The sequence below is a fragment of the Xylophilus sp. PBN-3R genome, from assembly GCF_057747805.1.
The window spans coordinates 714,688-772,358 of record NZ_CM173225.1; the positions used below are offsets into that span (position 1 = coordinate 714,688).

The 57,671-nt window shown below is 65.4% G+C and carries 43 protein-coding genes (2 of these 43 only partly in view); 20 read left to right on the top strand and 23 right to left on the bottom strand.

Features of this window, described 5'->3' with window-relative positions; translation table 11 throughout:
* A protein-coding gene (locus AC3ANW_RS03365; protein ID WP_488343792.1) for a protein-disulfide reductase DsbD family protein crosses the window boundary here: on the bottom strand, positions 1–1,335 show its 5' portion. The gene continues 864 nt to the left of window position 1, outside the view; the window shows 1,335 of its 2,199 coding nt (coding positions 1–1,335); it begins with the start codon at positions 1,333–1,335; its stop codon lies beyond the left edge, outside the window.
* 357 nt (positions 1,336–1,692) lie between these two features.
* Here AC3ANW_RS03365 and AC3ANW_RS03370 point away from each other — a divergent pair, with 357 nt between their 5' ends.
* Entirely contained in the window at positions 1,693–2,184 is a 492-nt protein-coding gene (locus AC3ANW_RS03370) for a hypothetical protein (protein ID WP_488343793.1), read from the top strand.
* Here the strand turns inward: AC3ANW_RS03370 and AC3ANW_RS03375 are convergent.
* The 6 genes from AC3ANW_RS03375 to rsmI all read right to left on the bottom strand — a co-directional run bounded on the left by AC3ANW_RS03375 (position 2,181) and on the right by rsmI (position 8,539).
* Positions 2,181–2,615, bottom strand: coding sequence for a DoxX family protein (locus tag AC3ANW_RS03375; RefSeq protein ID WP_488343794.1), 435 nt, complete (start codon positions 2,613–2,615; stop codon positions 2,181–2,183). The two genes, AC3ANW_RS03370 and AC3ANW_RS03375, sit on opposite strands and share 4 nt — an antisense overlap.
* Before the next feature lie 32 nt (positions 2,616–2,647).
* Complete coding sequence (locus tag AC3ANW_RS03380) at positions 2,648–2,920, bottom strand: hypothetical protein (protein WP_488343795.1); 273 nt, start codon at positions 2,918–2,920, stop codon at positions 2,648–2,650.
* 14 nt (positions 2,921–2,934) lie between these two features.
* Complete coding sequence (locus AC3ANW_RS03385; protein WP_488343796.1) at positions 2,935–4,317, bottom strand: efflux transporter outer membrane subunit; 1,383 nt, start codon at positions 4,315–4,317, stop codon at positions 2,935–2,937.
* An 8-nt stretch (positions 4,318–4,325) separates the two neighbouring features.
* Complete coding sequence (locus tag AC3ANW_RS03390; protein WP_488343797.1) at positions 4,326–6,302, bottom strand: MacB family efflux pump subunit; 1,977 nt, start codon at positions 6,300–6,302, stop codon at positions 4,326–4,328.
* Positions 6,303–6,314: 12 nt separating this feature from the next.
* On the bottom strand, positions 6,315–7,538 hold the full coding sequence (locus tag AC3ANW_RS03395) for an efflux RND transporter periplasmic adaptor subunit (RefSeq protein ID WP_488343798.1): 1,224 nt from the start codon (positions 7,536–7,538) through the stop codon (positions 6,315–6,317).
* Positions 7,539–7,612: 74 nt separating this feature from the next.
* A complete protein-coding gene (gene rsmI, locus AC3ANW_RS03400; RefSeq protein ID WP_488343799.1) occupies positions 7,613–8,539 on the bottom strand; it encodes a 16S rRNA (cytidine(1402)-2'-O)-methyltransferase in 927 nt (308 codons plus the stop codon).
* Here rsmI and AC3ANW_RS03405 point away from each other — a divergent pair.
* Positions 8,539–8,943 carry a YraN family protein gene (locus AC3ANW_RS03405; protein WP_488343800.1) on the top strand — a complete coding sequence of 135 codons (405 nt, stop codon included), beginning with the start codon at positions 8,539–8,541 and terminating at the stop codon, positions 8,941–8,943. The genes rsmI and AC3ANW_RS03405 overlap by 1 nt on opposite strands.
* Positions 8,944–8,945: 2 nt before the next feature.
* Here AC3ANW_RS03405 and AC3ANW_RS03410 read toward each other — a convergent pair whose 3' ends face one another.
* Positions 8,946–11,513, bottom strand: a complete 2,568-nt coding sequence (locus AC3ANW_RS03410) for a hybrid sensor histidine kinase/response regulator (RefSeq protein WP_488343801.1) — start codon at positions 11,511–11,513, stop codon at positions 8,946–8,948.
* A gap of 211 nt (positions 11,514–11,724) precedes the next feature.
* Between AC3ANW_RS03410 and ligD the strand changes: the two genes are divergently transcribed.
* A complete protein-coding gene (gene ligD, locus AC3ANW_RS03415; RefSeq protein ID WP_488343802.1) occupies positions 11,725–14,148 on the top strand; it encodes a DNA ligase D in 2,424 nt (807 codons plus the stop codon).
* Here the strand turns inward: ligD and AC3ANW_RS03420 are convergent.
* The 6 genes from AC3ANW_RS03420 to AC3ANW_RS03445 form a co-directional block, all read right to left on the bottom strand.
* Positions 14,145–14,894 (bottom strand): aspartate/glutamate racemase family protein, encoded by a 750-nt coding sequence (locus AC3ANW_RS03420; protein WP_488343803.1) that lies wholly within the window; start codon positions 14,892–14,894, stop codon positions 14,145–14,147. The two genes, ligD and AC3ANW_RS03420, sit on opposite strands and share 4 nt — an antisense overlap.
* A gap of 23 nt (positions 14,895–14,917) precedes the next feature.
* The gene (locus tag AC3ANW_RS03425) at positions 14,918–15,655 is read right to left on the bottom strand and encodes a GntR family transcriptional regulator (protein ID WP_488343804.1); all 738 of its coding nucleotides are present in this window, start codon (positions 15,653–15,655) and stop codon (positions 14,918–14,920) included.
* Positions 15,656–15,662: 7 nt separating this feature from the next.
* Positions 15,663–16,556, bottom strand: coding sequence for an ABC transporter permease (locus AC3ANW_RS03430; RefSeq protein WP_488343805.1), 894 nt, complete (start codon positions 16,554–16,556; stop codon positions 15,663–15,665).
* Positions 16,556–17,461, bottom strand: coding sequence for an ABC transporter permease (locus AC3ANW_RS03435; RefSeq protein ID WP_488343806.1), 906 nt, complete (start codon positions 17,459–17,461; stop codon positions 16,556–16,558). Before AC3ANW_RS03435 ends, AC3ANW_RS03430 begins: the two co-directional genes overlap by 1 nt.
* A gap of 7 nt (positions 17,462–17,468) precedes the next feature.
* Positions 17,469–18,740 (bottom strand): ABC transporter substrate-binding protein, encoded by a 1,272-nt coding sequence (locus AC3ANW_RS03440; protein WP_488343807.1) that lies wholly within the window; start codon positions 18,738–18,740, stop codon positions 17,469–17,471.
* A gap of 72 nt (positions 18,741–18,812) precedes the next feature.
* Complete coding sequence (locus AC3ANW_RS03445; RefSeq protein WP_488343808.1) at positions 18,813–19,862, bottom strand: ABC transporter ATP-binding protein; 1,050 nt, start codon at positions 19,860–19,862, stop codon at positions 18,813–18,815.
* A 129-nt stretch (positions 19,863–19,991) separates the two neighbouring features.
* Here AC3ANW_RS03445 and queE point away from each other — a divergent pair, with 129 nt between their 5' ends.
* The 6 genes from queE (at position 19,992) to AC3ANW_RS03475 (ending at position 24,865) form a co-directional block, all read left to right on the top strand.
* Positions 19,992–20,660 (top strand): 7-carboxy-7-deazaguanine synthase, encoded by a 669-nt coding sequence (gene queE / locus AC3ANW_RS03450; protein ID WP_488343809.1) that lies wholly within the window; start codon positions 19,992–19,994, stop codon positions 20,658–20,660.
* Positions 20,661–20,664: 4 nt separating this feature from the next.
* Complete coding sequence (locus AC3ANW_RS03455) at positions 20,665–21,030, top strand: 6-pyruvoyl trahydropterin synthase family protein (protein WP_488343810.1); 366 nt, start codon at positions 20,665–20,667, stop codon at positions 21,028–21,030.
* A 63-nt stretch (positions 21,031–21,093) separates the two neighbouring features.
* Complete coding sequence (locus AC3ANW_RS03460; protein WP_488343811.1) at positions 21,094–22,143, top strand: LLM class flavin-dependent oxidoreductase; 1,050 nt, start codon at positions 21,094–21,096, stop codon at positions 22,141–22,143.
* A 45-nt stretch (positions 22,144–22,188) separates the two neighbouring features.
* Positions 22,189–23,406, top strand: coding sequence for a type II secretion system inner membrane protein GspF (gene gspF / locus AC3ANW_RS03465; RefSeq protein WP_488343812.1), 1,218 nt, complete (start codon positions 22,189–22,191; stop codon positions 23,404–23,406).
* Positions 23,407–23,425: 19 nt separating this feature from the next.
* Positions 23,426–24,316, top strand: a complete 891-nt coding sequence (locus AC3ANW_RS03470) for a 5'-nucleotidase (RefSeq protein WP_488343813.1) — start codon at positions 23,426–23,428, stop codon at positions 24,314–24,316.
* A gap of 39 nt (positions 24,317–24,355) precedes the next feature.
* Positions 24,356–24,865: an EF-hand domain-containing protein gene (locus tag AC3ANW_RS03475; RefSeq protein ID WP_488343814.1), complete on the top strand. Its 510-nt coding sequence runs from the start codon at positions 24,356–24,358 to the stop codon at positions 24,863–24,865.
* Positions 24,866–24,887: 22 nt separating this feature from the next.
* On the opposite strand, the gene AC3ANW_RS03480 is transcribed toward AC3ANW_RS03475, so the two are convergent.
* From AC3ANW_RS03480 to AC3ANW_RS03505, 6 genes are all read right to left on the bottom strand, one after another.
* Positions 24,888–25,373, bottom strand: a complete 486-nt coding sequence (locus AC3ANW_RS03480; RefSeq protein ID WP_488343815.1) for a hypothetical protein — start codon at positions 25,371–25,373, stop codon at positions 24,888–24,890.
* Between the two features lie 490 nt (positions 25,374–25,863).
* Positions 25,864–26,973, bottom strand: a complete 1,110-nt coding sequence (locus tag AC3ANW_RS03485) for an HD-GYP domain-containing protein (protein ID WP_488343816.1) — start codon at positions 26,971–26,973, stop codon at positions 25,864–25,866.
* Complete coding sequence (locus tag AC3ANW_RS03490) at positions 26,970–29,744, bottom strand: PAS domain S-box protein (protein WP_488343817.1); 2,775 nt, start codon at positions 29,742–29,744, stop codon at positions 26,970–26,972. Before AC3ANW_RS03490 ends, AC3ANW_RS03485 begins: the two co-directional genes overlap by 4 nt.
* 168 nt (positions 29,745–29,912) lie before the next feature.
* Positions 29,913–30,635: a 7-cyano-7-deazaguanine synthase QueC gene (gene queC, locus AC3ANW_RS03495; protein WP_488343818.1), complete on the bottom strand. Its 723-nt coding sequence runs from the start codon at positions 30,633–30,635 to the stop codon at positions 29,913–29,915.
* A 7-nt stretch (positions 30,636–30,642) separates the two neighbouring features.
* Entirely contained in the window at positions 30,643–31,110 is a 468-nt protein-coding gene (locus AC3ANW_RS03500; protein WP_488343819.1) for a cyanophycin metabolism-associated DUF1854 family protein, read from the bottom strand.
* A complete protein-coding gene (locus AC3ANW_RS03505) occupies positions 31,110–33,374 on the bottom strand; it encodes a cyanophycin metabolism-associated ABC transporter (RefSeq protein WP_488343820.1) in 2,265 nt (754 codons plus the stop codon). Before AC3ANW_RS03505 ends, AC3ANW_RS03500 begins: the two co-directional genes overlap by 1 nt.
* A gap of 179 nt (positions 33,375–33,553) precedes the next feature.
* On the opposite strand from AC3ANW_RS03505, the gene AC3ANW_RS03510 reads away from it, so the two are divergent.
* Positions 33,554–35,776 (top strand): cyanophycin synthetase, encoded by a 2,223-nt coding sequence (locus AC3ANW_RS03510; RefSeq protein WP_488345345.1) that lies wholly within the window; start codon positions 33,554–33,556, stop codon positions 35,774–35,776.
* Positions 35,777–35,832: 56 nt separating this feature from the next.
* Positions 35,833–38,412, top strand: coding sequence for a cyanophycin synthetase (cphA, locus tag AC3ANW_RS03515; protein WP_488343821.1), 2,580 nt, complete (start codon positions 35,833–35,835; stop codon positions 38,410–38,412).
* A 25-nt stretch (positions 38,413–38,437) separates the two neighbouring features.
* On the opposite strand, the gene AC3ANW_RS03520 is transcribed toward cphA, so the two are convergent.
* The 3 genes from AC3ANW_RS03520 to AC3ANW_RS03530 all read right to left on the bottom strand — a co-directional run bounded on the left by AC3ANW_RS03520 (position 38,438) and on the right by AC3ANW_RS03530 (position 41,255).
* Complete coding sequence (locus AC3ANW_RS03520; protein WP_488343822.1) at positions 38,438–38,965, bottom strand: chromate transporter; 528 nt, start codon at positions 38,963–38,965, stop codon at positions 38,438–38,440.
* Complete coding sequence (locus tag AC3ANW_RS03525) at positions 38,962–39,543, bottom strand: chromate transporter (protein ID WP_488343823.1); 582 nt, start codon at positions 39,541–39,543, stop codon at positions 38,962–38,964. The genes AC3ANW_RS03520 and AC3ANW_RS03525 overlap by 4 nt, the downstream gene beginning before the upstream one ends.
* 86 nt (positions 39,544–39,629) lie before the next feature.
* On the bottom strand, positions 39,630–41,255 hold the full coding sequence (locus AC3ANW_RS03530) for an OpgD/OpgG family glucan biosynthesis protein (RefSeq protein WP_488343824.1): 1,626 nt from the start codon (positions 41,253–41,255) through the stop codon (positions 39,630–39,632).
* A gap of 188 nt (positions 41,256–41,443) precedes the next feature.
* Here AC3ANW_RS03530 and AC3ANW_RS03535 point away from each other — a divergent pair, with 188 nt between their 5' ends.
* The 9 genes from AC3ANW_RS03535 to AC3ANW_RS03575 all read left to right on the top strand — a co-directional run.
* The gene (locus AC3ANW_RS03535; protein ID WP_488343825.1) at positions 41,444–42,034 is read left to right on the top strand and encodes a two-partner secretion domain-containing protein; all 591 of its coding nucleotides are present in this window, start codon (positions 41,444–41,446) and stop codon (positions 42,032–42,034) included.
* Positions 42,031–49,503, top strand: a complete 7,473-nt coding sequence (locus AC3ANW_RS03540; protein WP_488343826.1) for a hemagglutinin repeat-containing protein — start codon at positions 42,031–42,033, stop codon at positions 49,501–49,503. Before AC3ANW_RS03535 ends, AC3ANW_RS03540 begins: the two co-directional genes overlap by 4 nt.
* Positions 49,500–49,982 carry a hypothetical protein gene (locus AC3ANW_RS03545; protein WP_488343827.1) on the top strand — a complete coding sequence of 161 codons (483 nt, stop codon included), beginning with the start codon at positions 49,500–49,502 and terminating at the stop codon, positions 49,980–49,982. Before AC3ANW_RS03540 ends, AC3ANW_RS03545 begins: the two co-directional genes overlap by 4 nt.
* The gene (locus AC3ANW_RS03550) at positions 49,930–51,969 is read left to right on the top strand and encodes a hemagglutinin repeat-containing protein (RefSeq protein ID WP_488343828.1); all 2,040 of its coding nucleotides are present in this window, start codon (positions 49,930–49,932) and stop codon (positions 51,967–51,969) included. The genes AC3ANW_RS03545 and AC3ANW_RS03550 overlap by 53 nt, the downstream gene beginning before the upstream one ends.
* Positions 51,970–52,012: 43 nt before the next feature.
* Complete coding sequence (locus AC3ANW_RS03555; protein WP_488343829.1) at positions 52,013–52,231, top strand: hypothetical protein; 219 nt, start codon at positions 52,013–52,015, stop codon at positions 52,229–52,231.
* Positions 52,218–52,745 carry a hypothetical protein gene (locus AC3ANW_RS03560; RefSeq protein ID WP_488343830.1) on the top strand — a complete coding sequence of 176 codons (528 nt, stop codon included), beginning with the start codon at positions 52,218–52,220 and terminating at the stop codon, positions 52,743–52,745. Before AC3ANW_RS03555 ends, AC3ANW_RS03560 begins: the two co-directional genes overlap by 14 nt.
* A gap of 199 nt (positions 52,746–52,944) precedes the next feature.
* Positions 52,945–54,789 carry a hemagglutinin repeat-containing protein gene (locus AC3ANW_RS03565; RefSeq protein ID WP_488345346.1) on the top strand — a complete coding sequence of 615 codons (1,845 nt, stop codon included), beginning with the start codon at positions 52,945–52,947 and terminating at the stop codon, positions 54,787–54,789.
* A 513-nt stretch (positions 54,790–55,302) separates the two neighbouring features.
* The gene (locus AC3ANW_RS03570; RefSeq protein WP_488343831.1) at positions 55,303–56,085 is read left to right on the top strand and encodes a hypothetical protein; all 783 of its coding nucleotides are present in this window, start codon (positions 55,303–55,305) and stop codon (positions 56,083–56,085) included.
* 1 nt (position 56,086) lies between these two features.
* Positions 56,087–57,671: the 5' portion of a ShlB/FhaC/HecB family hemolysin secretion/activation protein gene (locus AC3ANW_RS03575; RefSeq protein ID WP_488343832.1), read on the top strand. Its footprint extends 131 nt past the window's final position; 1,585 of the gene's 1,716 nt are visible here — the first part of the coding sequence; the start codon lies at positions 56,087–56,089; the stop codon falls past the right edge of the window.

Consider the following 57,671-nt stretch of genomic DNA (forward strand, 5'->3'; position numbering starts at 1 on the left):
CGGTGCCCACATGCCGAATTCGAAGACACCGGCCAGGTTCAGGCCGAGCAGCGTGAAAAGCGCCGCCATGCAGGCCACCACGGACGGCGACTGCAACTGGAAACCCCAGCCGAGTTGAGCGCCGGCCAGACGCAGGCCCAGCACGAGTCCGCCCAGGGCGACAAACGACAGCAGCACGCCTGCCGCATAGGCCAGCCCCGCGATGCGCTGCTCGCGCGGCGCACCGCCGTGGCGGGCAAAGCCCAGGAGCTTGACGGCCAGCACCGGGAACACGCAGGGCATGAGGTTGAGCAGCAGGCCGCCGATCAAGGCAGCGCCGAGGGCCGCCAGCCAGGTGGCCAGAGGCGCCGATGTGGGCGTGGCGGCCGGCGGCGCGACCGCTGCGCGATTGGCGTCCAGTGCGTCCTGCAGCGCAGGCGATACGGCGGCCCGTCCGGCGATGGCGGGCCATGCGCCGCTCACCGGAGCTTCGCCGCGCCATCCCTGTCGACTGCCGTCGGTGGCCGTCGAGGCGATCACCAGCGGTAGCGAGCCGGGGCCTTCGCTGCGCTGGGCAGCCAGCGGCAGCCTCGCCGTCCAGGTGCCGCCCTGCCAGGACTGGCGGCCGTCGGCCGACGGTTCGGTGATGGCCGGCGTTTCGGGGAACAGTTCCAGCGTGCGGCCCTGCCAGGCGGCCGGCAGGCCGCTGGCCGTGACCGTCAGTTCGTTGCCTTCGACACGGGCTGCCAACGCGCCGGTCAGGGTCTGGGGTCGGGCTGCGGCGGCGGCGGCGAAGTCGGCCGCATGCGAGGCGGTGGCGCTATTCAGCGGCAGTTCGAAAGCGAAGTCGCCCTGTTCCGGAATGCATTCCTCGCGACACACCAGCCATTGCGCATGCAGGGCCAGCAGCACGCTGCTGCGGCCGGCCGCGAAGTCGGGCGCGACCTGCACCGTGGCGGGCAACAGCACCGTGTCTTCATAACCATAGTTGGCCAGCGGCCCCACCGGCAGACGGCGCGGCAACGGCCATTCGACATCGCCGACAGCGAGCCCGGCCGGCACTTTCCATTCGAGTTGTGTCGCCAGGCCCGAATCGCCCGGATTGCGCCAATAGGTATGCCAGTGCGGCTGATGGACGATACGCAGGCCCATCTTGAAGCTGCCTCCGGCCGCCACGCCATCGGGTGCCTGCACCACCAGTTCTGCCTGCACGTGCGGTGTGGTGATGGAAACCGGTGCCGCGGTCGCCTGCGCGCCGGAGAACCACTGGCACCAGGCGCTGCTGCCGGCACCCAGCAGCAATAGGGCGAATAGCGGACGAACTATGGAAGAAATGCGGTTGGTCGACATGGGCATGGATGGGAGACACGACGTGCTGCGAAGTTCCGGCGCCGGGCAGTCTGCATGGCGGGCGCGGCCATCGTAGCGGCCAGCCATCCGATGGTTTCGAGCGGACGGTGTTTCGTCGCCTCTATCGGCGATCCGTCGAGCATAGGGCGGCTTCGTCGGATGGGTCCGGGGGGCGCGACACCGGCCTCCTAGGATGGGTTTCCCTACTTGTCCCCCACCCGGTTCGGCCGCCCTCCATGCCGCACTTTCGCGTGTTTCGTTTGCCGCTTGAAATGCGCCTGTGCTGTGCCCTGTTCGCCGAGTTGGCGGGCTGGGCCTGGGATGAATGGCGTGCGCATTGCAGGGCGGTTATCTAGAAATGCCATGCAACCGTCGATTTCATTGCCGTTCGCCGCGCTGTTCTGCGGTTTTGCCATCCTTTTGGCATGGCTGCTCCAGGAGCCCTTGAGGCATCGCCGCGTGCGGCGGATGAAGGCCGCGAGCTTGGAGGTCTACCGCCGGCTCTACGCCGGCATGGAAGACCGGCGAAACCAGGCTCATTTCTCCTATTGCCCGGCCACGCGCGAACTGGTGGTCGATTCCCGGGTGGCCCGCATGCACGGCCTGGATCTTCCGTGGACCGGGCCGAGAAAAGACATCACGCTCGACGGCTGGCAGCAACTTCCTGCCGCCTTCCGGGCTGCCGGCTGGATCGACGAAGCGCTGGCCGACGGACTAAGCCGCGAACAGCCGGTCTGTTGTGAATACCTGGCGCGCCTGGCGGGTCATCCCGACCGGCATGTGGTGCTGACCGCCATGCCGGTGCCGCAAGCCGGACTGCTGGTGGGTGTGCTTGCCGAGCGGGCGAAGACCTAGCGCCTGCCGGCCCGGTGACCGCGCCGCCGGTCTGTGCTGGTGCTCCACACGATCAGCCACAACAGCACCAGCTGGAAGGGCAGGCGGGCGACCAGCAAGGCGTAAGGAACATCGAACGACTGCGCGTTCTGCAGCATGGCGATGTTGGCCGGCGTAACGGCGAGCGTCAGCAGGAACAGGCCCCAGCCGGCGGCGCGTCGGGTGGCGCGCCAGATCAGGCCGGCCGCACCTGCCAGCTCAAACACGCCGGTGACCAGCACCGCCTCGCGCGGCCACGGCACATAGGAAGGCACGATGCGCATTTCGGCGTCGGTGAACACGAAGTGCGCAAACCCGCCGATGAAGAACCACAGGAAGACAAAAACCAGTGCCGCCGTTCGCCAGGGACGCATGCGCTGGCGGCGTTGCCGCTCGTCCGGAAAATACTGCATGGAATTTCGAAAGGTAGAGCGGGGACGCCGGCTCAGCCGTAATGCGCAATCCATTCCAGGCCGCGGATCCGGGCCTCTTCGATGGCTGCGGCTTCTGCCTCGAAATCACCGGCCTGCAATGCGATGGTCCGGGCCCGTGTCGGCCACACCACCTTGGTCACGACAAGAGTGGGTACGAACCTGCCGTTTCCCATCTTGCGAGCGCTACAGGCGATTTGATATTCGCCATGATGGAACACCGACTCAGTCTGCATGAAACGACTCCCGCGCTGAAAGATAGCAGTATGCGCGACGGTGGTGACCAACGGAGTTGCGTGCGTCAGACGGTACCGCCAAGCACCCGAAAAAGCGTGGCGTGGTTCACGAGCCGGTTGTAGCGGTTCTCCGCCAGCGCGGTTTCGGCGGTGCGCCGGGCTTCCTGGGCGTCGAGCCATATCCGCAAAGCGACGGCACCCAGCCGGTAGCGGGTTTCGTACAGCCGCTCGGCGGTGCGGGCATCGTCCAGCCGGGCCTGCAGTTGCCGGCCCTGGCTGGCGTAACGGTCGCGTGCCGACAGGGCGTTGTCGACATCGGCCAGCGCCTGGTACAGCGTCTGGCGGAAGCTGACCACCGCCTGTTCGTATTGCGCCTGCGACACCCGGATGTTGAGGTCCATCTGGCGGTATTGCAGGAAGGGCAGGCTCAAGCCCGCACCCAGCGTTCCGATGGGGTTGCTCAGTACATTGGCCAGGCTGGTGCTGGAGCCGCCCAGGGCACCGGTCAGGGTCAGTGCCGGGTAGTAACCCGCCCGCGTGACGTCGATGGTGCTCAGGCTTTCGCGCAGCCTCAGTTCGGCTGCGCGTACATCCGGCCGGCGGGCCAGCACGGCGGCTGGCACGTCCTGCGGCACCAGCGGCAACACGCTGGTCGGCAACAGGGCTTGCGGGCTGCCGGCAGCGGCAGGTGCCTGCCCGTCGAACAGCAGCGCCAGCGCGTTGCCGGCCTCGACCTGTTGCTGTTGCAGCAGTTCGAGCGCGGCCTTCTGGGCGGACACGCTCTGCCGCGCCTCGGCCACTTCCAGCGGCGACACCGCACCCGCGTCGAACTGGGTCTGCACCAGCTTGAGCGTACGTTCGGCATAGGCGGCGCTGTCCTGGCCGGCGGCGATGCGCTGCGCCAGGTAGGCGCGCTGCCAGTAAAGCGTGGCGGTGGTGCCGGCCAGGGCCTGGGCGCTCGCTTCGCGGTCCTGCGCCGTGGCCTCGGCCTCCCATCGGGCGATGTCGCGCTGTGCGCCAAGACGGTTCCACAGGTCGACCTCGTAGCTGGCACCCAGGCTGGTGGTGCTGCTGCGGCCGGACTGCCCGCCGTCGAGTGCGCGCGACGCACTGGTGTTGACGCCGGCCGTCACGGCCGGCAGCAGATTGGACTGCGCGATGCCGGCCTGCAACTGCGCTGCTCGCACCTTGAAACCGGCGGCGGCCAGGTCGTTGTTGCGCGCCAGGGCCGAATCGACCAGCTGGTCGAGGGCCGGATCGTTGAAGGCGGTCCACCAGCGGCCGATGTCGGCCCGGCTTTCGAGCGGTGCCGTCACCACGCCGGCCGATGCGCCGTGCGCCCAGCTGGCGGGCAAGTTGATCTCGGGCGATTCGTAAGGGGCCTTGGAGCCGGTGGTGCAGCCGGCCAGCAGCAGGGCGGTCAGCAGGGGAGTCAGGGCAAGTTTCATGGACGGTTTCATTCGCGGGCCAGGGCATCGACCGGGTTCAGCCGTGCCGCATTGCGCGCCGGCCAGAAACCGAAGGCCACGCCGATCAGGGTCGAGCAGGCGAAGGCGGCGACCATCGAGCCGGTCGAATAGACCAGCTTGAAATCTATGCCCGCGCTGTCTACCGCCACACCCAGCGCCAGTGCCAGCAATATCCCCAGCACGCCGCCGATGAGGCACACCAGCACCGCCTCGATCAGGAACTGCTGCTGGATGTCGCCCTGGCGTGCGCCGACCGCCATACGCACGCCGATCTCGCGGGTACGTTCGGTCACCGACACCAGCATGATGTTCATCACTCCGATGCCGCCGACAATCAGCGAGATCACCGCGATGGAGGCCACCAGCAGCGTCAGCGTGGCGGTGGTGGCGGTGATGGTCTGGCGGATGCTGTCGGTGTTGAGCACATAGAAATCCTTGCGCCCGTGGCGCTGCTGCATCAGCGCGCCGATGCCCTGTTCGGCCGCGTCCATCGAGGCGTCGTCGGACACCCGCACGGTGATGCTGCGCAGGTAGTTCTGGTTGACGATCCGGCCCATGGCGGTGGTGTACGGCACGAAGACGTTCAGCGCCTCGCTGTTGCCGAAGGCGCTGTCCTTCCTGGCGGCCACGCCGATCACCCGCACCGGCACGCTGCCCAGCAGGATCACCTCGCCGATGGGGTTGGGGTTCTGCGGGAAAAGCTTCTTTCGGGTGTTGTCGTCGATCACCGCCACCTGTTCGCGCAGGCGCACGCTGTCGTCGCCGAAGGCCGAGCCTTGCGCCAGCGTCACGTCGCGCACGCGGAAATATTGTTCGCCCACGCCATTGACCGTCGCCGTGGCGTCGATGTTCCGGTAGCGCAGGGTGAGCGAACTGGTGATGGTCGGCGTCACGCTGTCGACATAGGGCTGGCGTGCCAGGGCGTCGGCATCGGCGGGTACCAGGGTGCGCACCGCGGCAGAGCGGGTGTCGCCGAAACCGGCGCCCGAAAAGATCTCGATGGTGTTGGTGCCGATGGCAGAGATGTTCTTCAGCACTTGCTGGCGCGAACCCTCGCCCAGCGCCACCACCGCCACCACCGAAGCGATGCCGATGACGATGCCCAGCATGGTCAGGAAGGTGCGCAGCCGCTGTGCGTTCATGGCCAGCAGCGCCATGCCGAAGGCCTCGGAAAAACGGTCGGCGAAGGCGCGCAAACCGCCCTTGGCGACGGGTCGCGGCGCCAGCGTGGCGGCGGGCGCGGTGCGGGCGTGGCCGGTGGTCCGGTCGTCGATGATGCGGCCGTCGCGGATTTCGATGATGCGGCCGGCATGCGCCGCCACCTGCATGTCGTGGGTCACGATGATGACCGTGTGGCCTTCGGCGTTGAGTTCCTGCAGGATCTTCATCACCTCTTCGCCGCTGGCCGAATCCAGGGCTCCGGTCGGCTCGTCGGCCAGGATCACGGTGCCGCCGTTCATCAACGCTCGTGCGATGGAAACCCGCTGCTGCTGGCCGCCGGACAACTGGCCCGGCCGATGTGCGGTGCGGTCGGCCAGGCCCAGCCTTTCGAGCAGGACTCCGGCGCGTTCGTGGCGTGCCTCGGACGGTGTGTTCGCATAGACCGCCGGCACCTCGACGTTGCCGCGCGCGGTCAGGTCGCTCAGCAGGTGGTAACGCTGGAAGATGAAACCGAAATGCTCCCGGCGCAGCGCGGCCAGGTCGTCGGGCGCCAGCGCGCCGGTGGTGCGGCCGTCGACCCGGTAGTGGCCGCGCGTCGGTTTGTCCAGGCAGCCGAGGATGTTCATCAGCGTCGACTTGCCCGAGCCGGACTGGCCGACGATGGCCACCATTTCACCGGCGGCGATGTCGAGGTTGATGTCCTGCAGCACGGCGATGGTGCCTTCGCCGGCCGGAAAATCGCGCCACAGCTCGCGCAGTTCGAGCAGGGCGGGGCGGTTGGCGTGGTTGTCGAGTTCAGGCATGCCGGCGCTGCCTCACATGCGCATCGGCGGACGTCCGCCGGGGCCGCGCACCTGCTGCGCCGGGTCGCGTGCCGAGGCATCGCCCAGCACTACCCGGTCGCCCTCGGTCAGGCCCTCGGTCACTTCGACACTGACGTTGTTGTTGATGCCGACCCTGATCTTGCGCGGCGCGGCTTCGCCGTCGGCGCCGACCACCCGCACCGTGTAGCTGCCGTCGCGTTCGCGCCGGCCCAGCGCCGATGCCGGAATGGTCAGCGCCGCCCTGGCCTCGCCCCGCACGATGGAGACCTGCGCGGTCATCGAGATGCGCAGCTTGCCCTCGGGGTTGGCGACGTCGAACAGGCCGTTGTAGTAGACGGCGGTGGTCGTGGTGGTGGTGCTGCTGCTCGACGACGTGGTGGTGTCGGTGAGGATGGAATCCGGCGCCGGCTCCACCGTGCGCAGGGTGGCGTCGTAGCGCCGGTCGGGTTCGCCCAGGATGGTGAAGTACACCTTCTGGCCGGCCTTGACCTTGACCACGTCGGCTTCTGAAATCTGCGACTTGATGGTCATGGTGTCGAGTTGCGCCACCTTGACGATGGTCGGGGTCGTCTGGTTGGCGTTCACCGTCTGGCCCTGCTGGGTGACGATGGCCACCACCATGCCGTCGATGGGCGCCACGATGCGGGTGTAGCCGAGGTTCACCCTGGCGGTGTCGGTGGTCACGCCGGCCTGGGCGATCTGCGCCTGCAGGGCGGCGGCGTTGGCCTTGGCGGTGTCATAGCTGGCCTGGGCGGATTCGAAGTCCAGCCGTGAACCGGCTTCACCCGCCAGCAGCTGCTGCTGGCGCTTGAAATTGAGTTCGGCCTGCGCCAGCGTGGCCTGTTGCGCGGCCAGCTGGGCCTGCACGTTGCGCAGCGAGGCTTCCGCGTTGCGCAAGGCGTTCTGCTGGGTCAGCGAATCGATCTCGGCGATCAGGTCGCCCTTCTTCACCGGATCGCCCAGCTTCACCGCCAGGGTCTTCACCTGGCCCGAAACCTGGGCGCCCACGCTGACCTGGCGAAACGCCTGCAACGTGCCGGTCGCCAGCACCGCGTCTTCCAGATCGCCACGGGTGACCGGCGCCGTCACGTACTGCGGAAGTTTCTTCTCGGGATTGAAATGCCGCCAGGCCAGCATGCCGACGGCGACCAGCAAAAGCAGGATGAAGACAAGGCGGATAGGGCGTTTCCGCCAGGAAGCGATTCGCTGGAACATAGGAGGCTGAGTTTGGCCGGGGGTTGCGACGCGCCTTTTACGGTTATGCGAAGCGGGGGTAAAGACGGTGCTTTTCAGGCTTCCGGCTGCCGGGCGGCCAGGCCGGCTTCGTACAGCGCGTTCTTGCTCGCTCCGGTGATGTCGGACGCCAGCCGGGCCGCGCTTTTCAGCGGCAGTTTTTCGGCCAGCAGCAGGGTCAGCACACGTTTGCCTTCGTCCAGCGTGGCGTCGGCTGCCACCGCCGCGCCATGCAGCAATACCACGTATTCGCCGCGGCTGCGCTGCGGGCTGCCGTCCACCCAGGCGGCGGCATCCCGTGCGGGCAAGGTGGCGATTTCTTCGAACTGCTTGGTCAGTTCGCGTGCCATGGTCACCAGCCGGTCGCCCAGCGGTGCGAGTGCGGCAGCCAGTTCGGCAATGCGGTGCGGCGCTTCGAGCAGGATCACCGGCCGCACCTGGGCGCCCAGGGCCTTCAGGGCGGTCGCCCGTTCGCCGGCCTTCGACGGCAGGAATCCGCCGAAGATGAAACTGCCGTCGTCATGCCCCTGCGCCACGATGCCGGCAGCGCTCAGGGCGGCGGTGATGCTGCTGGCGCCCGGCATCGGGATCACCCGGTGACCGGCGGCGCGAACCGCGGCGGCCAGGCGTGCGCCCGGGTCGCTCACTGCGGGTGTGCCGGCATCGCTGGCATAAGCCACCCGTTCGCCTGCGGCCAGCCGGGCGATCACCGCGTCGGCCGATTCGGATTCGTTGTGCCGGTGCACGGCCACCAGCGCCGTGCCGCTGCGGTCGATGCCGTAGCCGCGCAGCAGCGCGCCGGTGTGGCGGGTGTCCTCGCAGGCGATGGCCTCGACCGTCTGCAGCAGATGCAGCGCGCGCAGGGTGATGTCGGCCAGGTTGCCGATGGGCGTGGCCACCATGTAGAGCGCGCCGGCGGGGTAGTGCTGGGTGCCTGCTGCATCATGGGCAGCGGCAAGGGCAGGAGCAAAGGAGGCGGTCAATGAAATTCTTTCCAGGCGGGCAGGGTGCTGCAAAAACAGCGGCGGCGCTTACCACCAAACAACGCGGTGACGCCGCCGAGGCAAAAGCCCTGGCCCATCTTCGGGCCGCGGGAATGCGGCCGGTCGAGACGAATTATCGAACCCCGGGACGCGGCGGCGGCGAGATCGACATCGTCATGAGGGATCGGGACGGCACGCTGGTGTTCGTCGAGGTGCGGCAGCGGGCCAGCGCCAGCCACGGCGGAGCGGCCGGAAGCGTCGGTTCGGTCAAGCAGCGGCGCATCGTGTTCGCGGCGCGTTTCTACCTGACCCGCTTCGCCTCTCCGCCGCCGTGCCGTTTCGACGTGGTGAGTGTGGAGGCCGAAACCGTCACCTGGCTGAAAGCGGCGTTCGACGCCGGCTGACGTCAGGCAGCGGCCTGCTGCGCGGTCTCGACCAGGATCTGCACCAGCGCGTCCGGATCGACGGGTTTGGTCAGATGGCGGTCGAAACCTGCTTCGATGGCTCTTTTCTTGTCGTCGGCACCGCCCCAGCCGGTCAGGGCCACCAGCACCGGCGAAGGACCGCCTTCGTTTTGCTCGATGCGCAGCTGGCGGGCCACTTCGTAGCCGTTCAGGCCGGGCATGCCGATGTCCAGGAACACCGCGTCCGGCCGGTATTCGCGCACCAGTTCGAGAGCGGCCAGGCCGTCGTGGGCGATGCGGACCTCGTAGCCGTCCAGTTCGAGCAGTGCGGCCAGGGTTTCGGCGCCGTCGACGTTGTCGTCGGCCAGCGCGACCCGCAGGGGACCGCGTGCGGCGGGTGCGGCCACGGCATCCCCGGTGGCCGGTGCCTCGCCCATGCGCACGCCCGGAATACTCAACATGAACTCGCTTCCCTGTCCCAGGCCCGCGCTATAGGCCTGCACCTTGCCGCCATGCAGTTCGACGATGCCCTTGACCAGCGCGAGACCGATGCCCAGCCCGCCTTCGGAACGCTCCAACGCCGACTCGACCTGCGAGAACATGGCGAAGATGCGGCCCAGCGAAGTGGACGCGATGCCGATGCCGCTGTCGCTCACCCGCAGCACCAGGGCATCGCCCTCGCGCTGTGCGGACAGCCGGATGGTGCCGCCCGGGTCGGTGTACTTGGCCGCATTGGTCAGCAGATTCGACAGCGCCTGCGCCAGCCGCAGAGGGTCGGCGTCGATGTGCATGGCTTCGGCTGCGACCTCCACCACCAGCCGGTGGTTGCGGGCGGCGATCACCGGGCGCGAGGTTTCCAGCGCGGCCTCGACGATGGCGGCGGCGCCGGTCGGTGTCTTGCGGACTTCGAGGATGCCCCGGGTGATACGCGAGACATCCAGCAGGTCGTCCAGCAGCAGGGCCATGTTGCGCACCTGGCGCTCGATGACCTCGTGGCTCCAGCGCAGCTGCTGGAGCGTGGCAGTGGGTTCGCTGGAGATGCGCGCCGCGCTGCGGATGGGTGCCAGCGGATTGCGCAACTCATGGGCCAGCGTGGCCAGAAATTCATCCTTGCGGCGGTCGGCCTCCTGCAGGGCCTCCTCGGCGCGTTTGCGGTCGGTGATGTCGACCAGCACACCGGGCATGCGCTGGGCATGGCCCTGGGCATCACGCTCGATGCGGCCGTGAGCGACCACCCACCGCGGCCCGCCTTCGGCCGGCAGCACGCGGTGCTCCGAACGCCAGTGTTCGCCGCGCAGCAGGCCTTCCTGCAGCGATTCGCGCACGCGTTCGCGGTCGTCCGGATGGCAGCGTGCCACGAAGGCTTCCAGCGATCCGCCGGACTGCCGCGCATCGCCGGTCAGCATCATCAGGGCGGCCATGTTGTCGTCCGGCAGCAGCACGTCGTTGACGGCGTCGTAGTCCCAGGTGGAGATGTCTGCCGCGTCCAGGGTGGCCGACAGGCGCTCCCGGGTGCGACGCAGCGTGGCTTCGGTGGTGGCCCGCTCGACCGCCGACCATGTGCGTTCGACGACGTCCAGCGCCAGTTCGAGTTCACGTGACGACCAGCGGCGCGCTTCTGCATGTGCCAGGTAGACATAGGCCACCAGCCGGCCCTGCTTGACCAGGGGCAGGATCGCCAGCGCGCGTATGCCGCGTTCCAGGAAAGCGCCGCGGATCTCGCTGGCGATGGGGCCGGTGTCCAGCGCCAGGTCGTTCAGGGCGACCCGCGCACCGGTCGACAGGGCTGCCACGGTGGTCGGCAGTGCGTCGGCCGAACGGGGCACGCCGCGCGACAGCGGCAGGCTGCCGTTGCCGTGGCTGGTGTGGGTGACGGCCAGCCCGTCCGGCCGCACTTCACCGTACGCCACCAGCCCGACCTGCAGTTCGTCCGCCAGCGACTGCACCGCCAGCCGCTTCACTTCCACCGGTTCGGCGATGGGCCGGAGCCGGTCGCCCAGCCGCAGCTGGAAGGCCAGAAGGCGCTGGGTCAGCACCGCGTCGGTGGTCTCGCGGCAGGTGCACACCATGCCGTCTACGGCGCCGTGGCGGTTGTGGACCGGCAGGTAGGAAAACGCGAAATGGGTTTCTTCCGGATAGCCGTTGCGGTCGTGCATGGTGAACGCGATGTCATCCATGTGGACCGGCTCGCCCCCGTAGGTGCGGTCCATGATCGGGCCGACGTCTTCGATGATGTCGAACCAGACCTCGTCGAACGGTCGACCCAGCGCGGACGGATGTTTGCTGCCGCACAGCGGCGCATACAGGTCGTTGTAGATCATGGTGCGCTGCGGGCCCCAGGCCATGAAACGCGGCTCGCGGGCGGCGAGGATCACCTCGACCAGTGCCAGCAGGCTGTCGGGCCAGTTTTGGGGTGCGCCGAGCGCGGTGCCGGACCAGTCGAGTGCACGCATTCGGTCTGCCATCTCTCCTGTGGCATGGGGCAGGAAGAGGGTGGGCTGCGAGGCGGATGCGGTCAAGGTGGAATGGCGGTCGAGGACGGACGAATCGGCAAGGGCGGTGAGGGACACGGTATCTCTTGGGGTTCGTGGGGGCGGCCGGAAAAACGCACCGAGGAAGGGCGAAATTATGGCGGCGCGGCGCCGTTCTGGCTGCTGCCGCAGGCCGACGCCGGCAGGTTATGGAGTCCTACGCGATCGCGGGCATTGATCGGATAGCTTGGCTGTCGAAACCAGCAGCCGCACACGCCCACACAAACGCACAACTTGCGCGAACGACAAGATGGCAAGTCACGACGCTACCGATGCTTTGGCCCGCTACCGCGAGAAACGCGAATTCGCATCCACGCCGGAACCGGCCGGAAAGGTGGCCGAGGCCGGCGAGGCGCTGATCTTCGTCGTGCAGGAACACCACGCCAGCCACCTGCACTACGACTTTCGCCTGGAGCTGGACGGCACCCTGAAAAGCTGGGCCGTGCCCAAGGGGCCGAGCCTGGACCCGCAGATCAAACGCATGGCGGTTCAAGTCGAGGATCATCCGATTTCGTATGCCGGCTTCGAGGGCACCATTCCAGAGAAACACTACGGCGCCGGCACCGTCATCGTGTGGGACGCCGGCACCTGGCAGCCCGAGGGAGATGCGGCGGCCGCCTATGCCAAGGGACGCCTCAAATTCAGCCTGGCCGGCCACAAGCTGCGCGGCCAGTGGAACCTGGTGCGCATGAAACCGCGAGACGGTGAACGCAGCCCGGGCTGGCTGCTGATCAAGGAAAACGATGCCGAGGCCCGGCCGGAAAAGGAATTCGAACTGCTGAAAGAACGGCCCGGCAGTGTGTTGAAGCAGAAGGCCCGCACCGCCTTGCCAGCCACCCTTGCGCCGCAACTGGCCACCCTGGTCGACAGTCCGCCGGTCGACGTCGACGCCTGGGCATTCGAGGCAAAGCTGGACGGTTACCGGCTGCTGGTGCGCATCGAAAAGGGCGAGGCCAGACTGTTCACCCGCAACGGCCACGACTGGACGGACAAGCTGCATCCGCTGGCCAGCGCCTTCGAAAAACTCAAGCTGCCGGACGCCTGGATCGACGGGGAACTGGTGGCCGCCGGCCCGCGCGGAACGCCCGACTTCCAGGCGTTGCAGCAGGCCTTCGACGGCAAGGACACCGGTCACCTGGTCTATTACACCTTCGACCTGCCGTATGTGGATGGGCAAGACCTGCGCGACCAGACCCTCGACGCCCGCCGCGAGCGCTTGCGTGTGCTGGTCGGTGATTCGGCCCGGGGCATGGTGCGCTACTGCCGGACGCTCGAAGGGGACCCGCAGGCGCTGCTGGAGCAGGCATGCGAATACGGTTTCGAAGGGCTGATCGGCAAACGCCGCGATGGCGCTTATGTGTCGCGCCGCTCGCCCGGCTGGATCAAGCTGAAGTGCGGCAGGCGGCAGGAATTCGTCATCGGCGGGTTCACAGAACCGCGCGGCAGCCGCAGCGGGCTGGGGGCGCTGATGGTGGGCGTCCACGAACGTGGCGAACTGCGTTACGCAGGCAACGTGGGCACCGGTTTCACCGAGAAGGTGCTGGCCGACCTGCGTTCACGGCTCGATGCCATCGCCAGCGACCAGAACCCGTTTTCCGACAAAAGGCTGCCCCGGGGCTCGCATTTCGTGAAACCTGAACTGGTGGCCGAGGTCGCCTTCAGTGAATGGACCCGCGACGGTCATCTGCGTCACCCTGTTTTTCATGGATTGAGAATGGACAAACCCGCCAGGCAGATCGATGTCGAGAAACCGGTGAAGGCCGTCTCAGCCAGTCTGGAAGGCTTGCGGGTGACCCACGGCGAACGGGTGATCGATCCGGAAACCGGCACCACCAAACTGGATCTCCTGCGTTATTACGCCAGCGCCGCCGGTGTGATGCTGCCCCACCTGAAGGAACGCCCGCTGGCCATGCTTCGCCTGCCCGACGGCCTGGCCGGCGATGCCTTCTTCCAGAAACATGCCGATGCCCGGGAGATCGCCGGCATGCGCCGGATGGACCCCGCCTATGACCCGGGCCACGGCGCCTTGCTGGTGGCCGACGAACCACTGGCGCTGTTGTCCGCGGTGCAGATGAATGCGGTCGAATTCCATACCTGGAACGCCACCGTGCCGTCCGCCGGCAGCCGCAAGAAGCCGGCCCGCATCGCCTTTCCCGACCGGCTGACCTTCGATCTGGACCCGGGTGAGAACGTGGCGTGGCCGCAGGTGCAGGAGGCTGCGCAGCTGCTGGGTGCGTTCCTGACGGAGGTGGGTTTGAAGTCATTCCTCAAGACCAGCGGCGGCAAGGGCCTGCATATCGTGCTGCCCCTGAAGCCCAAGGCCGACTGGGACACCGTGAAGGGTTTCGGCCAGCGGGTGGCGCAGCACATGGCCCACGTGATTCCCGCACGTTTCGTCGCCAAAAGCGGACCGAAGAACCGCGTCGGCAAGGTCTACATCGACTACCTGCGCAACGGTTATGGCGCCACGACGGTGGCAGCGTGGTCGGTGCGGGCGCGGCCCGGGCTGGGGGTGTCGGTCCCGGTGACCTGGGACGAACTGCCCGGGCTGACCGGCAGCGCACACTGGACGGTCGCCAACGTCGGCTCGCGCCTGGACATCGGCAACAAGCCCTGGGACGAATACGAGGGTGCCGCGCAGACCCTCGGTGCGGCCATCGAGCGGCTGGCTTAGCCCTCGCGGCCGAGGGCTCGCAGTTCGGGCGACACGCCGCTCCAGGCAACGTCGCAGCCCGGTACCTTGTGGCTGCTGTGAACCTTGCCTGCGGCGATGGCCGCCAGCAATTCCTGCGCACCGGCCGCCACGCTGTCGATCAGCGGGAAATCGAGGTCGGGCTGAAGCACGTCGGCCATGCCCGCCAGGCCGGCGCCGCCCACGATGACCGACTCCACCCCCTTGATGGCCGCAGCGTCCCGGCAGGCCTGGAACAGCAGCCGGGCGGCACGCTGAGGGTGGGCCGCCAGTTCGGCGCCGCTGGGCGCCACGGTGACGATGCCGGCCAGGGTTTCACCATGGCCCAGGGCCAGCGCCAGGCGGCGCAGCATCGGGTCCCAGGCGGCACCTCCGGTGACCACCGCGAAACGTCCGCGCCGTGCGGCCTGCGCGAACGCGGCCTCGGCCAGGCCCGTGACCGGCACGGGGCTGCAGGACTGCAGCGCGAACAGGCCGGGGTCGCCGAAACAGCCGATGAGGATTCCGTCCGGCGCATCGGCAGGCGGCACGAGGGCCGCCGCCCAGGCGTCCAGCGCTGCATGGCCGGCGACCGCATAACTGGCTTCGCAGGCGATGTAGGGCGCTCCCAATCGTGCGGTCACCGCCTGCACCGGAATGCCCGGCCCGGCGTGTGCCGATAGATGGGTCTGCAGCAGCGCGGTGACGCTTTCGGAAGTGTTGGGATTGATGACCAGCAGGCGCGGCATGGCGTGTCTTTCGGGTGGCGCGGTCAACCCATCGGACCGAACAGTCGCGACAGGTCGGGCGGGCCGGCGGGGCGTTGGGTGAAGCGCAACTGCGACTCGATCTGCTCCAGGTGCTCCCGCATGAAACGCGCGGCCTCGGTCTTGTCGCCGAGCCGTACGGCGTCCAGCAGGCGGCGATGTTCGTTGCAGGCGCAGGCAGGTGTGGCGGGCGGCACGCTGCCGGTGTCGGTGCCGTACCGCATGATGATCAGCGATGTGCGGAACACCAGTTCGCGCAGCACCCGGCCGAGGGTCTGGTGGCCCGAGCCCTCGGCGATCAGCAGATGGAATTCGCCTGTCAGCCGCACTGCGCGCACGGTATCGCCGACGGCATGCGCGGCTTCCTCGTCGCGGATGCAGTCGGCCAGCGACTGGATGGCTTCGGCCGATGCGTTGGCGATGAACAGCGCCACCAGCCGCGGCTCGATCATGCGGCGCACCTCGAACACCTCGCGGGCTTCTTCGACCGTGGGTTGGGCGACGGATGCTCCGCGGCGCGGCGTGAAGGTGACGATACGTTCGTTGGCCAGCCGCACCAGCACCGGGTGGATGCGGGTACGCGAAACGCCGAAGGCCTGGGCCAGCCGGTCGGACACCAGCTTGGTGCCGGGCGGCAGGCGCTGGTCGAGGATGGCGGCGACCAGCCTTTCGTAGATGATTTCGTCGGTCAGCGGGGCGTCGGTCTCGGCTTCGGCCGGCGACTCGGAAGTGGCGGTATTCATCGGTTCGTCAATCGCGGACGGTGCGGGCCTTGCGTCGCATCAGCACGGCCAGGCCGAAGGCCACGCCGATCACCAGGAAGGACACCACCGTGGTCACCGTGCCCAGCGCATAGATGGCGGGCGTGGTGACGGTGGAGGTCAGGCCCTGCAATTCGAGCGGCAGCGTGTTGACGTCGCCGATGGCCTGCGAGGTGCGGGCGATCTCGTCCCAGCTCAGGGTGAAACCGAACATGCCGATGCCCACCACCGGCGGCGCGATCAGCGGCAGCACCACATGGCGGAAGGTCTGCCAGGGCGTGGCGCCCTGGTCGCGTGCGGCTTCTTCATAGGCCGGATCGAAGCGGTTGAACACCGCGAACATGGTCAGCAGGCCGAAGGGCAGGGTCCAGGTCAGGTGCGCGCCCAGCGCCGAGCTGAACAGGCCCAGGGCGGTGCCGTAGTTGTCGAGAGTGTCCTGCGCGCCGATCGCGCCCAGCAGCCATTTCACGCCGGTGTCGATCAGCCGGAACTGCAGGCCGATGCCCAACGACACCACGATGGACGGCATCACCAGGCTGGCCACGGTAACGTAGAACAGTGCATTGCCGCCGCGCAGCTTCTTGCGGAAGGCCAGGCCGGCGGGCACCGACAGCAGCACCGTCAGCGCCATCACCACCGCGCCGAGCGCCAGCGAACGCCCGAAGGCGGCGCCGATGTCGACCGTGCCCAGGCCGGCCGCCAGCGAGCGGAACCAGTGCAGCGAGAAACCGCGCATCGGGAAGGTCAGGCCGCCTTCCGGACCCTGGAAACTGAGCAGGAAGATGACCAGCATCGGTCCGTACATGAAGGCCACGAACAGTACGAACACCAGGGCCAGCGGCACAAAACCGGGGGCGCGTTTTTCACCTTGGCGGGTTGACATCACAGCTCCTTGCGAATGTCGACGACCCGGGTCAGGCCCCAGATGATCATGAGGACGGTGCCGAGCAATATCACCGCGTTGGCGGCTGCCAGGGGGAACTGCAGGTAACTGGTCTGCACCTGGATGATCTTGCCGACCGAGGCGATCTGCTGGCCGCCCATGGTTCCGATGGTGACGAAGTCGCCCATGACGATGGTGACCACGAAGATCGAGCCGATCAGGATGCCGCTCTTGCAGAGCGGCACGATGACGCTCCATAGCGTCTGCCAGCCGGATGCACCCGCATCGCTGGCCGCTTCGAGCAGGCTGCGGTCGATGCGCATCATGCTGTTGAAGATCGGCACGATCATGAACATGGTGTACAGGTGCACGAAGGCCAGCACCACCGAGAAGGGCGAGAACAGCAGCCATTCGACCGGCTGGTCCACGATGCCCATGCCCATCAGCGCGCTGTTGACCACGCCGTTGCGGCCCAGCATGGGCACCCACGAAATCATGCGGATCACGTTCGACGTCCAGAACGGAATGGTGCACAGCACGAACAGCGCCGTCTGCAGGCCGGCCGAGCGCACGTGGAAGGCGAGGAAATAGGCGACGGTGAAGCCCAGCAGCAGGGTGATGCCCCAGACCATGACGCAGAACTTCAGCGTCGAAAGGTAGGTCTTCAGGGTGACGCAGAGGTCACCGTCTTCACCGAGATGGCTGCAGCCCTCGAACACCGCCAGGTAACTCTTGAGCGTGAAGCCGGGCAGCAGTTCGTATTCGTTGAAATCCCAGAAGCTGACCATCAGCACGAGGGCCAGCGGGATGATGAAAAACAGCAGGAACACCGCCGCGAAGGGGCCGGCCTGCCACCAGGCCCTGGTGGGTTCGTAGGTCTTGGGTTTCGCGGCGGTGGGGTTCATGGCGTGATCAGGCAGCGACGAACTCGTTCCATTTACGGACCATGTATTCGTTTTCGTCCATGAGTGCGTTCCAGCAGGCGATGCCGCCCATGCGCTGGCTGTAGCTGCCGCCGTCCCGCACCGCGCCGGCCTTGGCCAGCAGGTCGCCGTTGGGGCTCTTGATGTCCTGGGCGGCGGGTTTGCCTTCCATCCAGTAAGCCCATTCGTAGGCTTCCATCTTGGACTTGGCGGTCTCCAGCACCGCGCTGTAGTAACCCTGGCGGTTGAGGTAGGCGCCGGCCCAGCCGTCGAGGAACCAGTTGATGAACTCGTAGGCGCCGTCTAGCTTGCGGCCCGACAGCGTGGCCGGCAGGCCGAAACCGGCAGCCCAGGCGCGGTAGCCTTCCTTGAGCGGCTGGAACACGCAGTCGATGCCCTTGGTGCGCACGGCGGTGACGGCCGGGCTCCACATCGACTGGATCACCACCTCGCCGGAAGCCATCAGGTTGACCGACTCGTTGAAGTCCTTCCACAGGGCGCGGAACTGGCCCGCCTTCTTGGCTTCGATCAGGGTCTTGATCGTCAGGTCGATCTCGGCCTTGGTCATGTTGCCCTTGTCGGGATACTTGTACTTGCCCATGGCCTCGACCACCATGGCCGCGTCCATGATGCCGATGGACGGGATGTTCAGGATGGCGGTCTTGCCCTTGAACTCGGGGTTCAGCAGCTCGGCCCAGCTGGTGATGGGACGCTTGATCAGGTCGGGGCGGATGCCCAGGGTATCGGCGTTGTAGACCGTCGGAATCAGGGACATGAACTGGGTCGGCGCCTTGGCGAAGACCTTGCTCTTCTCGCCTTCGAGGTAGATGACCTTCTTGGGCGCGGTGCCCTGGTCGCCCACCGCCTTGCCGTCCACCATGCCGGTGGTGAACAGCGTGGTGATCTTGTCGGCGTTCTTGATCTTTTTGGTGTCGATGCCCTTCAGGTTGCCGGTCGGCACGATCTTCTTCAGCGAGAAGTATTCGGTGTCGATCAGGTCGAAGCTGTTGGGTGCGGTGACGGCGCGTTTGGTGACGTCGTCGGTGGTGACGGCCACGTACTGGATGGTGATGCCGGTGTCGGCCTTGAACTTCTCCGCGATCGCCTTGTCCTGGTTCACCGCGGTGCCCAGGTAACGCAGGGTGATCTTTTCCTGTGCATGCACGGCGGGCGCCATGCCGGCGGCCAGGATGCCGGCCATGCCGGTGAGCACGCTGCGGCGCGGCATGCCGCTGGTCTGGGGTTCGAGGGTGTCGGACATGAAAACTCCTAACGAGGGATGGAGGGAGAACGTCAAAACGGAACCGGGAGAAATGAAGGAGTACGGCGAAGGTCAGGCGGCCAGTGCGTGCGCCTGAGACGGCGACCACGACAGGTCGACCGCGTCGCCGAGCGCATAGGGCTGCTGCGCAAAAAGGGCTTCGGGCAGCATGGCCGACACCGAGCCGTTGCCGCCCGCGGCAGCCGCCTGCAGGCCGACCAGCACGTAGGTGCCCTGGTATTCGACATCGGTGACGGTGGCCGACAGGCCCGAGAGGTTAGGAGAGCCGGTCGCCGCCGGGCTGACCTGCAACTGGTCGGTGCGCACCGCCACCTTGCCGGCTGCGGTGGCGATGACGTTGTGGCCGCCCATGAAACGGGCGACGAATTCGGTGGCCGGCTTGTTGTAGACCTCGCGCGGCGCGCCCACCTGCTCGATGCGGCCCCTGTTCATCACCACCATGGTGTCGGCCAGCGCCATGGCTTCTTCCTGCGAATGGGTGACGTGGATGAACGTCAGGCCCAGGTCCTTCTGCCAGCGGCGCAATTCGGCGCGCATCTGCACCCGCAGGAAGGGGTCGAGGGCGGAAAGCGGCTCGTCCAGCAGCAGCACCTTGGGCTGGGTGGCCAGCGCACGGGCCAGCGCCACGCGCTGTTGCTGGCCGCCGGAAAGTTCGGACGGCTTGCGGTCTGCCAGCGCGCCCATGGCGACGCGTTCGAGCAGTTCCTGCGCACGCATCGTGCGTTCGTCCTTGCCGACGCCGCGCATGCGCAGGCTGAAGGCGACGTTGTCGAGTGCGGTGAGATGGGGGAACAGCGCGAAGCTCTGGAACATCATGGCCGTGCCACGCTCGGCGGCGGGCAGCACCGTGATGTTGCGGCCGTCCAGCAGGATGTCGCCTTCGCTGGCGACCTCGTGCCCGGCGATCATGCGCAGCGTGGTGCTCTTGCCGCAGCCCGAAGGCCCCAGCAGGCAGCAGTAGCTGCCGGCCGCGATGCGCAGGTCGATCGCATCGACGGCAGGCGCACCCGACGCATAACGTTTGGTCAGCGCCACCAGTTCGATGGCGGCGGGCGGGCGGGGCAGGGCTTCGTCCATGCCTTCGGGGTATGCAGAAAGCATGCCAATCTGCATGCAAAAGATCCGGCATCGCAGGAGCTTCTTTGGTGCACTTCCGGCGGCTGCCCACCACGCCCTGCAAGACCCCAGCGGGGAGCGGGCGGGCAAGAGCGGCGACAATGCCGCCCTCTTATGGTTTATCAAGTCAAGGAAATCTTCTACACACTGCAGGGCGAAGGCGCCAATGCGGGGCGTCCGGCCGTGTTCTGCCGGTTCGCCGGCTGCAACCTGTGGAGTGGCCGCGAAGAAGATCGTTCGAAGGCGGTCTGCCGCTTTTGCGACACCGATTTCATTGGCACCGACGGCACGCTGGGCGGCAAGTTCCGCGACCCGGCCGCGCTGGCCGCGCAGATTGCCGCCTTGTGGCCGGCCCACGACCGGGCCCACCGGCTGGTGGTGATCACCGGCGGAGAACCGCTGCTGCAGGTCGACGACGCGCTCATCGCCGCGCTGCATGCCGAGGACTTCGAGATCGCGGTGGAGACCAACGGCAGCATCGCCGCGCCCGCGGGCATCGACTGGTTATGCGTGAGCCCCAAGGCCGGTGCGCCCTGGGTGCAGCGCAGCGGGCAGGAGCTCAAGGTGGTGTGGCCACAGGAAGGGCTCGATTTCGCGGCCCTGGAAGCCGCCGACTTCACCCATCGTTTCCTGCAGCCGATGGACGACAACGCACGCCTGGGCCTGGACGCCGCCAGGGGCCCGCACAACGCCGGCAACATGCAGACCTGCATCGCCCTGTGCATGGAACGCCCGGCATGGCGCCTTTCCCTTCAGACCCACAAGGTCACCGGTATTCGTTAAAAAGATGCGCTACGAAGTCAGTCAGGAGTTTTTCTTCGACGCCGCCCACACCCTGGACCGCAAGATCGAAGCCGCGGGCAGCCGCCGGGTGCACGGGCATACCTACCATGCCCGCGCCACGGTGGCCGGCAATCCGGATCCGGTCACCGGCATGGTGGTGGACCTCGGCGAACTGAAGGCGCACCTCAAGGTGGTGCGTGAGTCGCTGGACCACCATCTGCTCGACGAAGTGCCGGGCCTGGGTAAACCGACGATGGAAAACCTCTGCCTGTATATCGCCAACCGGCTGCGCGAGCGCGATTTCCCGGTGCAGGCGGTCGAGGTCTGGCGCAAGGCAGCGGGTGATCGCTGCCGGCTGGTGCTCGACTGAAGTCTGCGCCGATTCCCTCGAACAGCCTTGCAAAGCCCGCCATCGGGCGCAACTGATCGAGATATGGACACGTCAACCCTTCCCACATTCGCCTCTTCCGACGTCTTGAAAGACGTGCGTTTCTCCCTGCTGGACCTAGTCGCGGTGCGTGAGGGCGGCACCGTGTCTCAGGCTTTGGCCATCGCGCTCGACACTGCCCGCCATGTCGAATCGCTCGGCTACACCCGCTACTGGATGGCCGAACACCACAACATGGAAGGCATCGCCAGCTCGTCCACCGCGGTGATGGTCGGCCATGTGGCGGGCGGCACCTCCACCATCCGGGTCGGCTCAGGCGGCATCATGCTGCCCAACCATGCGCCGCTGCAGGTGGCCGAAGCCTTCGGCACGCTGGCCGAGCTGTACCCCGGCCGCATCGACCTGGGCCTGGGCCGCGCGCCCGGCACCGACCCGCACACCATGCGCGCCCTGCGCCGCGACCGCACCGAGTCGGTCGACGATTTCCCGGCCGACGTCGCCGAACTGCAGCACCTGCTGGCACCCGCCAAACCCGGCCAGCGCCTGATCGCCACGCCCGGCGCCGGCACCGAGGTGCCGATCTGGCTGCTGGGTTCGAGCCTGTTCTCGGCGCAACTGGCCGCTGAAAAAGGCCTGCCCTATGCCTTCGCCTCGCATTTCGCGCCGCGTTACCTGCTGCAGGCCATCGAGATGTACCGGGCACGGTTCAAGCCGTCGGCCACGCTGGCCAAGCCTTATGTCGCCATCGGTGTGCCGGTCATCGCCGCGCCCACCGACGAGGAAGCCGAACTGCTGGCCAGCAGCACCTACAAACGGGTGCTGGGCATACTCACCGGCCAGCGCGGCAAGCTGGGCGCGCCGGTGCCGGGTTTCCTGCAGGGCCTGTCGCCCCAGGAGCGCGCCGGCATCGCCGACTTCCTGGCGCTGGCGGTGGTCGGTGGTCCGGAAACGGTGCGGGCAGGGCTGTCGTCCATCGTCGAACAGACCGGCGTCGATGAGCTGGTGTTCGTCAGCGACGTTTTCGACCCCGAGTTGCGCAAACGGTCGCTGACCATCGCCGCGCAGGCGATCCAGGCCGAAGCTGTCGTCGCCTGACAGTCGTCACCGGCCGGCCTCCGGCTGCACCGACAATAGGCGTCTATGCCTGCCTTTTCATTCGAAGCCCTCGACGCCCAGGGCCGTGCCCGCAAGGGCATGCTGGAAGCCGACAGTGCCCGTGCGGCGCGCGGCCTGTTGCGCGCCCAGGCGCTGGTGCCGCTGGTGGTCGAACCGGTTTCGGCCGGCGGCCGGGGCGCCGGAAGCATCGAGATTTTCCACCGTAAGGCCTTCAATGCCTCCGGCCTGGCCATCTGGACCCGGCAACTGGCCGGCCTGGTCGGCGCCGGCCTTCCGCTGGAGCGGGCGCTCAATGCGCTCGCCGAAGAAACCGACGACGAACGCCAGCATGCCTTGCTGGCCACCTTGCGTGCCGAGGTGAATGCAGGCTCTACGTTCGCCCGGGCGCTGGGGGAGCATCCGAAGGAATTCAGCCCGGTGTTCGGAGCGGTCATCGCAGCCGGCGAGCAGACCGGCAACCTGTCGCTGGTGCTGGAACGGCTGGCCGACGACCTGGAAGAACGACAGGCGCTCAAATCCAGACTCATCGGCGCGGCGCTGTACCCGGCCATCGTCACCCTGGTGGCGATCGTCATCGTGCTTTTCCTGGTGAGTTACGTGGTGCCGCAGGTGGCCTCGGTGTTTGTCGGCACCAAACGGGCGCTGCCTTTCCTGACGGTCGCCATGCTGGCGCTCAGCGCGGCGGTACGTGAATACGGCTGGGCCATCCTGGGTGTGCTGGTCGTCGTCGGTTTCGGTTTGCGTGCCGCCTATGCACGGCCGGCGCTGCGCATCCGGCTCGATGCCGCCTGGCTCCGGCTGCCCTTGCTCGGCAGGCTGGCCCGGGGATACAACAGCGCCCGTTTCGCCGGAACGCTGGCACTGCTGGCGACGGCCGGCGTGCCCATCCTGCGCGCCCTTCAGGCCGCAGCCGAAACCTTGCACAACCAGGCCATGCGGGCCGACGCGCTCGATGCGCTGGTGCTGGTACGCGAAGGCGCTCCGCTGGCATCGGCCCTGGCGCAGAAAAAACGGTTTCCGGGGCTCCTCAGCATGTTCGCGCGGCTGGGCGAGCAGACCGGCCAGCTTCCGGTGATGCTGCAACGGGCTGCCACCCAGCTGTCGGCCGAGGTGCAACGCCGGGCGATGGCGCTGGCGACCATCCTGGAGCCGCTGCTGATCGTGGTGATGGGCCTGGTCGTGATGCTGATCGTGCTGGCCGTCTTGCTGCCCATCATCCAGCTCAACCAGTTCGTGAAATGACACGCAAGGAAAGCCGACCATGGGTGTGACCCTCGACGACAAGCTGGTCGTAGCCATTTCGTCCCGTGCGTTGTTCGATTTCGAGGAAGAGAACCGCATCTTCGACAAGCTCGACCCGCAGCCCTACATGCAGCTGCAGCTGGAGCGGCTGGATGTCCCGGCACGGTCCGGCGTGGCGTTTTCGCTGGTGAAGAAGCTGCTGGCCTTCAACACTCCCGAACTGCGGCGTGTGGAAGTGGTGGTGCTGTCGCGCAACGACCCGGTGAGCGGCATGCGCATCTTCCGGTCCGCCCAGGCGGCGCAGGTGCCGCTGGAGCGCGGTGTGTTCACCCAGGGCCGCGACCCGTATCGCTACCTCCGGCCGCTGGGTGCCAAGTTGTTTTTGTCGGCCAACGAGGACGATGTGCGGCAGGCGCTGGCGCAGGGCCATCCGGCCGCACGGGTGCTGACCGAATCACGCCTGGCCGGCGAGAACTATCCGGACGAAGTGCGGATCGCCTTCGACGGAGACGCGGTGCTGTTTTCGGACGAGGCCGAGCGGGTCTTCCAGTCCAGCGGGCTGGACGCCTTCCAGGCACATGAACTCGGCAAGGCGGCCATGCCGCTGCCGGACGGTCCCTTCAAACCGTTGCTGGCGGCCCTTCACAAGTTGCAGCAGGCGCCGGCTGGCCGCATGCGCATCCGCACCGCGCTGGTGACGGCTCGCAGTGCGCCGGCCCATGAACGCGCCATCCGCACGCTGATGAAATGGAATATTGCGGTGGATGAGGCCATGTTTCTCGGCGGTCTCGAAAAAGGCGTCTTTCTGCGCGAGTTCGAGCCCGATTTCTTTTTCGACGACCAGACGGGCCATGTCAATTCGGCCGCCCGCCATGTGCCAGCGGGCCATGTGACACAAGTCCTTCCGTGAGCCTGCGCAGGCATCGTTTTTTCCAAGGATTTTTTCTCCATGCGATCTTCGTATCTGCCGCTGGCCGCCGCGCTGGCGTTCGCCGCTGCCTTTTCCGCTCAGGCCCAGCCGTCCGGGCAAGCCGAACCGATGCCCGCGTCACCGCCCATTCCGCGCCCGGCTGGCCAGAGCAAGGGCGAAATCCAGGCGGCACGCCAGTTCGGCTGGCTCGATCTGAACCATGACGGTTTTCTCAGCCGGGAAGAAGTCGCGCTGTTCCCACGCCTGCGTGACGCCTTCGAAGAGGCCGACACCGACAAGGACAACCGGGTGAGTTTCGAAGAGATCCGCGCCCTGGCGATCCACAAGCGCGAGGAGAAGGCCGCGGCGCAAGCACCGGCTACGCCTGCGACGGTCGTGCCGTCCGCTGCGGCGGCGATCGCGGTTCCGGCAGATCCGCTGCCAGCACCGGCACCTGCGCCCGTTCCGGCCGTGACTGCACCAGCGGTTCAACCGCCGGCTGCCGCCGCAGAAGAATCCAGACCGTGGTGGTCCTGGCGGCCCTGGTAGGCACCGCCCGATCGCCGGAGCGTCAGGCGCCTTCGGCTGACGAGGTCTTGCGGACCTTGCTCGGATCGGTATAGACCAGCGGCGTGTTCTTGCCGTTGGCATCCTGCTGCGATTGCCGGGTGGCCTGCGTCAGCGCCTGGGTCTGGGTGGTGACGTCCACCGCTTGCGCGCTGGCACGCCAGAGGCTGTTGAACTGCTCGATCAGCATTTCGAAGAGCCGCGGCTTGAGCTCTTCCTTTTCTTTTGCCTTGGCCTCGGCCGCCGCCTTTTCGGTGGTGGTCCAGTCGCGGTTGGGCGTTTCCGCTGTGGAAGACGGGTTGTCCGGACCCTTGGCACCCTGCGTGGCGTTCAGGTAGTCGCCTTTTGCAGTGGCCGGCTGGGTAACGCCTGCGCGCGTCGGTTCTGCGGACTTCGTGCTCTCGGTCGAAGTCTGCGCAGGGGTGCCCGCGCCCGTTCCGTCGGCTTTGGCCGTGACGGCGATGCTTCTGTCTACGGGTGAAACTTGCATGGCGTGCTCCGCTCGGTGGTCCTGGTCAACCCTGGCTGGCGGCTCTGTCGCGGGACCGAAAGAGGCGCCTTCAACCTGTTAACGGCAGGATGCAGCCGAAATTTAGGACTTTTTTGCCTTTCTTTTCGAGAGATCGAGATTTTGTTTATGCGGCAGGGGGTCGGGCGCCACCCTGCGGTGGATCGCGGGCCGCCACCACCTACCTTTGTGGACCGGCATACGAATTCAGCAGCCGGTCCCGGCAGTAGATTCCCGGGAGTGGGCTTGCCGAATAAAAGACCCTGGTCGTCCCTGCATCGACATCACGAATTACATCCGCGAGCGCTTCGATCCCAACGGTCCCGGGACCTATTTTCAAGAAGCCATCGACTGGGCGGATTTCGGGTTCACAGACAAATCGAGGCCCGGTCTGGCAGAAAAACGGCTGAAAGGCACCCCAGCCACCGACACGCGTGCCGGTCTTCCCCGATCCACCCGCCGAATCAGGTTTTTAACCTTGAATCGGAACGGCGAAAGCGGCTGACGCCGGCACTCGTGCCGATTCGTTCGACTCGGCATGCCCCTGAGTCGCCGTCAGTTCCAGATTCTCGAGATGTGTCCCATCCTCCGGAAAGCGATCGCGCACTTCCAGGATCGCCGGCAGCACCTGAATAAACAGCGCCACCAGGGCGGGGTCGAAATGTTTGCCGGCCTGCTCGCGCATCAGGTCGAGCGCCTGTTCCAGCGGCCACGCATGTTTGTAAGGCCGCTCGCTGGTCAGCGCGTCGAACACGTCGGCGATGGCGACGATGCGGCCTTCCAGCGGAATGTCCTCGCCGCGCAGCCCGTTGGGATAGCCGCTGCCGTCCCATTTCTCGTGATGGGTCAGCGCCACGATGCGGGCCGTGTTCAGCACACCCCGCGGATGCTCGCCGATGATGCGGGCGCCGATTTCCACATGGCTGCGCATCACGTCCCATTCGCCGGGCTCCAGCTTGCCGTTCTTGCGCAGGATGGCGTCCGGAATGCCGATCTTGCCGATGTCGTGCATCGGCGCCGCATGCAGCAGGTTCTCGGCCTCGCGCTCCGACAGGCCGGCGGCGCGCGCCAGGATCTGCGAGTAATGGCTCATGCGCATGACGTGCATGCCGGTCTCGTTGTCCTTGTATTCGGCGGCCAGGCCCAGGCGCTGCACGATCTGCAGCCGGGTGTGCAGCAGTTCTTCCACCCGCACCAGCGAAAGGTGGGTGCGCACCCGGGCCCGCACGATGGGCGGGCTGACGGGTTTGGTGATGTAGTCCACGCCTCCGGCCTCGAAACCCGCGGCTTCGGAGCGGCTGTCGGCCAGGGCGCTGACGAAGATCACCGGTATATGCGCGATGCCGGGCGTGGCGCGCATCAGGCGGCACACCTCGTGGCCGGTCATGCCGGGCATCATCACGTCGAGCAGCACCATGTCGGGCTTTTCGCTGGCGGCGAGTTCCAGCGCCCGGATGCCGTCGCGGGCGAACAGCAGCCGGTAATCGTCCTGCAGGGTATGGCGCAGCACCTGCAGGTTGAGCGGTTCGTCATCGACCAGCAGCAGGGTGGGGAGGCCGGCGGCTGGGTGGGCGGCGGTCATGCGGCAATCCTTTGTGGGGCTTGGCAGTCCGGAGCGGCGTGCCCCGTGGTGGCGAGCGGTGTCAGCAGCTGAACCGCGTCTTCGAAATCGAATTGAAGAATGGCCTGCTCCAGCCGTTCGGCCCGTTCCGGGTCGCCGGCCCGTTGCAGTGCGTGGGTGACGGCGTAAAGCGCGCCGGTATCGATCTCCCCGCGCTGCAATGCCTCGATGGTTTCCTGTGCGGCGCGTGGCAGTGGCATCGCGGGCGGCTTGCCGGCGGCAGCGGACGGCGCCACGGGCAGGTTGCGGGAGCCGTCCACCGCGCCCACGACGCGCGCCATCTCGCGGCGCAGCTGGTCGAGGTCGATGGGTTTGCCGACGAATCCGTCCATCCCGGCCTCGCGGGCGGCAATGCGGTCTTCTTCGAGCACGCTGGCGGTGAGTGCCACGATGGGCGTCCGGCGGCGCTGACCGGCGACTTCGAGCGCCCGGATGCGGCGCGCTGCCGACAGGCCGTCCATGCCCGGCATGTGAACATCCATCAGCACCATGTCGAAACGCCCGCCGGCCCAGGCCGCGACCGCGCTGGCGCCGTCGGTGGCGATGGTCACCGCATGGCCGGCGGCACCCAGGGCCAGGCGCAGCAGGTCGGCGTTCTGGCGGACGTCGTCGACCACCAGCACGGCGAACAGTTTCTCGTCGGTGGCCGACAGGTGCGGCCGTTCGGCAGGCGGAAGCTCGCGTGCCGGCGCCAGCGAGAGGTAGACCTTGAACACGCTGCCTTCGCCGACACGGCTCTCGACGACGATGTTGCCGCCCATCAGTTCGACCAGCTGCCGGGCGATGGTGATGCCCAGCCCGCTGCCGCCGAACCGCCGGCTCATCGAGGCGTCTGCCTGGGCGAACGGCTGGAAGATCGCTTCCATGCGGTCGGGCGGAATGCCGATGCCGGTGTCGTGCACTGCGATCTGCAACGCGGTCGCCGGGCCGGATGCCTCGGTTTCGGGCCGGTGGTCGCGCCGCACCGTCAACTGCACCGATCCGCTTTCGGTGAACTTCACCGCATTGCTGATCAGGTTGACCAGCACCTGCCGCAGGCGCAGCGCATCGCCTTCGAAATGATCGTCCAGGTCAGGCTGGTAATCCAACAGCAGCTCGATGCCCTTGGCTTCGGCAGCGGCGCGCATGGCGTCGCTGACCTGGGTGCTGAGTTCACGCAGCGAGAAGTCGCGCATCTCCAGCTCCATCGCGCCTTTTTCCATCTTGGCGGTGTCCAGGATGTCGTTGAGCAGGCCCAGCAGGGAGCTGGCCGAATGGCGAATGGTGTCGAGGTGGCGCTTCTGGACCGGCGACAGGGGCGTGTCCATCAGCAGTTCGGTGAAACCGATCACCGCGTTCATCGGCGTGCGGATCTCGTGGCTCATGTTGGCCAGGAATGCGGTGCGCGACGCGGCGGCGTTCTCGGCCCGGTCGCGCGCTTCGCGCATGGCTTCCTGCACCGCGCGGCGGGCGGTGATGTCGCTGGCGAACTTGACGATCTTCAGCAGCCGGCCGTCGGATCCCAGCACCGGGTTGTACGAAGCCTGCAGCCACATGGCGCGGCCGTCGCGGCCGAACCGCTGGTATTCGCCGGTGTGGAATTCGCCGCGCCGCAAGGTGTTCCAGAACTCGACGTAGGCCGGGCTGGACACATAGGCCGGGTCGCAGAACATCGCGTGCCGCTGGCCGCGCAATTCGTCGAAGCTGTAGCCGGTCAGGGCAAGGTAGTTTTCGTTGGCCTGGGTGACACGGCCTGCGACGTCGAATTCGACCACCGCCAGCGAATGGCTGATGGCACGCACCGTGCCTTCGAATTCGACCGCGCGTTGCTTGGCTTCGGTGATGTCGATCATCACGCCGTCGATGCAGGGCTTGCCGCCGTCCGTGGGGACATCCATTTCGCAGGTCGCGGAAATCCAGCGGTGGCTGCCGTCGGCGTGGATGAGGCGGAACTCGACGACGAAATCGTGCATGCCGGGGCGCGACGCAGCGGCGGTGGCGACCGCGCCGACATGCGCGAGGTCGTCCGGGTGTATCAGCGATGCGAGGTTGCGCCGGCCGGACGTGAAATCGATGGCCGGCCAGCCGACGATGGAATGGATCTGTTCGCTCATGAACAGCGCCGGCAGCGCCGCATCCATCTTCACCCGGAAAAACGCGCCAGGAATGTTGCGGATCAGCGCGCCGTACTGCGCCTCGCGTTCACGCAGCGTGCGTTCGGTTTCCTTCAGTTCGCTGATTTCGCTGAGAAAGGCCACGAACAGCTGTTCGCCGGGCACCTGGATGCGGCCGATGGACATGCGCGCCGCCACCTTGTGGCCGTCGGCGCGGCGTATCTCGAGTTCACGCACGATGCCCGAGATGGGTGCGGTGCCGTCCGGCAGCGGGTTGCCCGCCAGGTAGGCGTCCAGCATCTCGTCCTGCACCGCGAGGATGGTGCGCATGTCACGGCCCAGCATGTGGCTGGAGTCGAAGCCGGTCACCCGTTCCGCGGAGCGATTGAACCGGATCACCCAACCGCGCGCGTTCAGCACCACGATGCCCTCGACCGTGCCGTTCATGATCGACAGCAGCCGGCTTTCGTTGATGCGAACCCGGCGGGCGAGCGTGCGGTGCTGCAGCAGGCTCGCGGCGGTGCCGATGAGCATCAGAAGCAGAACGCCCGAAACGGCGGCCCACACCGCAGCCGACGCCGGCCATGCGGAAGACGGCGAAGCCTGCAGTGACTGCACGAAGGAAAGGGGCGAAAACATCGAATGGGGTGCGCTGCGAGAGCGGTGTTCTCTGTTGCATAAAGATACGCAACTTGAGAATTGTCGATGTTTTAACCGAAGCACCAGGCTCTTGGATCAGCGCAAATCCGCCATGCGTGCGATCACACAACGGATTTCAGGATGGTCGCGCGCCCATGCGCGCGGTACTCAAGTCGCCTGTTGCCAACCTTCGAATCCGCGCGCCCTCAACACGCAGGCCGGACATTCACCGCAGCCGTATCCCCAGGCATGCCGGTGCTGCCGGTCGCCCAGGTAACAGGTGTGCGTGTGTTCGACGATCAAGTCGACCAGGGCCTGTCCGCCGTCCTGCTTGCCGCTGGCCCGGCCCAGGGATTCGGCCAGTGCCCAGGTCTCGGCCTTGTCGATCCACATCAGCGGGGTGTCGACCAGGAAACGTTTGTCCATTCCCAGCGACAGCGCGAGTTGCATGGCCTTCATGGTGTCGTCGCGGCAATCCGGATAACCGGAGAAGTCGGTTTCGCAGACGCCGGTGACCAGCACTTCGAGGCCGCGGCGGTAGGCCAGGGCGGCGGCGAGTGTCATGAACAGCAGGTTGCGGCCTGGCACGAAGGTGTTGGGCAGGCCGCTCTTGTCCATCGCGAAGGCGGTGTCGCGGGTCAGCGAGGTTTCGCTCACCTGGCCCAGCACGGCGAGGTCGAGCATATGGTCGTCGCCCAGCTTGTGGGCCCACTGCGGAAATTGTTCGCGGATCTGCGCCAGCACCACGACACGGGCTTCGAGCTCGATGTGATGGCGCTGGCCGTAATCGAAACCGATGGTCTCGACGCGTTCGAAACGCGACAGGGCAGAAGCCAGGCAGGTGGTGGAGTCCTGGCCGCCGGAGAACAGGACGAGGGCGGTCTTGTGCATGAATGGCTTATAAAAAACGGTCCAGCAATTTCTTCGACGCCTTGTCGAGCGCCAGCTTGTCGCGGATCAGGAAGGACAGGCCTTCGCCGCTGCCGACCAGCAGGCCGTTGACCGGCAGGCGGCGCAGGTCGTCTTCGGACTTGAGCGTCAGTCGGGTGGCGCCGCGGTTGGTTTCGACCTGCCAGATGCTGGGCGTGGCGAAGGTCGAGACCGACACGATGCGCAATATCTCGGGCACCAGTTCGCGGGCGTCGAGGTCGGTCTGGATCAGGTTGCGCGAGACGTCGTCGAGTTCGGCGAGGTTGGGGATCCAACGGCGTTCACGGCCGTCGGTGCCGACCAGGGAGACACCTTCGGTGGGTGCGGCCAGCGGGAAGGCGCGCACCGGTATCACCGGCTCTTCGACCGCCCGCAGGTCGACCAGCAGCAGCCTGCCGAAGTCGTCGCGGCTCAGGTTGAGATGCATGTTCACCATCAGGATTCTCCGGAGGGGTGGGCCGAGTGGATGCCGATGGCCGATGCGATGGACGGTGCCATCTTCAGGTCTTCGAGGTCTTCCGAATCGACCCGGCGGACCTGCGCCTGGTAGAGGCGGAAGTAATGGCCGCCGCGCGCCATGAGTTCGTCGTGCGGCCCCACTTCGACCACCATGCCGCGGTCCATCACCACCAGCCGGTTGGCCTTGCGAAGCGTCGACAGCCGATGGGCGATGGCGATGGTGGTGCGGCCCTGTACCAGGTTGTCCAGGGCCTTCTGGATTTCCTTTTCCGTCTCGGTGTCGACTGCGGAAGTGGCTTCGTCCAGGATGAGGATGCGCGGATCGATCAGCAGCGCCCGGGCGATGGAAATCCGCTGGCGTTCGCCGCCCGACAGGCCCTGGCCGCGTTCGCCGACCAGCGAGTCGTAGCCGTGCGGCAGGCGCAGGATGAAGTCGTGGGCATGGGCGGCGCGGGCGGCCGCGACGATCTCGGCGCGACTGGCGTCCGGCCGGCCGTAGGCGATGTTTTCGGCGATGGTGCCGAAGAACAGGAAGGGTTCCTGCAGCACCAGCCCGATGTGGCGCCGGTAGTCGGCCACGCGGTAGCGGCGGATGTCGTTGCCGTCCACCGAAATGCTGCCTTCGCTGACGTCGTAGAAACGGCTGATCAGGTTGACCAGCGTGCTTTTGCCGGAACCGCTGTGGCCGACCAGGCCGATCATCTCGCCCGGTTTGATGTCCAGGTCCAGGCCGCGCACCACGGTGCGGCTGCCGTAGCGGAAGTTCACGTTGCGCAGCGAGATCTGGCCGCGTGGCGAGCCGTAGGGCACCGGGCTGGCGGGCTCGGGCACATTGGAAGCATGGTCCAGGATGTCGAAAATGCGTTTTGCGCCGGCAGCGGCTTTCTGGGTGATCGACACGATGCGGCTCATCGAGTCGAGCCGGGTATAGAAGCGCCCGATGTAGGCCAGGAAAGCGGTCAGCACGCCGACGGTGATGCTCTGGTGGGCCACCAGCCAGATGCCGAAACCCCAGACCACCAGCAAGCCGATTTCGGTCAACAGCGAAACCGTGGGCGTGAAAAGCGACCAGGTGCGGTTGATGCGGTCGTTGACCGCCAGGTTGCGTGCGTTGGCGGCGCGGAAACGTTCGCCTTCGCGTTTTTCCTGGGCGAAGGCCTGCACAACCCGGATGCCTGGAATGGTGTCGGCCAGTACGTTGGTCACTTCGGAGAACGCGCGGTCGACCTTTTCGAAGCCGGTGCGCAGGCGGTCGCGCACGGCGTGGATCATCCAGGCGATCAGCGGCAGCGGCACCAGGGTGGCCAGTGCCAGCCACGGATTGATGGAGAACAAGATGACCGCGGTCATCAGCATCATCAAAAGGTCGGTTGCGAAATCGAGTGCATGTAGCGACAGAAAGACATTGATGCGGTCCGTTTCGGCTCCGATGCGCGACATCAGGTCACCGGTGCGTTTGCTGCCGAAGTAGTCCAGCGACAGGCTCAGCAAGTGGTTGAAAGTGCTGGTGCGCAGATCGGCACCGATGCGTTCCGATACCAGCGCCAGCAGGTAAGTGCGCGCCCAGCCCAGGCCCCAGGCCGCCAGTGCCGCCGCCAGCAATCCGCCCAGGTACAGAGCAACCTTGTGGGCCGGGATTTCCTGGCCGTTCTGGAAGGGGATCAACACCTCGTCCATCAGCGGGATGGTGAGGTAGGGCGGGACCAGCGTGGCAGCCGTCGAACCGAAGGTGAGCAGCAGGCCGGCCAGCAGTTGCCAGCGGTACGGCCGCGCGAAACGCCAGAGCCGCAGCAGCACCCAGGTGGAAGGCGCGGCTTCGGTCTGTACGCCGATCTCTTCGTCGTCGGCCGACGGCTCGGCTTCCGCCACGCCGGACTGCAATGTCTCGAAACGGGTGAGCAACGCCAGCGCCTGGGGCTGCAACGACAGCGTGAAACGCCACACGGCCATACGCCGATGTTCGTTGCACAGTTCCAGGGTGCCCACACCGCCGTGATCGGACAAATGAAGATGCATCCCGGGCTGGAGTGGCCACTCGCTCCAGGGCTGATGCAAACCGCCGGAATGCATCAAACGACTGTCAGTCAAGACCAGAAGTGATTCTTCGAAACGAAGTGTTACGCCCAGGTCAACCGAAAGCAGGCTGAGAACGTTTTCTCCGTTCGCGAGTGGTGGAGCGTTGGCGGCGGTCAGCCGCTCCGACCATCCGACAGTGACTATTTCAGGAACAGGATGCTGCATTTTTCAGGGGTTTTGCGTGATGCCGAAGAAGGCATGGCGCTGAAGAAGCGGGCGATTGTGAACCAATCATGCCTCCGCACAGCCTCGATGTGGATGCTTGTTTCTGGGTGTGCCGCTACGGAGCGACCCATCAACCCAAACGCCGGCGTGCGTTTGCAAGGCTGCCGAACATGATTCCCATGCATCCGAAGAACGACATCCGCATCCTCGACGTGCGTTACCTGCACGGTTCGAACATCTGGACTTACCGCGAGGTCCTGGAAGTGCGCCTCGACCTGGGCGAACTGGAGCAGTTTCCTTCCAACACCCTGCCAGGCCTCAACGATCGCCTGACCACCTGGCTGCCCGCTCTGATCGAACACACCTGCGGCATCGGTGAACGCGGCGGCTTCCTGCAGCGGCTGGAAGGCGGCACCTGGATGGGCCACGTGCTCGAGCACGTCATCATCGAATTGCTGAATCTGTCGGGCATGCCGACCACCTTCGGCCAGACCCGCGAGACCACCGTCAGCGGCATCTACAAGATGGTTTTCCGGGCACCCGACGAAGCCGTGGCGCGTGTGGCGCTGGCGCAGGGCCATTCGCTGCTGATGGCAGCCATCAACGACAAGCCCTTCGTGGTGGCCGGCGCCGTGGCGGCCATCCGCACGCAGATCGACCGCAGTTTCCTCGGCCCGAGCACCGACTGCATCGTCACCGCAGCGGCGGACCGCAAGATTCCGCATATCCGCTTGAATTCCGGCAACCTGGTGCAGCTGGGCTACGGCAGCCGCCAGCGCCGCATCTGGACCGCCGAAACCGACCATACCGGCGCCATCGCCGAGGGAATCGCCAGCGACAAGGACCTGACCAAGTTCCTGCTGACCTCATGCGGCGTGCCGGTGCCCGAAGGCCAGCTGGTCGCCAGCGCGGCCGAAGCCTGGGATGCCGCGCAGGACATCGGCCTGCCGGTCGTGGTCAAGCCGTCCGACGGCAACCATGCCCGCGGCGTGACGCTGGACCTGAACGAACAGGCCGACGTCCAGGCCGCCTTCGCACTGGCGGATGCCGAGGGCAGCGGGGTGATCGTCGAACGTTTCATCGAAGGCACCGAACACCGCCTGCTGGTGGTGGGCGGCAAGGTAGTCGCGGCCACTCGGGGCGAACCGGTCTGGGTGATCGGCGACGGCGTATCGAACGTCGGCCAGCTGATCGACCTGCAGATGAACAGCGACCCCCGCCGCGGCGTCGAGCATGCGTTCCCCCTGACCACCATCGACGTGCACAAGGACGGCGGCGTGCAATTGCAGCTCCGCCGCCAGCAACTGACCGCCGGCAGCGTGCCCGCCGCAGGCCAAAAGGTGCTGATCCAGCGCACCGGCAACATGGCTATCGACTGCACCGACGAAGTACACCCCGAGGTCGCCCACGCCGCCGCCCTGGCCGCCCGTGCGGTGGGCCTGGACATCGCCGGCATCGACCTGGTGACCCGCGATGTGTCGCGCCCGCTGGCTGCGGTGCGTGGCGCCATCGTCGAAGTCAATGCCGGCCCCGGCCTGCTGATGCACCTCAAGCCGATCCACGGCCAGCCGCGCCCGGTGGGCCGCGCCATCTGCGACCACCTGTTCGCGTCCGATGATTCGGGCCGTATCCCGCTCGTCGGCATAACCGGCTCGCGCAACAACGCGGCCATTGCACGCCTGGTTTCGTGGATCGCCCATCTGGACGGCAAGTCCACCGGTGTGGCGTGCCAGGACGGCCTCTTCCTGGACCGCCGTTGCCACGACGCGGCCGATAGCGCTCACTGGCAGGCGGGCGAACGCCTGCTGATCAACCGCAACGTCGAAGTCGCCATCATCGAGAACGGCGCTGCGTCCATCCTGCGGGACGGACTGGCCTACGACCGTTGCCAGGTCGGCATCGTCACCGACTTCGACGGCATCGAGAAACTCGGTCAGTTCGACGTACACACGCCCGAACACATGCGCAAGGTTCTGCGCACCCAGGTCGACGTGGTGCTGTCCGGCGGTGCGGCGGTGCTGAACGCCGCCGACCCGCATGTGGCCGAACTGGCCCCCTTGTGCGATGGCGAAGTGATCTTCTATTCGGCCGATCCGGCCGCACCGGCCATGGTGGCCCACTGCGCGGCCGGCGGCCGCGGTGTCACCCTGCGCAACGGCCGTGTCGCGATGGTCGTCAACAGCCAGGACGTTCCGCTGTACGGCCTGGCGCCGCTCGACCAGTGGCGTGCCCGTTACGGCAACCTGCCCGACGAAGCCCTGCTGGCCGCCGTGGCAGCCGGCTGGGCCCTGGGTGTGCATCCCCGCCTGATCGGTGCCGGCCTGGAAGCCTTCGAATGCGAACCCGGCGTGCCGCTGGTGGCCAGCATCCGCGAAGAAGTCGTCGAAGCCGCCCACGCCTGAACTCACTCCGCCAGCACCGGCCTGCGGCCGGTGCTGGCCGCGTCTTAAAGAATCCCATGGAAATCTCCCGCATCCGTGCCCTGCGCGGCCCCAATCTCTGGAGCCGCAATACCTCCATCGAGGCCATCGTCACCTGCCCGCCGCACCAGTGCTGCGTCGACCAGGTCGATGGTTTCGAGCAGCGCCTGCGTGCACTTTTCCCCGAGATGGGTGCGTTGCGCCACGCCGGGCAGGACCTGCCGGTCTCGCTGGCCGGCGTGCTGGGCCTGGCCGCATTGGGACTGCAGGCGCAGGCCGGTTGCCCGGTCAGTTTTTGCCGTACCGCGGTCACGCCTGAAAGCGGCGTGCACCAGGTGGTGGTGCAGTACAGCGAAGAACCCGTCGGACGGCGCGCGTTCGCCCTGGCCCATGAACTGGTACAGGCCGCGATTGACGGCACCGGCTTCGACGCCGCCGCCGCAGTGCACGAACTGCGCGAACTGGACGAATCCGAACGCCTGGGCCCCAGCACCGGCTGCATCGTCGACGCCGCGGTGGCGCGCGGAATCCCGTTCCGTCGCCTGACCGCCGGCAGCCTGGTGCAGTTCGGCTGGGGCAAACGCCAGCGCCGCATCCAGGCAGCCGAGATCGACAGCACCAGCGCGGTGTCGGAAGCCATCGCGCAGGACAAGGACCTGACCAAGAAACTGCTGCATGCGGCCGGCGTGCCTGTGCCGCTTGGGCGCCCGGTCAAGTCGGCCGAAGAGGGCTGGACGGTAGCCTGCGAAATCGGCCTGCCGGTGGTGGTCAAGCCTCAGGACGGCAACCAGGGCAAGGGCGTCACCGTGAACCTGGTCGACCGCGAACACATGGACATCGCCTTCAAGGCGGCGGCCGAATACGGCGACGTGATCGTCGAGCGTTTCTTGCCGGGTTACGACTTCCGCCTGCTGGTGGTCGGCCAGAAACTGGTGGCCGCTTCGCGTCGCGACCCGCCTCAGGTGATCGGCGACGGCGTGCACACGGTGCGTGAACTGGTTGACGAGGTGAACCGGGACCCGCGTCGCGGTGACGGCCATGCCACAGCGCTCACCCGCATCCGTTTCGACGACATCGCGGTGCTGCGTTTGTCGACTCAGGGCCTGGCGCCGGAGTCGGTGCCGGACAAGGGCCGCCGGGTCATCCTGCGCAACAACGCCAACCTGTCGACCGGCGGCACTGCCACCGACGTGACCGATGAAGTGCATCCCGATGTCGCGGCCCGCGCCATCGCAGCGGCACAGATGGTCGGCCTGCACATCTGCGGCGTCGACGTGGTCTGCGAGACCGTGCTGCGCCCGCTCGAGGAACAGAGCGGCGGCATCGTCGAGGTCAATGCGGCGCCCGGCCTGCGCATGCACCTGTCCCCCTCGTACGGCAAGCCGCGTGCTGTCGGCGAGGCGGTCATCTCCGAGATGTTTGCCACCGGCGACGACGGCCGTGTGCCGGTCGTGGCCGTCACCGGTACCAACGGCAAGACCACCACCACCCGCCTCATCGCCCATATCCTGGCGAGCAGCGGGCTGGCCGTGGGCATGACGAACACCGACGGTGTCTATGTCGACGGCCGCCAGACCGACAGCGGCGATTGCAGCGGCCCCAAGAGCGCCCGCAACGTGCTGATGCATCCCGATGTCGAGGCGGCGGTGTTCGAGGTCGCCCGCGGCGGCGTGCTGCGTGAAGGACTGGGTTTCGACCGCTGCGAAGTCGCGGTGGTGACCAACATCGGCGCCGGTGACCACCTCGGGCTGAACTACATCACCACGGTCGAAGACCTGGCGGTGCTGAAGCGTGTGATCGTGCAGAACGTGTCGACCACCGGCTGCGCGGTGCTGAACGCCGCCGACCCCATCGTGGCCGGCATGGCGACGACCTGCCCGGGCGACGTGATCTTCTTTGCCACCGACAAGTCGCATCCGGTCATGGCCAAACATCGGGTGCAGGGCAAACGCACCGTCTACATCGACGGCGACGCGCTGGTGGCGTCCGAAGGTTCTTGGCGCGAAAGCGTGCTGCTGCGCGAGATCCCGATCACGCGAGGCGGTGCCATCGGTTTCCAGGTAGAGAACGCCATGGCTTCGGTGGCGGCGGCATGGGCGTTGGGCACCGGCTGGGACGTCATACGCAGCGGCCTGGCCAGTTTTGCGAGCGATGCAGCCACCGTTCCGGGCCGTTTCAACATCCTCGACTACAAGGGCGCCACGGTCATCGCCGACTACGGCCACAACCCGGACGCCATGCGGGCGCTGACGCAGGCCGTCGAGGCGATGCCGGGCAAACGTCGTTCGGTGGTGATCAGCGGTGCCGGCGACCGGCGCGACGAAGACATCCGCGAACAGACGCAGATCCTCGGCAAGGTGTTCGACGACGTGCTGCTGTACCAGGACGCGGCCCAGCGCGGGCGGGGCGACGGCGAGGTGATGGCGCTGCTGCGCGAGGGGCTGAAGGGCGCTTCGCGGACGACGCACGTGGAAGAGATCCGCGGCGAGTTCGTGGCCATCGACACCGCGCTGGAGCGCCTGCACCCGGGTGATCTTTGCCTGGTGCTGGTCGACCAGGTCGAAGAGGCGCTGGCGCATCTGGCGAAACGGGTGGCCGAGGCGAAAACCACGGTTTGAACTGACTGGACCGGGGCTTTGCGGCCTAGGCCAGCACCATCCAGAAAAACGCCCCGCCAAGCGCCAGCATCAGGAACGGGTTCATCCGGGTGAACATCAGGGCCAGTGTCGAAACCGCCGCCACGCCCCAGGCCCAGGGCCCGCCTTCGGCGGCCCGCAGGATGGTGCCGGAAGCCGCTAGGATCATGCCCGCGGCCACCGGCACCAAACCGGCTTCGACGGCGCGGATCCACGCCGTATGTTTGTAGTGCGCCCACAGGTGCGCCAGTCCGTAGACCAGCACCGAACAGGGCAGGAAGATGGCAGCCGACGCCACCAGCGCTCCGGTCAGCCCGGCGACATGCCAACCCACCAGGGTCACCAGCAGAGAGCCCGGCCCGGGTGTGATGCGGGACAGGGCGAACAGGTCGAGAAACTCGCCGTCGTTCATCCAGGCATGCACGTTCACTGCCTGCCGATGGATGTCCGAGACGATGCTCTGGCCTCCGCCGACCGTCAGGAAGGACAGCGGGCCGAAAACCGCCGCCAGGTCACCCAGGGTGCGCAGGCTCATGGTTTTGCGCCTCCGGCCCGCAGACGGAAATAGGCGATGCCGATGGACAGCGGCGCCATCGCACCCACCACCCACAGCAGCGGAAGCCGCAGCAGGAACAGCGCTACGAAGGTGGCGGTCATGACCAGCAGCGGCACCACCTGGCGCGCTGCCCGGCGGGCGGCGCGGATGCCGGTCTGCAACGAAAGGCCGACGGCTGCCGCGGCCACGCCGGCCAGGACCACATGCAATGTGTGGGAGTCGCGGACCTCCGAAAACACGGCGGCGAGCCCGATGGCGACGAACATCGGCGGCACCACGATGCCCAGCGCACCCATCGCCGCGCCTTTTCCGCCGCGCAGGCGAAAACCGATCCAGATGGCGAGGTTGACCACGTTCACGCCGGGAAACGATTGAGCCAGCGCCAGGCCGCTGAGGAATTCCTCTTCGGTGATCCAGGCGCGTTTCAACACGAATTCCCGCATCATCCAGCCGCTCAGCCCGCCGCCGAAACTGGTCAGGCCGATCTTGGAAAAGGCGATGAAGATGGCGGCCAGGGGTGGCGGATGGGCGGTGGTTTCGGCGGTGATGTCGGGCATGGGCATACGACAAAAAAGGGCGGCGCCGATCTTAAGACCGGCGCCGCCCGTCGGGGCAGCAGCTTTACGCCACTGTCACATCCGCCTCATGCGGGCCGGAACTGGAACAGCCAGGTTTCCGACAATGTGCGGTCGCCCTGTTTCAGGTACAGCCGCAAATCGACCGGCGCATTGCCCTCGGGGGTGTAGTCGAACTGCGCCCGCCAGTGGCCGGCGACACCGTCCGGCACCGCTTCGGTGAACACATAGGAGAACTTGCCGGTCGGGGCGGTCAGCACCGCCTCGGGCGACACACCGAAGGGCAGTTCGCCCAGTGGCCCGCCCAGGAACTCGACCATGAACTTGATCACGCCCGGCGGTCGCGGCTGACCCGGCACGCCGCCCCGGCCGGTACGGGTGGCCACACAGGCCGCCAGCGGCGAAGGGTAGGGCTCGCGGTCGGTCCAGTGCAGCTTGTAGCGCAACGTCAGCGCGCTGCCGGCCTTGGCGGGCGCGGCCGGGACCCACATGGCGACGGTGTTGTCATGGATCTCGTCGTCGGTCGGCAACTCGACCAGCGTCACGGCGCCGGCACCCCAGTTGTCGAGCGGCTCGACCCACAGGCTGGGACGCCGGTCGTACATCACGCCGTCCTGGTAATGGTCGAACAGGCGGTCGCGCTGCAGCAGGCCGAAACCCTTGGGGCCGTTGTCGCCGAAGGCCGAGGTGACGATGGACGTCGGATTGTTGAGCGGTCGCCAGATGCGTTCGCCCGCGCCGTTCCACAGGGCCAGGCCGTCCGAGTCGTGCACCTCCGGACGCCAGTCGCCGTCGCGTGGCTTGTTGGTCTCCGAGAACCAGTACATCGAGGTCAGCGGTGCCAGGCCCAGGCGGGCGATGTCGGTGCGCAGGAACAGGCGTTTCTCGATGTCCATCACCACCGACTTGCCGCGCTGCATCACGAACTTGTAGGCGCCGGTCAGGCTCGGGCCTTCGAGCAGCGCATGCACGACCACCGTGTCTCCGCCACTGGCCGGCGGATCGAAATAGAAGCGGGTGAAGGACGGGAATTCCTCGTTCTTGCCGGGCTCGGCCACGTCGATGGCGACACCGCGTGCCGATAGGCCGTATTGGTACAGCTCGCCGATGGCACGGAAATAAGACGCGCCGAGAAAGGCCACCCAGTCATTGGTCTGCCAGGGCTTTTTCTGCTGGTCGGCCGTGCGGCTTTCCTGAAAACGGAAACCTGCAAAACCGGCGCCCGGCGGCAGTGCGCGGGCAGGGCTGTCGGCCGGCATGTCGAAGTAGGCGCTGTCGTAGAGCACCTCGCGCGAAAAGCGGTCGCCGCCGTTGGCTTCCAGCACGAACATGTGCACCGGCGTCTGGAAGAAGCGGCCCAGGTGGAAGAAGGTCACCGGGAACTGGCCCGGCCCGTCGCCGAACAGGGCGGATTTGGTATCGAACTTGATCTTGCCGTGGGCGTCGTAGTCGATCCTGTCGAGGACGTCCTGCGGTAGAGGCGTGCCGGCGACGAATGGTGCGGCCGCCAATGCGCGGGCTTCTTCGGTCAGGCTGTCGAAAGAGAAGGGTCGCGGTTCGGACAGGCGGAGCGGGGCACCGCCGACAGCGACGGATTGGGCGCGGGCCGGAAGACCCAGGGCGGCCAGGGCCAGGGTGGCGCCGCCGGCTGCGATGAACGAGCGGCGGTCGGGCTTGGCGGAGGTGAAAGGCATAGGCAGGGACATCCGGGAAAACTCGGGGGCGTCCATCCTAGCCGGGCTTGCGTGGGTAAACGGTACAAGATGAAAGCGGAAGCCTGGGCGGCCGTCTGGCCATCTCACGGATTCAAGCTCACCAATGGATATGAGATAAGTTGGTAGTCACATACACTGCGCGGTTTGCCGATAAAGGGCTCCGCGCCATGAACCGCCACTGCTACCGCGTTCTCTTCAACCGTGCCCGCGGTCTGTTCGTGGTCTGCCAGGAGAACGCCCGGTCTTCAGGCGGTTCGCCGTCTCCTGCAGCTTCAGCGGTGCGGTTTGCCGCGGTCTCGGTCATCGCCACGGCCTGCGCCCTGCTCTGCGTCGACTTGGCCCACGGGCAGATCGTCGCGGACCCCTCGGCCCCCCGCCGCCAGCAGCCCACCGTGCTGGCCGCACCGAACGGCGTGCCGGTGGTCAACATCCAGACGCCGTCCGCCGCCGGTGTCAGCCACAACACCTACCGCCAGTTCGACGTCAACTCTCCCGGCGCCATCCTCAACAACAGCCGGGGCAACGTGCAGACCCGGCTCGGCGGCTGGGTGCAGGGCAATCCGTGGCTGGCCCAGGGCGGGGCCCGGGTCATCCTCAACGAGGTCAATTCCAGCAACCCGAGCCTGCTGCGCGGTGCGGTCGAGGTGGCCGGGCCACGGGCCGAAGTCATCATCGCCAACCCGTCGGGCATCACGGTCGATGGCGGCAGTTTCATCAACACCAGCCGGGTCACGCTGACCACCGGCAGCCCGGGATGAACGGGGGCAACCTGGAGTCCTACCGGGTGCAGCGGGGCAATGTGTTGTTCGAAGGGCGGGGGCTGGATGCCAGCGCCACTGACTACACGGCCATCCTGGCGCGGGCGGTGCAGGTCAATGCGGGCATCTGGGCCAGGGAGTTGAAGGTGGTGGCCGGGGCGCATGAGGCTTCGGCCGATGGCACTGCCACGACACACATCGGGGGCACAGGCCCGGCACCGAGCTACCTGCTCGACGTCGCAGCGCTGGGCGGCATGTACGCCGGCCACATCTTCCTGGTCGGCACCGAAGCCGGCCTGGGGGTGCGCAACGCCGGCAACATCGCCTCGACCGGCACCTTGACACTGACGGCGGACGGCAAACTGATCAACAGCGGCAGTGTTCAGGCGGCGGGCGACCTGCGTGTCGATGCCCAGGGCGTCGGCAACCGCGGCAGCATCGTGGCGAGCCGCACGCTGCGCATCACCACCCCGGGAGACATCGTCAACACCGGCGGCACGATTGAAGCCGCCAGCCTGTTACTGGCCAGCACAGGCGGCGACATCGACAACCGCCAGGGGACGCTGCGCCAGACCAGTGCGGCAAGCCTGGATTTGTTGGCTGCCAGTCTCGGCAATACGCAGGCCGGCCGCATCGGTTCGGACCCGTCGGCGGTGCCGCCAACCGGGCCTGAAGCACCCGCAACCGCAGGCCCGACTCCCGGACTGGCACCCGCACTTGGCAACACACCGGGCGACCAACCTGCAGCGCCGTCGGTGTCGGCTCCCACCGCTGCGCCGCTGCCGGGCACCATCACTGCGTCCGGCAGTCTGCGCAACGACGGCGGGCGCATCGAAGCCGGCCGGCCGATCAACCTGCAGGTGGCCGCGCTCGACAACCGGGGAGGCACCCTCAGCGCCGGCCAGATGACGATGGCCGGAGCGGGTTTCGACAACAGCGGCGGTACGCTGCGCGCTGCCAGCCTGGACATCCGCAGCACCACGGACATCGTCAACCGCAATGGCACTCTGATCGCCAGCGGCGCGGCCAGCCTGACGGCCAAGGGCCAACTCGACAACACCGCCGGCACCATCGCCAGCGGCACCGACCTTTCGTTGTCGGCGGCCGGCCTCGACAACTCCGGCGTGGTACGCGCGGCCCACGATCTCAAGATGCAGGTCGCGGGCCAGGTGGCCCAGCAAACCGAAGGCAGCATCACCGCCGGCCGGCATCTCGACATCAGCGCCGGCAATGTGCTGAGCGGCAGTGCATCGACCCTGGCCGCCGGTGTGTCGGCCGATGGCAAGTCGGCGGCAGCGGGCGACCTGCACATCACCACCACCGGTGCCCTGCAGGCCCGCGGCAAGAACGTCGCAGCCGGCGACATGGTGCTGTCCGCCAGCAGCATCGACCTGAGCAACAGCCAGACCGGCGCCGCGGCCGTCGCCATCCACTCACAGGGTGAGTTGAACACCCGCGCCGCCAACGTCGCCTCCGCTGGCAAACTGACCATCGACGCCACCAGCCTCGACAACCGCGCCGGCAGCCTCGCCGCGACCGGCATGCTGACCGGTCGTTTCAGCGGCGCGGTGGACAACGGTGGAGGTTTCATCGGCAGCCGGGCCGGCCTCGACCTGGCTGCCGCCGGGCTGGCCAACGACGGCGGCCAGCTCGTCAGCCTGGGCAAACTGACACTGGCCGACGGCGGTGGTGCCGTCACCAACAGGGCCGGCCTGATGCAGTCGTCGGGCGATCTGCAAATGGACGCCGCCAGTTTCAGCGGCGACGGCAAGCTGGTCGCCGGACGCGACCTGGCCATCGCCGTCGGCAGCGATGTCACCCACCGCGGCGAAGTCTCGGCTGTGCGCAACCTGCGCTATACCAGCACCGGCACCTTCACCAACCAGACCTTGCTGCATGCCGCAGGCACCCTGACCGTCAGCGGCCGGGATGTCGTCGCCCAGGCCGGTGCGGAGATGAGTTCAGGCACCGGCACCCGCGTCAGCGCCACTGGCAGCCTGACCAATATGGGCCTGATCGACGGCGTCGATACCCGCATCGATGCCGGCACTCTGATCAACGGTGCCACCGGTCGCATCTACGGCGACCAAATCAGCATCGACGCCCGAACGCTGGACAACGCCGCCGGCACAATCGCCGCCCGCCAGCGCCTGGACATCGCCACCACGGTTCTGACCAACCACGACGGCGGGCTGATCTTCTCGGCCGGCGACATGGCCATCGGCAGCACGCTGGATGCCGACCGCCAGGCCACCGGCCGCGCGGCAAGCGTCACCAACTCGGCCTCCACCATCGAAGCGCTGGGCAAACTGACTTTGGGCGCCGAACAGCTGGACAACCTCAACGTCGGTTTCAGCGCCCGCCAACAGACCACCACCGAAGCCGTCGCCGAGCGTTTTGTCTACCTCGGCCTGAACCTGCAAGGCACCCGTTACCGGGAGTCCGAGTTGGGCCGCTGCCGCGCCTGCGCCGACGACCGCGAGGATTCCGGCTGGACCCAGCTGCCACGCTACGAATACGTAGCTCCCAGCACCCCCTATCCCTTCGAGGCCGGCTACTCGCGCCAGCCCTACCTGCTGCCGCTGATGACCGACAACGGCAACCCGTCGTACGACTCCGACGGCAACCGAATGCCCGACACGCTGGTGCCCAAGGTCTATGCCAGCGACGACCCGGTCTGGCGCCTGTTCGACGTGCCGGTCGGCGATGCCTATGCACTCACCCAGAAACTGATCGCCTACAACAACGATTTCATGTCGCGCGCCGTGCGCAACTTCACGGTGGTGGATGTCACCGGCCGCACCGTCGCCCGCAGCGTCGTCGACAACCCCGGCGTGGCCGGCCGCATCGCATCCGGCCGCGGCATGGCGCTGGACATCGGCGCAGGCCGCAACGTCGACAGCCAGATCGTCGTCGGCGAGGCGCTCAAAGTCACCGGTGGCAGCCTGGTCAACCAGGCCACCGAAGGCCGGCTGCTGGTGGCCGAGGTCGGCACCTGGCACAAGGATTCGGTCGCGTACGGCCGCTACAGCCAGCGCGAAGGTTTCTACGGCCGCGGCAGCTATGCCGAGACGGTGCAAGACCGCACCACCCGCCTGTCGACCGGCGACATCCAGCAATACGCCGGGCCGCCAGTGGCACCGCCGGCCGGCCCGCCCGGCATCCCGCCCGGCACTTCGGTCGACATCGGCCCGATGGCGTTTTCGAACACGCCGCCCACCGTCTCCCCGGGCCCCGCCGGCAGCGACATCCGCACCGCTACCCCCGACCTGCGCCTGCCCACCGCCAGCCTGTTCCGCACCCAGCCAGAAGCCGGCCAGCGCGCCCTGGTCGTCACCGACCCGCGGTTTGCCGACTATCGCCAGTGGCTGACCAGCGACTACCTGCTGAGCGCCCTCGGCATCGACCCGGCCGGCACCGCCAAACGCCTGGGCGACGGTTTCTACGAACAGCAGCTGGTCCGCCAGCAGGTCACCCGGCTCACCGGCCAGCGCCTGCTGGCCGGCTACACCGACGACGACACCCAGTACGCCGCGCTGCTCGATGGCGCTGCCACCTTTGCAAAGACATTTCAACTGCGTCCCGGCATCGCCCTGAGCGCCGCACAGATCGCCCGGCTCACCAGCGACATCGTCTGGCTGGTCACCCAGACCGTCACCCTGCCCGACGGCAGCACGCAAGAGGTGCTGGTGCCGCAGCTCTACGTGCATGTCAAACCCGGCGACATCGACGGCGAAGGCAGCCTGCTGGCCGGCCGCAGTGTCGACATCCGACTGTCGGGGGACGCCAGCAACGTCGGCGGCACCATCGCCGGTCGCGACGTCATGCGCATCACCGCCGAGAACATCGCCAACCTCGACGGCCGCCTGACCGGCAACACCGTCGCCCTGAAGGCGGTGCGCGACATCGACAACCTCGGCGGCACCATCGACGCCACGCAGACCCTGCTGGCCGACGCGGGGCGCGACCTGAACGTCCGGTCCACCACCAGCACCCACGACATCCAGGCCGGTGCCAGCAGCTTCGGCCGCACCGGCGTCGACCGGGTGGCCGGGCTGTATGTCAGCGACGCCGCGCGGGGTGTGCTGGTCGCCAGCGCCTGGCGGGATGTGAACCTCATTGCAGGGGTCATCGCCAACGCCTCGGCCAGCGGCACCACCGCCGTCACGGCCGGCCGCGACCTGAACCTGGGTACGGTAAAAACCGGCAGCAGCGCCAACCTGGTCGACGGCAGGAACGCCAGCCACGAATCCACCACGACGGAAGTCGGCAGCCGCATCCAGGCGGCCGGCAGCGTGGCACTCAAGGCCGGCAACGACATCACGGTACGCAACGCCACGGTGAACGTTGCCGGGCCACTGCAACTGAAGGCCGGCCGGGATGTCCTCGTCACCAACGGCGAATCGACCAGCCACCTCGACCAGAGCCACGGCGGCAGCACCAGGGGCTTTCTGTCCAGCAGCAGCCAGACCCGCACCGACCGGGTCGACACCCGCACCTCCACGGCCAGCAGCCTGGGCGGTGGAACCGTCGTCATCGATGCGGGGCGAGACATCGGCGTCATCGGCAGCAACGTCGTCAGCGACACCGGTACGAAACTGATCGCTGCAAGGGACGTGACCATCGTCGCGGCCACCGACACCCGTGACGAATCGCACCAGTTGCAGAGCAGCAAGAGCGGCCTGAGCGGTTCGGGCGGCCTGGGTGCCACCTATGGGACGCTGGACCAGAAGACCGATGCTTCCAGCCGACGCACAACCGCCGCGGGCAGCACCGTCGGCAGCATCGGCGGCGATCTGAGCATCACCGCCGGCAACCGCTACACGCAGACCGGCAGCGACGTCAGCGCACCGGGCGGGGATGTCGCCATCACGGGCAAGGACGTCAAGATCACCGCGGCGCGGGAGGTCAGCGACAGCCGCAGCACGCAGACCACCAGACAGACGGGCATCACCGTGGCGGTGGCCAGCCCGGCCATCGCCGCAGCGCAGAGTGCGGTCACCACCACACAGGCCATCGGCAACACCGGCGACGCCCGCATGAAGGCCCTGGGCGCGGCCAGCGCGCTGATGAGCGCCAATACCGCGCTGGGCAACCTGGCCAGCGAAGACCCGACCAAGTCAGGCGTTAACGTCTCGTTGAGCATCGGGTCCAGCCAGAGCAGCAACACCACCACGGCCCGCAGCGACACCGCCAAGGGCAGCAAGGTCACGGGCCAGAACGTCAGCATCACCGCGACAGGAGCCGGCCAGGAAAGCAACCTGCTGATCCGCGGCAGCGACATCACCGGCAGCAAGACCGTCGCGCTGGCCGCCGACAACCAGGTCGACATCGTCGCGGCGCAATCCACCAGCGAACAGCACAGCCAGAACAGCAGCAGTTCGGCCAGCCTGGGTGTCGGCTACGGCACGGATGGGTTTGTGTTCAACGCCAGCGCCAGCGGCGCCCGAGGAAAAGCCGACGGCAGCGACGTCACCCAGGTCAACAGCCACGTCAGCGGAGCGAACAAGGTCAGCATCAGGAGCGGAGGCGACACCAACATCCTGGGTAGTGTGGTCAAGGGCAACCGCGTCGTCACCGACATCGGCGGCGACCTGAACATCGAAAGCCGGCAGGATACGGCGAAGTTCGACAGCCGGCAGCAGAGCCTGGGCGGCTCGGTCAGCATGGGCATGGGCCAGATGGGCGGCTCGCTGAGCATCAGCAAAAGCAAGGTGAACGCGGACTACGCCAGCGTGAACGAACGCAGCGGCGTCCAGGCCGGAGACGGCGGGTTCGACGTCAAGGTCAAGGGCAAGACCGACCTGGTGGGCGGCGCGATCACCAGCACCCAGAAGGCGGTCGACGAAGGCAAAAACAGCTTCGACACCCGGAGCCTGACGACCCGAGACATCCAGAACCGGGACAACTTCAGCGCCAGCGGGTTCAGCCTGTCGGGTGGGTACGGCACCGGCGGCACCGGCGGCACGGGCAAGTCGGGCGAGGACGGCAAACCGGCGCCCAACCTGGCGGGCGGTGTCAACGGGGCGGCGGCCGGAATTGCGAGTGCGAGCGGGAAGAACAGCAGCACGACGACCAGCGGCGTGAGCGGCATCGCGGGCGACAAGGAAATCCGGACGGGCGATGGCAGTAGCGGACTGGCCAAGACCTTCGATGCGAACAAGGTCAACAAGGAGGTGGCTGCGCAGTTGCAGATCACGAGTACGTTCGGGCAGCAGGCGGCCAGGGTGGGTGGTGAATATGCCAATGGCAAGGCGGCCGAATTCAGAGCCCAGGGCAACGAGGCCGAGGCCGGTAAATGGGACGAGGGCGGGGCCTACCGGGTGGCGATGCATACGGTGCTGGCGGGCCTGAGCGGCGGAGTGCAAGGTGCGCTGGGAGCGGCCAGCAGTCAACTGACCATCGACGCCATCGGCAAACAGGTCGCAGCGACCGATCTGCCGCTGGGTTTGAAGACTGCTTTGGTTGCAGCGGCCGGTACCGCCGTCGGCGCGGTAACCGGTGGAGGAGTCGGCGCGGCCACTGGCTTAAACGCCACGGCAAATAACTACCTGACCAGCACCGACCTCCGAAATCGCGAGCAAAAGATCAAGGGTTGCCAAGCCAATGGAGACACTGCTTGCGAAGTGCGGGTGCTGCGCGAGTACGACCTCAAGAGTGCGTCCAACACAGGTGAACTCCAGCGTAGTACCTTGGTTGAGCGAGTTTCACTGGAGCAAACCCGCGCGGATTTAAAAAATCTGCTGCAGGACACCGCAGTCAGTGACGCATCCAAGGCTCAGGCGCGCGTCAGTATTCAGGAAATCAATACGGCGATCAATGTCATCGATAAGGCGCCTGTGTTAAAGGATGCCTTTGCTGTTGGTCTGCTTATGGCAGATGTTGTGACATTGGGTAGCTTGGCTAAGAGCGAAGTTTTGACAGCAGCAATTGTGAAGGAGATGATATCAACGAGGACAGGTGTCACTGTTCCGGACAGTACCGCATCGACCATTGCTAGTGGCTTTTACCGTGAGGGCGCAGGAGGGTTGGCAGGCGCAGAAGGCTTGGCTTTTCGCTCGGATTTGCCAAGCCATATGATTGGGCCTGATGGTTTTACTAAATCAGGCCAATTAAGTGGCACTCACAACCTTTTAAATGCGACTAGCGCATTGGACGCAAAAGCAGCGTCATATACGTTAAAGCCTACAGGAATAACGGGTGTCTTTGAACTCCCATATACCTATACGAACCCGGCAACTGGTAAGGTCGTATCTGGTAGTAAGACTGTGTATGATTCTGCTATTTTTAGTGATCAAGTAATGATAAAAAATGCGCAGCAGGCGGGTCAGCAAGCGTGGACGCAATTTTCACGGAATCCGACAGTGACGGTTTTTGACAATTCGGCGGGTGGCGTTAATTTTCGTTCTTATATTAATTTTGATAGTAACGGTAATGCATTCGTCGGTAATGTGCATCCTATCAAATGAAAGGTTTTAATATGGATTATTTGCAGCAAGCTTTTGGAGGCTTGAATCCCCAAGTCGATCAAGATGCAGCGATGAAATTTGCGCTAAACGCTATATTGATGGACGCTCGATTGGTGGAGTTGTCTTGCTTGATAACCGATGGCGATGATCTTGGAGGAATGGAGGGCGAGCCAGGATGGGTGATTGAGCGTCGTGACTCGGGTTCGGCTGGAAGGCTTCCATATTATATAGAATGGCCGCCGAATGCATCTTTTCATGCGCATGTAAATCCGACAGCATTTGCGCTTGCTTATCCGGATGCGTTTATGGAGAAGAATAAATTCAGTTGCTATATCGAAAAAGCCATACGAGCATATTTGGAAAGAAACCCTATGGAGACAGTTGCAGCTAACTTGATCAAATCTCAGCTTAAAGCTTCACTGTCTGATGGAAGTAATTGCAAGGCGAGATTGGCGGAGCAGCACGTTAAGCCAGATTAGTAACACCACCACGGCCCGCAGCGACACCGCCAAGGGCAGCAAGGTCGCCGGCCAGAACGTCAGCATCACCGCGACAGGAGCCGGCCAGGACAGCAACCTGCTGATCTGTGGCAGCGACATCACCGGCAGCAAGACCGTCGCGCTGTCTGCGGACAACCGGGTCGACATCGTCTCGGCGCAATCCACCAGCGAGCAGCACAGCCAGAACAGCAGCAGTTCGGCCAGCCTGGGTGTCGGCTACGGCACGGATGGGTTCGTGTTCAACGCCAGCGCCAGCGGGGCCCGAGGAAAAGCCGACGGCAGCGACGTCACCCAGGTCAACAGCCACGTCAGCGGAGCGAACAAGGTCAGCATCAGGAGCGGAGGCGACACCAACATTCTGGGTGGTGTGGTCAACGGCAAGCGGGTAGTCACCGACATCGGCGGCGACCTGAACATCGAAAGCCGGCAGGACACGGCGAAGTTCGACAGCCAACAGCAGAGCCTGGGCGGCTCGGTCAGCATGGGCATGGGCCAGATGGGCGGCTCGCTGAGCATCAGCAAAAGCAAGGTGAATGCGGACTACGCCAGCGTGAACGAACGCAGCGGCGTCCAGGCCGGCGACGGCGGCTTCGACGTCAAGGTCAAGGGCAAGACCGACCTGGTGGGCGGCGCGATCACCAGCACGCAGAAGGCAGTCGACGAAGGCAAAAACAGCTTCGACACCCGGAGCCTGACGACCCGAGACATCCAGAACCGGGACAACTTCAGCGCCAGCGGGTTCAGCCTGTCGGGTGGGTACAGCACCGGGGGCACGGGCAAGCCGGGCGAGGAGGGCAAACCGGCGCCCAACCTGGCGGGCGGTGTCAACGGGGCGGCGGCCGGGATTGCGAGTGCGAGCGGGAAGAACAGCAGCACGACGACCAGCGGCGTGAGCGGCATCGCGGGTGACAAGGCGGTCCGGACGGGTGATGGCAGTAGTGGACTGGCCAAGACCTTCGATGCGGACAAGGTCAACAAGGAGGTGGCTGCGCAGTTGCAGATCACGAGTACGTTCGGGCAGCAGGCGGCCAGGGTGGGTGGTGAATATGCCAATGGCAAGGCTGCAGAACTACGCGCCCAAGGCAACGACGCCGAGGCAGCCAACTGGGACGAAGGCGGCGCTTACCGGGTGGCGATGCACACCGTGCTGGCGGGGCTCACTGGCGGAGTGCAGGGCGCGCTCGGTGCAGCAAGCAGTCAGTTGGTCATCGACGAAATTGGCAAACAGGTCGCCGCAACTGACCTTCCGTTGGGATTGAAGACGGCATTGGTCGCAGCGGCAGGAACCGCTGTCGGGGCGGCAACGGGTGGTGGGGCCGGGGCGGCGACTGGCTTCAACGCCACGGCCAATAACTACCTCTCAACAACGGACCTTCGAAATAAGAAACAGGCGGTGGCCGACTGCAATGGCAACAGCAGCTGTATCGCAATCGTTCAGCGGGTCAGCCAGGAGACCAGCCTAGCCAATAACGCCAAAGTGCTTGATGCTTGCCAGACCAAGGGTGGCGATTGCGGCAATGCGATTACAAAAGCGCAGCAGGACCGTGCCGATCTTGAGAATTATCGCGACACCCTGACCGTCCAGAAAAACGTAACCTCGGACACCGCCAGTAAAGCGGTGATAGCGGATCAGATCAGGCAGGCCGATATTCAAATCCGATCGGCAGATACCGCTATCGCTGATGGGAAGCTGATTCAAGCGGGCGGCAACTACACGCTTGCCCGACTTACGCCAGAAGAGCGGATGGCGGTTGGATTTGCTTTGGATCCGTTGGCAAGTGCAGCAGGAGCTGTAGGACGTAACTTAGGTGAACTTACCAAAGTTATCGAATACTTGGGTAGGACCAAAGAGGCGGTGAATGTATATCGAGTTGAAGGCTCTCCAAATGCCAGAATTGCAATTGCAGAGGATGGATCAGTGGCGATTAGTGGAGATCAGATGCTTTTTTTTGAACTTTGGCGATAAGCAGCGTGCGATAGATTTTTTAGTCCAAAGAATAAATCAAAAAATGGAATCGGCTAGTATCAAAACATTCCAGGTAAATAAACAATTTTTTGATGAAATAAAGGCGAGTGCAGTTCCGGAGAGTCTTTCAAGACAAAATCCTACTTTGCCGATTATTGTTGATACAACCAAGGCTGAAAATCAAATTGGATTGCGAGGAAATCAACTCGATACTCTCCGTGCCGCAATAATTTTAAAGAGTGGAAAAAATGGACAATTATGATTTTTGTCGTCTTGCAGCTGTCGAGCTAACTTGGCTGAGCGGCGCGACGATTGGCGCTGGCTTAATTAATGACACCTTTACAAGAAGTGTAGAATTTGATGGCGACCACCAAGTGGTGGAGAAATTAAAAGAGCTGCTTGGGGTTGTTGATAATATCGAGCTTAAGAGTTGGAGTAACCTTGATGAACTCGTAATTCTGCTGCCGGAATGGTTTTTGTCAGCCTGTTCCAAACCATTGTCTAATGACGAAATGGCCTTGTGGCTTGCCAAGTGGCGTGCATTGTCAGGCGATGCACGAGAAATTTTTGAAGAGGAAAAAGGTTGGTCTGCAATCGATTGGCTTCATTGGCTTCACCCGCGACAACGAAGGTGGTTTGTTGTTTCTTTTAAATTTCGCAGTGGTGGTTTTAATCAGCTAACGCTCGCTACCAGTGAGTGGTTAATTCCGCTGGGTTCTCTCACTTGGGCCTTGCGCTGTGCTGGTGCGACAAAAATAAATATTCCAGTGCGTTGATGTTGAATTTAGGACATTCACAGACATTGGGTGCACTGGATGAGCCAAGTAACCAACCGGTTATTCATTCCATTTGCAAGCGCACAGCGTTGGTGGCTATCTACGACACGGCAGACCGCTGTTTACTGCTCCTGCCAGATAAGGCAGCGGCGCCCGAGGCAAGGCCGACGGCAGCGACGTCACCCAGGTCAACAGCCACATCAGCGGAGCGAACAAGGTCAGCATCCAGAGCGGAGGCGACACCAACATCCTGGGTAGTGTGGTCAAGGGCAACCGCGTCGTCACCGACATCGGCGGCGACCTGAACATCGAAAGCCGGCAGGATACGGCGAAGTTCGACAGCCGGCAGCAGAGCCTGGGCGGCTCGGTCAGCATGGGCATGGGCCAGATGGGCGGCTCGCTGAGCATCAGCAAAAGCAAGGTGAACGCGGACTACGCCAGCGTGAACGAACGCAGCGGCGTCCAGGCCGGAGACGGCGGGTTCGACGTCAAGGTCAAGGGCAAGACCGACCTGGTGGGCGGCGCGATCACCAGCACCCAGAAGGCGGTCGACGAAGGCAAAAACAGCTTCGACACCCGGAGCCTGACGACCCGAGACATCCAGAACCGGGACAACTTCAGCGCCAGCGGGTTCAGCCTGTCGGGTGGGTACGGCACCGGCGGCACCGGCGGCACGGGCAAGTCGGGCGAGGACGGCAAACCGGCGCCCAACCTGGCGGGCGGTGTCAACGGGGCGGCGGCCGGAATTGCGAGTGCGAGCGGGAAGAACAGCAGCACGACGACCAGCGGCGTGAGCGGCATCGCGGGCGACAAGGAAATCCGGACGGGCGATGGCAGTAGCGGACTGGCCAAGACCTTCGATGCGAACAAGGTCAACAAGGAGGTGGCTGCGCAGTTGCAGATCACGAGTACGTTCGGGCAGCAGGCGGCCAGGGTGGGTGGTGAATATGCCAATGGCAAGGCGGCCGAATTCAGAGCCCAGGGCAACGAGGCCGAGGCCGGTAAATGGGACGAGGGCGGGGCCTACCGGGTGGCGATGCATACGGTGCTGGCGGGCCTGAGCGGCGGAGTGCAAGGTGCGCTGGGAGCGGCCAGCAGTCAACTGACCATCGACGCCATCGGCAAACAGGTCGCAGCGACCGATCTGCCGCTGGGTTTGAAGACTGCTTTGGTTGCAGCGGCCGGTACCGCCGTCGGCGCGGTAACCGGTGGAGGAGTCGGCGCGGCCACTGGCTTAAACGCCACGGCAAATAACTACCTGACCAGCACCGACCTCCGAAATCGCGAGCAAAAGATCAAGGGTTGCCAAGCCAATGGAGACACTGCTTGCGAAGTGCGGGTGCTGCGCGAGTACGACCTCAAGAGTGCGTCCAACACAGGTGAACTCCAGCGTAGTACCTTGGTTGAGCGAGTTTCACTGGAGCAAACCCGCGCGGATTTAAAAAATCTGCTGCAGGACACCGCAGTCAGTGACGCATCCAAGGCTCAGGCGCGCGTCAGTATTCAGGAAATCAATACGGCGATCAATGTCATCGATAAGGCGCCTGTGTTAAAGGATGCCTTTGCTGCTGGTTTGCTCATGGCAGATGTTGTCATGCTGGGAGATCTTGCGATTAGTCAAGAATTAACAACAAAGGTTGTCAAAGAATTTATCGCAGCGCGGACCAAGGCTGAGGCAACAGATGAAATCGCGACGAAGATTGCTAATAATTTTTATCGTGAAGGCATGATGCCAAACTCATGGACGCCTGGAAAAGCTGGCGGCATGGACGGGAATGCGAGCAATCATTGGATAAAGCATGGTGCAGAATTTCCCGAATATCAGTCTTTTAATCAGTATGCAGAAGCGGCACAAGCTTTTACAAGAAACCCTCCAGTCGGCACACAAGTGAAAATATCTGGAAATGGTGACGTATTGCTTTATAATGTTCACACCAACACGTTTGCGGTAAAAACGGTAGATGGAATGCCCAGAACCATGTATAAGCCAGATCCAAGCATGCATGGTTTTAAAACCAACCTGGACTTTTGGAATTCGAAATGAGTGCAAATATTTATCTGTGCCGCGTATGCGGATTTAACTGCTCTCCGCTGCTTCCGTGGGGGGCAGATGGATTAATTCCGTCATATGAGATTTGTCCGCTCTGTAAAGTTCAATTCGGCTACGAAGACACCATTCCGGTCGCTATTGAGGCGTACAAGAAGCGTTTCATCGCTTCTGGTGGTCAAATACTGAACGGGGATTAGTTTGCTGGCGAAGTGCGCGTGCTATATAAATAGGAGGTCTACGGATTAATTCTCGTTGCTGGTGGATTTTCTAACACTCACCCGTTGAGTTCGGAAAACTCAGAAAACTCATCGTCGACACCATCGGTAAACAGATCGCCACCACCGATCTGCCGGTAAACCAATGATCTTAAGGGGCGGATTTTGCTTATTTTTAGACTTGTTTCTACTAATACAAATTGACATGTTTGTCATTCATGTTTTCATTTGTGCATTAGGCCGGAGAAGATTATTAATCTAGTATCGCCGCTTCTTTTTTAGGGTGCGGTTGATGAAAAAATGTTTTTTTAATGCTCTTTGGGGCGCGATGATTGCGCTCTCCTTGTCGGTCGTTGGTGTTCACGCCCATGCGGTGGAGGCAGGCGATACGGCTGATGCGAAGGCATCGGGTATCGCCAATATTGAAAATAATAACGCCAGCAATATGGCTGCATCTTCGGCAAGGGCCGCGGCGGCGCCCTTCATTTACTCCGGGATGGTTCCCATCAAGGTGTCTTTTGCCGCCCCGAATGGTATTTCGCCCGCCGATCAAAAGTTGAGAATCGTTCAAAAGATCCATAGGCAAATGGATGCCGGCCTTCTCGTTGTGGGTGCATTGATGGGCTCGTTTCGATTGCCTGTTTCCAAAGAACATTACAAAGGCACGACGGTTGATGGGATTTTGCACCCCGCAAACGAATTCTTTGTACCGGCGGTTTCGAAGCTGGTGGATGAATGGATTCAGGAAAATGGTGCGGCAGCGGCACCCTACAAGAACGCTATTCTGATCCGCCCGGATACCATGGTTTTGGTTTATGTAGATTTTGACGAAGAAAATCCCGCATACGATTTTTATTTGCAAACCACGGTCAGCCGGTCGCCGGATTCCCGCCGTTTTTTCGCGTTGGATGCTCCGCCGCAGGTCACTTGTTCCAACAAATACTCCGAACCGGCGCTGGATCTCGAACATTGGCAAGCTGACGATTACGCCGAGCTTCGCAAACGAGTTCAAAACCATGTCGACGACTGCTTGCCGAAATTAAAAGCCGGCTTGGCCCAATTGCTGGCGGCTTGACATGGCAGCATTTCCACGTTTCCTGGCGGCTGCGGCCTTGTCCTCTGCTGCGCTCGTACCCACCATTACGACCGCCCAACCCGTCCGCTTGGACACCCAGCAACTCCAACGCCAGCAACAACGCGAAGACACCCTGCGCGGCACGCTCGAGCCGAACCCGGATGCCCCTCCGCCGCCGCCCACACCGCCCCCATCCCCCACCCGCATCCCCACCGACGAACACCCCTGCCAACGCATCCACTCCGTTCAGCTCACCGGCCCGCTCTCCGCCGACTTCCAGTGGCTGCTCGCCTCGCTTTCCGGCCCCGATAAAGACGACGCGCCGCAAGACCGCTGCCTGGGTGCCATCGGCATCTCCGTGCTGCAGACCCGCATGCAGAACGCGCTGATCCAACGGGGCTTGATCACATCCCGCGTCCTCGTCGGCTCGCAAGACCTCAACGCCACCGGCACGCTGGTGGCGACCTTCGTGCCCGGCCTGCTGCGCAGCATCGGTTTCTCCGCCGACAGCGACCAGTCCGCCTATGCCGGCAACGCCTTGCCCGCCACGCCCGGCCAGCCGCTGCAGTTGCGTGACGTTGAACAGGGCATCGAGAACCTCAAGCGTCCGCCCAGCGCCGATGCCGACATCCAGATCGTGCCGGTGGAGCAGGGCAGTGCCGACATGGCGCAAAGCGACCTCGCCATCCACTATCGCCAGCCCCGGCCCCTGCGGCTGAACCTTTCGGTAGACGACGGCGGCACCCGGGCCACCGGCAAACACCAGGGCAATGCCACTGTCTTCTGGGACAACCCGCTGGCGTTGAACGACATGCTGTCCTTCACCGCGGGCCACAGCCTGGGGCGGGGCGACACCCGCGCCACGCGGTCAGCCCTGATGAACTACACGGTGCCGTGGGACTACTGGCTGTTCGGTGCGACCGTCAGCCGCAACCACTATCACCAGTCCGTCGCCGGTGCCAGCCAGACCTATGTGTTCAGCGGGATCAGCGACTCCGCCGAGCTGCGCGCCCAGCGGGTGGTGTGGCGCGATGCCGTGGCCCGCACCAGCGTCGGTGTGCGGGTCTATCGGCGCGGATCGGGCAGTTTCATCGACGACACCGAGATCGAGGTGCAGCATCGGGTGACTTCGGTCTGGGAACTCAATGTCTCGCACCGCCGATATGTCGGTGACGCGACGGTGGACGCCGGGTTGGCACTCCGCCGGGGCACCGGTGCATTCGGTGCCCTGCCCGCGCCTGAGCAGGCGTTCGGCGAGGGCAGTTCCCGCCTGCGCATGACGGTGATGGACCTGGCCTATGTCCAGCCGTTCGGCTTCTTCGGCGAGAAACTGCAGCTGTCCAGCACCTGGCACGGCCAGTGGAACCAGACGCCGCTGACACCGATCGACCGCATAGCCATCGGCTCGCGTTACAGCGTGCGGGGGTTCGACGGTGAAAGCAGCCTGCTGGGCGACCGCGGCTGGCTCTGGCGCAACGACCTGGCCTGGTCGATGGCCGCGGGTCACGAGGCCTATGCGGGGCTGGATGCGGGCCGGGTCGGCGGACCGTCTGCCGCGCTGCTGGCAGGCACCGGGCTGGCCGGCG

What these genes read in the sequence shown, in the direction of transcription:
- AC3ANW_RS03370 (WP_488343793.1), top strand. Translation starts at nt 1,693, where the DNA reads ATGCAACCGTCGATTTCATTGCCGTTCGCCGCGCTGTTCTGCGGTTTT.
- AC3ANW_RS03375 (WP_488343794.1), bottom strand. Translation starts at nt 2,615, where the DNA reads ATGCAGTATTTTCCGGACGAGCGGCAACGCCGCCAGCGCATGCGTCCC.
- AC3ANW_RS03385 (WP_488343796.1), bottom strand. Translation starts at nt 4,317, where the DNA reads ATGAAACTTGCCCTGACTCCCCTGCTGACCGCCCTGCTGCTGGCCGGC.
- AC3ANW_RS03390 (WP_488343797.1), bottom strand. Translation starts at nt 6,302, where the DNA reads ATGCCTGAACTCGACAACCACGCCAACCGCCCCGCCCTGCTCGAACTG.
- AC3ANW_RS03395 (WP_488343798.1), bottom strand. Translation starts at nt 7,538, where the DNA reads ATGTTCCAGCGAATCGCTTCCTGGCGGAAACGCCCTATCCGCCTTGTC.
- AC3ANW_RS03405 (WP_488343800.1), top strand. Translation starts at nt 8,539, where the DNA reads ATGAAATTCTTTCCAGGCGGGCAGGGTGCTGCAAAAACAGCGGCGGCG.
- ligD (WP_488343802.1), top strand. Translation starts at nt 11,725, where the DNA reads ATGGCAAGTCACGACGCTACCGATGCTTTGGCCCGCTACCGCGAGAAA.
- AC3ANW_RS03420 (WP_488343803.1), bottom strand. Translation starts at nt 14,894, where the DNA reads ATGCCGCGCCTGCTGGTCATCAATCCCAACACTTCCGAAAGCGTCACC.
- AC3ANW_RS03425 (WP_488343804.1), bottom strand. Translation starts at nt 15,655, where the DNA reads ATGAATACCGCCACTTCCGAGTCGCCGGCCGAAGCCGAGACCGACGCC.
- AC3ANW_RS03430 (WP_488343805.1), bottom strand. Translation starts at nt 16,556, where the DNA reads ATGTCAACCCGCCAAGGTGAAAAACGCGCCCCCGGTTTTGTGCCGCTG.
- AC3ANW_RS03435 (WP_488343806.1), bottom strand. Translation starts at nt 17,461, where the DNA reads ATGAACCCCACCGCCGCGAAACCCAAGACCTACGAACCCACCAGGGCC.
- AC3ANW_RS03440 (WP_488343807.1), bottom strand. Translation starts at nt 18,740, where the DNA reads ATGTCCGACACCCTCGAACCCCAGACCAGCGGCATGCCGCGCCGCAGC.
- AC3ANW_RS03445 (WP_488343808.1), bottom strand. Translation starts at nt 19,862, where the DNA reads ATGCTTTCTGCATACCCCGAAGGCATGGACGAAGCCCTGCCCCGCCCG.
- queE (WP_488343809.1), top strand. Translation starts at nt 19,992, where the DNA reads ATGGTTTATCAAGTCAAGGAAATCTTCTACACACTGCAGGGCGAAGGC.
- AC3ANW_RS03455 (WP_488343810.1), top strand. Translation starts at nt 20,665, where the DNA reads ATGCGCTACGAAGTCAGTCAGGAGTTTTTCTTCGACGCCGCCCACACC.
- AC3ANW_RS03460 (WP_488343811.1), top strand. Translation starts at nt 21,094, where the DNA reads ATGGACACGTCAACCCTTCCCACATTCGCCTCTTCCGACGTCTTGAAA.
- gspF (WP_488343812.1), top strand. Translation starts at nt 22,189, where the DNA reads ATGCCTGCCTTTTCATTCGAAGCCCTCGACGCCCAGGGCCGTGCCCGC.
- AC3ANW_RS03470 (WP_488343813.1), top strand. Translation starts at nt 23,426, where the DNA reads ATGGGTGTGACCCTCGACGACAAGCTGGTCGTAGCCATTTCGTCCCGT.
- AC3ANW_RS03475 (WP_488343814.1), top strand. Translation starts at nt 24,356, where the DNA reads ATGCGATCTTCGTATCTGCCGCTGGCCGCCGCGCTGGCGTTCGCCGCT.
- AC3ANW_RS03480 (WP_488343815.1), bottom strand. Translation starts at nt 25,373, where the DNA reads ATGCAAGTTTCACCCGTAGACAGAAGCATCGCCGTCACGGCCAAAGCC.
- AC3ANW_RS03485 (WP_488343816.1), bottom strand. Translation starts at nt 26,973, where the DNA reads ATGACCGCCGCCCACCCAGCCGCCGGCCTCCCCACCCTGCTGCTGGTC.
- AC3ANW_RS03490 (WP_488343817.1), bottom strand. Translation starts at nt 29,744, where the DNA reads ATGTTTTCGCCCCTTTCCTTCGTGCAGTCACTGCAGGCTTCGCCGTCT.
- queC (WP_488343818.1), bottom strand. Translation starts at nt 30,635, where the DNA reads ATGCACAAGACCGCCCTCGTCCTGTTCTCCGGCGGCCAGGACTCCACC.
- AC3ANW_RS03500 (WP_488343819.1), bottom strand. Translation starts at nt 31,110, where the DNA reads ATGGTGAACATGCATCTCAACCTGAGCCGCGACGACTTCGGCAGGCTG.
- AC3ANW_RS03505 (WP_488343820.1), bottom strand. Translation starts at nt 33,374, where the DNA reads ATGCAGCATCCTGTTCCTGAAATAGTCACTGTCGGATGGTCGGAGCGG.
- AC3ANW_RS03510 (WP_488345345.1), top strand. Translation starts at nt 33,554, where the DNA reads ATGCATCCGAAGAACGACATCCGCATCCTCGACGTGCGTTACCTGCAC.
- cphA (WP_488343821.1), top strand. Translation starts at nt 35,833, where the DNA reads ATGGAAATCTCCCGCATCCGTGCCCTGCGCGGCCCCAATCTCTGGAGC.
- AC3ANW_RS03520 (WP_488343822.1), bottom strand. Translation starts at nt 38,965, where the DNA reads ATGAGCCTGCGCACCCTGGGTGACCTGGCGGCGGTTTTCGGCCCGCTG.
- AC3ANW_RS03525 (WP_488343823.1), bottom strand. Translation starts at nt 39,543, where the DNA reads ATGCCCGACATCACCGCCGAAACCACCGCCCATCCGCCACCCCTGGCC.
- AC3ANW_RS03530 (WP_488343824.1), bottom strand. Translation starts at nt 41,255, where the DNA reads ATGCCTTTCACCTCCGCCAAGCCCGACCGCCGCTCGTTCATCGCAGCC.
- AC3ANW_RS03535 (WP_488343825.1), top strand. Translation starts at nt 41,444, where the DNA reads ATGAACCGCCACTGCTACCGCGTTCTCTTCAACCGTGCCCGCGGTCTG.
- AC3ANW_RS03540 (WP_488343826.1), top strand. Translation starts at nt 42,031, where the DNA reads ATGAACGGGGGCAACCTGGAGTCCTACCGGGTGCAGCGGGGCAATGTG.
- AC3ANW_RS03545 (WP_488343827.1), top strand. Translation starts at nt 49,500, where the DNA reads ATGAAAGGTTTTAATATGGATTATTTGCAGCAAGCTTTTGGAGGCTTG.
- AC3ANW_RS03550 (WP_488343828.1), top strand. Translation starts at nt 49,930, where the DNA reads ATGGAAGTAATTGCAAGGCGAGATTGGCGGAGCAGCACGTTAAGCCAG.
- AC3ANW_RS03555 (WP_488343829.1), top strand. Translation starts at nt 52,013, where the DNA reads ATGGAATCGGCTAGTATCAAAACATTCCAGGTAAATAAACAATTTTTT.
- AC3ANW_RS03560 (WP_488343830.1), top strand. Translation starts at nt 52,218, where the DNA reads ATGGACAATTATGATTTTTGTCGTCTTGCAGCTGTCGAGCTAACTTGG.
- AC3ANW_RS03570 (WP_488343831.1), top strand. Translation starts at nt 55,303, where the DNA reads ATGAAAAAATGTTTTTTTAATGCTCTTTGGGGCGCGATGATTGCGCTC.